Origin of the sequence: Micromonospora sp. NPDC005413 (genome assembly GCF_040606435.1) — a bacterium.
Lineage (GTDB): Bacteria > Actinomycetota > Actinomycetes > Mycobacteriales > Micromonosporaceae > Micromonospora.
Map to the genome: position 1 here is coordinate 57,335 of NZ_JBEXEV010000021.1, position 51,926 is coordinate 109,260.

The 51,926-nt window shown below is 72.6% G+C and carries 48 protein-coding genes and 2 pseudogenes (1 of these 50 cut by a window edge); 34 read left to right on the forward strand and 16 right to left on the reverse strand.

The annotated features are described in order from the left end of the window. The 7 genes from ABZS37_RS21240 to ABZS37_RS21270 form a co-directional block, all read right to left on the reverse strand. A protein-coding gene (locus tag ABZS37_RS21240; RefSeq protein ID WP_355171368.1) for an FtsX-like permease family protein crosses the window boundary here: on the reverse strand, nucleotides 1-1,991 show its 5' portion. The gene continues 166 nt to the left of window position 1, outside the view; 1,991 of the gene's 2,157 nt are visible here — the first part of the coding sequence; it begins with the start codon at nucleotides 1,989-1,991; its stop codon lies beyond the left edge, outside the window. Further along, on the reverse strand, nucleotides 1,988-2,668 hold the full coding sequence (locus tag ABZS37_RS21245) for an ABC transporter ATP-binding protein (protein ID WP_355171370.1): 681 nt from the start codon (nucleotides 2,666-2,668) through the stop codon (nucleotides 1,988-1,990). Before ABZS37_RS21245 ends, ABZS37_RS21240 begins: the two co-directional genes overlap by 4 nt. Then, complete coding sequence (locus ABZS37_RS21250) at nucleotides 2,665-3,189, reverse strand: PadR family transcriptional regulator (protein ID WP_355171372.1); 525 nt, start codon at nucleotides 3,187-3,189, stop codon at nucleotides 2,665-2,667. The genes ABZS37_RS21245 and ABZS37_RS21250 overlap by 4 nt, the downstream gene beginning before the upstream one ends. Before the next feature lie 83 nt (nucleotides 3,190-3,272). Beyond that, on the reverse strand, nucleotides 3,273-3,635 hold the full coding sequence (crcB, locus tag ABZS37_RS21255) for a fluoride efflux transporter CrcB (protein WP_355171374.1): 363 nt from the start codon (nucleotides 3,633-3,635) through the stop codon (nucleotides 3,273-3,275). After that, nucleotides 3,632-4,108: a CrcB family protein gene (locus tag ABZS37_RS21260; protein WP_355171376.1), complete on the reverse strand. Its 477-nt coding sequence runs from the start codon at nucleotides 4,106-4,108 to the stop codon at nucleotides 3,632-3,634. Before ABZS37_RS21260 ends, crcB begins: the two co-directional genes overlap by 4 nt. A gap of 6 nt (nucleotides 4,109-4,114) precedes the next feature. Further along, nucleotides 4,115-4,873 carry a class I SAM-dependent methyltransferase gene (locus ABZS37_RS21265; protein WP_355171378.1) on the reverse strand — a complete coding sequence of 253 codons (759 nt, stop codon included), beginning with the start codon at nucleotides 4,871-4,873 and terminating at the stop codon, nucleotides 4,115-4,117. Between the two features lie 144 nt (nucleotides 4,874-5,017). After that, nucleotides 5,018-6,238: an MFS transporter gene (locus ABZS37_RS21270; protein WP_355171380.1), complete on the reverse strand. Its 1,221-nt coding sequence runs from the start codon at nucleotides 6,236-6,238 to the stop codon at nucleotides 5,018-5,020. Between the two features lie 93 nt (nucleotides 6,239-6,331). Here ABZS37_RS21270 and ABZS37_RS21275 point away from each other — a divergent pair, with 93 nt between their 5' ends. The 4 genes from ABZS37_RS21275 (at nucleotide 6,332) to ABZS37_RS21290 (ending at nucleotide 9,758) form a co-directional block, all read left to right on the forward strand. Further along, the gene (locus ABZS37_RS21275) at nucleotides 6,332-6,823 is read left to right on the forward strand and encodes a MarR family transcriptional regulator (protein WP_355171382.1); all 492 of its coding nucleotides are present in this window, start codon (nucleotides 6,332-6,334) and stop codon (nucleotides 6,821-6,823) included. A gap of 217 nt (nucleotides 6,824-7,040) precedes the next feature. Beyond that, complete coding sequence (gene paaK / locus ABZS37_RS21280; protein WP_355171384.1) at nucleotides 7,041-8,348, forward strand: phenylacetate--CoA ligase PaaK; 1,308 nt, start codon at nucleotides 7,041-7,043, stop codon at nucleotides 8,346-8,348. Between the two features lie 162 nt (nucleotides 8,349-8,510). Continuing rightward, on the forward strand, nucleotides 8,511-9,077 hold the full coding sequence (locus ABZS37_RS21285; RefSeq protein WP_355171386.1) for a dienelactone hydrolase family protein: 567 nt from the start codon (nucleotides 8,511-8,513) through the stop codon (nucleotides 9,075-9,077). A 135-nt stretch (nucleotides 9,078-9,212) separates the two neighbouring features. Beyond that, nucleotides 9,213-9,758 (forward strand): YciI family protein, encoded by a 546-nt coding sequence (locus ABZS37_RS21290; protein ID WP_355171388.1) that lies wholly within the window; start codon nucleotides 9,213-9,215, stop codon nucleotides 9,756-9,758. A gap of 105 nt (nucleotides 9,759-9,863) precedes the next feature. Here ABZS37_RS21290 and ABZS37_RS21295 read toward each other — a convergent pair whose 3' ends face one another. Beyond that, the gene (locus ABZS37_RS21295) at nucleotides 9,864-12,227 is read right to left on the reverse strand and encodes an adenylate/guanylate cyclase domain-containing protein (protein WP_355171390.1); all 2,364 of its coding nucleotides are present in this window, start codon (nucleotides 12,225-12,227) and stop codon (nucleotides 9,864-9,866) included. A 194-nt stretch (nucleotides 12,228-12,421) separates the two neighbouring features. On the opposite strand from ABZS37_RS21295, the gene ABZS37_RS21300 reads away from it, so the two are divergent. The 5 genes from ABZS37_RS21300 (at nucleotide 12,422) to ABZS37_RS21320 (ending at nucleotide 20,871) form a co-directional block, all read left to right on the forward strand. Beyond that, nucleotides 12,422-15,319 carry an AAA family ATPase gene (locus tag ABZS37_RS21300; RefSeq protein ID WP_355171392.1) on the forward strand — a complete coding sequence of 966 codons (2,898 nt, stop codon included), beginning with the start codon at nucleotides 12,422-12,424 and terminating at the stop codon, nucleotides 15,317-15,319. 135 nt (nucleotides 15,320-15,454) lie between these two features. Further along, on the forward strand, nucleotides 15,455-16,225 hold the full coding sequence (locus ABZS37_RS21305) for a DUF5995 family protein (RefSeq protein WP_354994160.1): 771 nt from the start codon (nucleotides 15,455-15,457) through the stop codon (nucleotides 16,223-16,225). A gap of 374 nt (nucleotides 16,226-16,599) precedes the next feature. Further along, nucleotides 16,600-17,001, forward strand: coding sequence for a hypothetical protein (locus ABZS37_RS21310; protein ID WP_355171394.1), 402 nt, complete (start codon nucleotides 16,600-16,602; stop codon nucleotides 16,999-17,001). An 87-nt stretch (nucleotides 17,002-17,088) separates the two neighbouring features. Continuing rightward, nucleotides 17,089-19,185: an amino acid transporter gene (locus ABZS37_RS21315; RefSeq protein WP_355171396.1), complete on the forward strand. Its 2,097-nt coding sequence runs from the start codon at nucleotides 17,089-17,091 to the stop codon at nucleotides 19,183-19,185. Nucleotides 19,186-19,353: 168 nt separating this feature from the next. Continuing rightward, nucleotides 19,354-20,871, forward strand: coding sequence for a hypothetical protein (locus ABZS37_RS21320; protein WP_355171398.1), 1,518 nt, complete (start codon nucleotides 19,354-19,356; stop codon nucleotides 20,869-20,871). Between the two features lie 112 nt (nucleotides 20,872-20,983). Here the strand turns inward: ABZS37_RS21320 and ABZS37_RS21325 are convergent, their stop codons facing one another. Continuing rightward, nucleotides 20,984-21,826: a TIGR03557 family F420-dependent LLM class oxidoreductase gene (locus ABZS37_RS21325; RefSeq protein WP_355171400.1), complete on the reverse strand. Its 843-nt coding sequence runs from the start codon at nucleotides 21,824-21,826 to the stop codon at nucleotides 20,984-20,986. A gap of 108 nt (nucleotides 21,827-21,934) precedes the next feature. After that, entirely contained in the window at nucleotides 21,935-22,141 is a 207-nt protein-coding gene (locus ABZS37_RS21330) for a hypothetical protein (protein WP_306271566.1), read from the reverse strand. A 251-nt stretch (nucleotides 22,142-22,392) separates the two neighbouring features. On the opposite strand from ABZS37_RS21330, the gene ABZS37_RS21335 reads away from it, so the two are divergent. Both ABZS37_RS21335 and ABZS37_RS21340 read left to right on the forward strand, forming a co-directional pair. After that, the gene (locus ABZS37_RS21335; RefSeq protein WP_355171402.1) at nucleotides 22,393-23,220 is read left to right on the forward strand and encodes a hypothetical protein; all 828 of its coding nucleotides are present in this window, start codon (nucleotides 22,393-22,395) and stop codon (nucleotides 23,218-23,220) included. A gap of 16 nt (nucleotides 23,221-23,236) precedes the next feature. Next, nucleotides 23,237-23,458, forward strand: a complete 222-nt coding sequence (locus ABZS37_RS21340; RefSeq protein ID WP_355171404.1) for a hypothetical protein — start codon at nucleotides 23,237-23,239, stop codon at nucleotides 23,456-23,458. Between the two features lie 24 nt (nucleotides 23,459-23,482). Here ABZS37_RS21340 and ABZS37_RS21345 read toward each other — a convergent pair whose 3' ends face one another. From ABZS37_RS21345 to ABZS37_RS21365, 5 genes are all read right to left on the reverse strand, one after another. Further along, the gene (locus ABZS37_RS21345) at nucleotides 23,483-24,691 is read right to left on the reverse strand and encodes a low temperature requirement protein A (RefSeq protein WP_355171406.1); all 1,209 of its coding nucleotides are present in this window, start codon (nucleotides 24,689-24,691) and stop codon (nucleotides 23,483-23,485) included. A gap of 286 nt (nucleotides 24,692-24,977) precedes the next feature. Beyond that, complete coding sequence (locus tag ABZS37_RS21350; protein ID WP_355171408.1) at nucleotides 24,978-26,054, reverse strand: hypothetical protein; 1,077 nt, start codon at nucleotides 26,052-26,054, stop codon at nucleotides 24,978-24,980. A gap of 284 nt (nucleotides 26,055-26,338) precedes the next feature. Continuing rightward, entirely contained in the window at nucleotides 26,339-27,688 is a 1,350-nt protein-coding gene (locus ABZS37_RS21355; protein WP_355171410.1) for an NAD(P)/FAD-dependent oxidoreductase, read from the reverse strand. 1 nt (nucleotide 27,689) lies between these two features. Then, nucleotides 27,690-28,031 (reverse strand): TcmI family type II polyketide cyclase, encoded by a 342-nt coding sequence (locus ABZS37_RS21360; RefSeq protein WP_354994150.1) that lies wholly within the window; start codon nucleotides 28,029-28,031, stop codon nucleotides 27,690-27,692. An 88-nt stretch (nucleotides 28,032-28,119) separates the two neighbouring features. Then, nucleotides 28,120-28,917, reverse strand: coding sequence for a BTAD domain-containing putative transcriptional regulator (locus tag ABZS37_RS21365; RefSeq protein ID WP_355171412.1), 798 nt, complete (start codon nucleotides 28,915-28,917; stop codon nucleotides 28,120-28,122). A gap of 444 nt (nucleotides 28,918-29,361) precedes the next feature. On the opposite strand from ABZS37_RS21365, the gene ABZS37_RS21370 reads away from it, so the two are divergent. The 10 genes and pseudogenes from ABZS37_RS21370 (at nucleotide 29,362) to ABZS37_RS21415 (ending at nucleotide 37,505) form a co-directional block, all read left to right on the forward strand. Next, on the forward strand, nucleotides 29,362-29,700 hold the full coding sequence (locus ABZS37_RS21370; RefSeq protein ID WP_355171413.1) for a TcmI family type II polyketide cyclase: 339 nt from the start codon (nucleotides 29,362-29,364) through the stop codon (nucleotides 29,698-29,700). Further along, nucleotides 29,697-30,491 (forward strand): annotated as a pseudogene (gene accD / locus ABZS37_RS21375) (acetyl-CoA carboxylase, carboxyltransferase subunit beta); the annotation flags it as partial. The gene ABZS37_RS21370 and the pseudogene accD, both read left to right, overlap by 4 nt. Nucleotides 30,492-30,719: 228 nt before the next feature. After that, nucleotides 30,720-31,520 (forward strand): annotated as a pseudogene (locus tag ABZS37_RS21380) (acetyl-CoA carboxylase carboxyltransferase subunit alpha); the annotation flags it as partial. Nucleotides 31,521-31,537: 17 nt separating this feature from the next. Next, complete coding sequence (accB, locus tag ABZS37_RS21385; protein WP_355171455.1) at nucleotides 31,538-32,047, forward strand: acetyl-CoA carboxylase biotin carboxyl carrier protein; 510 nt, start codon at nucleotides 31,538-31,540, stop codon at nucleotides 32,045-32,047. Nucleotides 32,048-32,066: 19 nt separating this feature from the next. Then, nucleotides 32,067-33,497 carry an acetyl-CoA carboxylase biotin carboxylase subunit gene (locus ABZS37_RS21390; RefSeq protein ID WP_355171415.1) on the forward strand — a complete coding sequence of 477 codons (1,431 nt, stop codon included), beginning with the start codon at nucleotides 32,067-32,069 and terminating at the stop codon, nucleotides 33,495-33,497. Continuing rightward, on the forward strand, nucleotides 33,494-34,249 hold the full coding sequence (locus ABZS37_RS21395; protein WP_355171417.1) for an SRPBCC family protein: 756 nt from the start codon (nucleotides 33,494-33,496) through the stop codon (nucleotides 34,247-34,249). The genes ABZS37_RS21390 and ABZS37_RS21395 overlap by 4 nt, the downstream gene beginning before the upstream one ends. Next, nucleotides 34,242-34,646 carry a cupin domain-containing protein gene (locus tag ABZS37_RS21400; RefSeq protein ID WP_355171419.1) on the forward strand — a complete coding sequence of 135 codons (405 nt, stop codon included), beginning with the start codon at nucleotides 34,242-34,244 and terminating at the stop codon, nucleotides 34,644-34,646. Before ABZS37_RS21395 ends, ABZS37_RS21400 begins: the two co-directional genes overlap by 8 nt. After that, complete coding sequence (locus ABZS37_RS21405) at nucleotides 34,643-35,917, forward strand: beta-ketoacyl-[acyl-carrier-protein] synthase family protein (RefSeq protein WP_355171421.1); 1,275 nt, start codon at nucleotides 34,643-34,645, stop codon at nucleotides 35,915-35,917. The genes ABZS37_RS21400 and ABZS37_RS21405 overlap by 4 nt, the downstream gene beginning before the upstream one ends. Beyond that, complete coding sequence (locus ABZS37_RS21410; RefSeq protein ID WP_354994142.1) at nucleotides 35,914-37,170, forward strand: beta-ketoacyl synthase N-terminal-like domain-containing protein; 1,257 nt, start codon at nucleotides 35,914-35,916, stop codon at nucleotides 37,168-37,170. Before ABZS37_RS21405 ends, ABZS37_RS21410 begins: the two co-directional genes overlap by 4 nt. Continuing rightward, entirely contained in the window at nucleotides 37,167-37,505 is a 339-nt protein-coding gene (locus ABZS37_RS21415) for an antibiotic biosynthesis monooxygenase family protein (protein ID WP_355171423.1), read from the forward strand. The genes ABZS37_RS21410 and ABZS37_RS21415 overlap by 4 nt, the downstream gene beginning before the upstream one ends. A 60-nt stretch (nucleotides 37,506-37,565) precedes the next feature. On the opposite strand, the gene ABZS37_RS21420 is transcribed toward ABZS37_RS21415, so the two are convergent. Then, on the reverse strand, nucleotides 37,566-38,132 hold the full coding sequence (locus tag ABZS37_RS21420) for a hypothetical protein (RefSeq protein ID WP_355171425.1): 567 nt from the start codon (nucleotides 38,130-38,132) through the stop codon (nucleotides 37,566-37,568). An 830-nt stretch (nucleotides 38,133-38,962) separates the two neighbouring features. Between ABZS37_RS21420 and ABZS37_RS21425 the strand changes: the two genes are divergently transcribed. The 13 genes from ABZS37_RS21425 to ABZS37_RS21485 all read left to right on the forward strand — a co-directional run bounded on the left by ABZS37_RS21425 (nucleotide 38,963) and on the right by ABZS37_RS21485 (nucleotide 51,772). Then, nucleotides 38,963-40,312 (forward strand): class I adenylate-forming enzyme family protein, encoded by a 1,350-nt coding sequence (locus tag ABZS37_RS21425; RefSeq protein WP_355171427.1) that lies wholly within the window; start codon nucleotides 38,963-38,965, stop codon nucleotides 40,310-40,312. 233 nt (nucleotides 40,313-40,545) lie between these two features. Further along, nucleotides 40,546-40,812: an acyl carrier protein gene (locus ABZS37_RS21430; protein WP_355171429.1), complete on the forward strand. Its 267-nt coding sequence runs from the start codon at nucleotides 40,546-40,548 to the stop codon at nucleotides 40,810-40,812. After that, entirely contained in the window at nucleotides 40,812-41,057 is a 246-nt protein-coding gene (locus tag ABZS37_RS21435) for an acyl carrier protein (protein ID WP_355171431.1), read from the forward strand. The genes ABZS37_RS21430 and ABZS37_RS21435 overlap by 1 nt, the downstream gene beginning before the upstream one ends. Next, entirely contained in the window at nucleotides 41,050-42,159 is a 1,110-nt protein-coding gene (locus tag ABZS37_RS21440) for a beta-ketoacyl synthase N-terminal-like domain-containing protein (protein WP_355171433.1), read from the forward strand. Before ABZS37_RS21435 ends, ABZS37_RS21440 begins: the two co-directional genes overlap by 8 nt. Nucleotides 42,160-42,263: 104 nt before the next feature. After that, complete coding sequence (locus ABZS37_RS21445) at nucleotides 42,264-42,752, forward strand: beta-ketoacyl synthase chain length factor (protein WP_355171435.1); 489 nt, start codon at nucleotides 42,264-42,266, stop codon at nucleotides 42,750-42,752. Next, nucleotides 42,749-44,365, forward strand: a complete 1,617-nt coding sequence (locus ABZS37_RS21450; RefSeq protein WP_355171437.1) for a class I adenylate-forming enzyme family protein — start codon at nucleotides 42,749-42,751, stop codon at nucleotides 44,363-44,365. Before ABZS37_RS21445 ends, ABZS37_RS21450 begins: the two co-directional genes overlap by 4 nt. Beyond that, nucleotides 44,362-45,600 carry a beta-ketoacyl-[acyl-carrier-protein] synthase family protein gene (locus ABZS37_RS21455; RefSeq protein ID WP_355171439.1) on the forward strand — a complete coding sequence of 413 codons (1,239 nt, stop codon included), beginning with the start codon at nucleotides 44,362-44,364 and terminating at the stop codon, nucleotides 45,598-45,600. The genes ABZS37_RS21450 and ABZS37_RS21455 overlap by 4 nt, the downstream gene beginning before the upstream one ends. A gap of 72 nt (nucleotides 45,601-45,672) precedes the next feature. Then, the gene (gene hppD, locus ABZS37_RS21460) at nucleotides 45,673-46,755 is read left to right on the forward strand and encodes a 4-hydroxyphenylpyruvate dioxygenase (protein WP_355171441.1); all 1,083 of its coding nucleotides are present in this window, start codon (nucleotides 45,673-45,675) and stop codon (nucleotides 46,753-46,755) included. Further along, the gene (locus ABZS37_RS21465) at nucleotides 46,752-47,681 is read left to right on the forward strand and encodes a phytanoyl-CoA dioxygenase family protein (protein WP_355171443.1); all 930 of its coding nucleotides are present in this window, start codon (nucleotides 46,752-46,754) and stop codon (nucleotides 47,679-47,681) included. The genes hppD and ABZS37_RS21465 overlap by 4 nt, the downstream gene beginning before the upstream one ends. A 1-nt stretch (nucleotide 47,682) precedes the next feature. Beyond that, the gene (locus tag ABZS37_RS21470) at nucleotides 47,683-48,474 is read left to right on the forward strand and encodes a DUF3050 domain-containing protein (RefSeq protein WP_354994131.1); all 792 of its coding nucleotides are present in this window, start codon (nucleotides 47,683-47,685) and stop codon (nucleotides 48,472-48,474) included. Next, entirely contained in the window at nucleotides 48,471-49,442 is a 972-nt protein-coding gene (locus ABZS37_RS21475; protein WP_355171445.1) for a thiamine pyrophosphate-dependent dehydrogenase E1 component subunit alpha, read from the forward strand. The genes ABZS37_RS21470 and ABZS37_RS21475 overlap by 4 nt, the downstream gene beginning before the upstream one ends. Further along, nucleotides 49,443-50,417 (forward strand): transketolase C-terminal domain-containing protein, encoded by a 975-nt coding sequence (locus ABZS37_RS21480; protein ID WP_355171447.1) that lies wholly within the window; start codon nucleotides 49,443-49,445, stop codon nucleotides 50,415-50,417. Then, nucleotides 50,414-51,772 carry a hypothetical protein gene (locus ABZS37_RS21485; RefSeq protein ID WP_355171449.1) on the forward strand — a complete coding sequence of 453 codons (1,359 nt, stop codon included), beginning with the start codon at nucleotides 50,414-50,416 and terminating at the stop codon, nucleotides 51,770-51,772. Before ABZS37_RS21480 ends, ABZS37_RS21485 begins: the two co-directional genes overlap by 4 nt. The last annotated feature ends 154 nt before the right edge of the window (nucleotides 51,773-51,926 follow it).

Consider the following 51,926-nt stretch of genomic DNA (forward strand, 5'->3'; position numbering starts at 1 on the left):
GCGAGGAGGCCCATCCCCACGGCGATGGCGGCGACGGCGAGCATCGGTACGGCGCTCTCCAGCGCCACCACCCGTCGCAGGACCCGTACCGGTGCGCCGCTGAGACGCAGCAGGCTGAACGGGCGTCTGCGCTCGGTGAGACCGCCGATCACGCTGACCGCGAGGCTGCACCCGCCGAGCGCGAGGCTGGCGATGATGATGACGTTGGCCAGTTGTTCCCAGCCGCGCAGCGTGTTGGCGAAGCCCGACTCGAAGTCGCCGGGCACGTTCGGCCCGACCCAGAAGGTCGGGTAGGCGATTTCGAGCACGGTGCGGGTGCGCTCGACGGCGGTGGCGGAACCATCCGTGCCGACGACGATCGACAGCACCGGCAGCCGCTGAAGCTCGTCGAGGGTGAGCGACGCGGCGGGCCAGACCGTCGCGGGCGACGCCGATTCCCGCCAGCGGCTGAGGCCCAACGGCACCTCGGCGACGGTGACGCCCTCGGCGCACCGGCCGTACGCGCTCGGGATGTCGGCGCATGCGATCAGCCCGACCTCGCCGGAGGTGGTCAACTCCGGGTTCTCGCGGATGGCGGTCGCGGACCGCACGCCGGTGATCGCGTGCAGGTCGGCGAACAGCGTGTCGGGCACCGACGGTGGCTTCTCGGTGAAGACGGTGGTCACGGTGCCCGCATCGGTCGAGCCGACCGGCGCCGGGCCGCGATTGGCGACGATCGTGGTGATCACGCCGACGGACACGCTCGTGACGAAGAGCGCGAGCATGATCCCGCTGATCGCCCGGAAGCCGGCCTTCGGGTTGTCGGCGAGGCGTCGCGCGGCGATGAGGGTGGCGGGGCGGCTGGCGTACCGGGCCATGACGCGGGCGCCGACCATCGTCAACCACGGGCCGGCGAGGACCAGGCCGGCCATGATGAGCAGCAGGCCGGGCAGGAACACCGCGGTCTGGCCGTCGGACGTCTCGGGCCGGAAGCCGAGGGCGAAGAACAGCACAGCGACACCGAGAAGGGCCGGGATCAGCCGGTACGCACGAGGTGCGCGTGGGGTGACCCGGCGAGTGACGCCCAGCGGCGAGATCCGTACGCGGCGCAGCGAGACCTGGGCTGCCACCCCCGCGCCGACCGGGACGCCGAGCGCGACGAGCAGGACATCCAGCACGCCCAGCGACATGTCATTGGGGAAGAACGGCATGCCGGTGAACGGGATGCTCGCGAGCGAGCCGCGGAACGCGTAGAACAGGCCGAAGCCGACGGCGGTGCCGGCGACGGCCGCTGCGGTCGCCTCCACCGCCGCCACCACCGAGATCTGCTTCGGTGTCGCGCCGACCAGGCGCATCGCGGCGAAGCGCTGCTCCCGGCGGGCCGCGCTGAGCCGGGTGGCGGTGCCGATGAAGATCAGCACCGGGAACAGCAGCCCACCGGCGATGACGCCCAGGAGGAGGTTCACCGTGGTCTCGGGGAGCGCGGGAGTGTCGCCGACGCTGGTGACCTGCCTGACGTTGGGCAGTTTGGCGACATGGTCGGGAGTGCCGCCCACGATGGCGAGCAGGGTGTCCGGCGAGGTCAGCCCGGCCGCGCCGACGGTGCCGAGGTCGCGCCCCTGGTAGCGGTCGCCCAGTTGGTCGGCCGGGTGGGCGGCCATCAGCCTCTGCAACGAGGGCGAGGCGTAGAACTCCCCGGGCCCCGGGGTGGTCGGGATGCCGACCGGGGTGGGCGCGTTGGTCCCGGTGGCGGCGACGTCGATCCGGATGATCTGCTCGCCGTGGAAGTAGTCCTCCCGGGTCGACCACCACAGCGGGTCGGCGTCGCCGCCCGTCGAGGCGTTGGGATAGATCGACGCGTACCGGGTGAGTTGCGTGTTGACGGCGTTGACCCCGGCGAGGGTGGTCAGCAGCAGCCCGGTGCCAACCGCGACGGCGGCGGCGATGATGGCCAGGCGGGTGAGCGCCTCGCGACCGCCGGCCAGAGCGAGGCGGAGCCCGAAGCCGATCATGAGGCGATCCGGTCCGGCGCGTTCACGCGCCCGTCGCGGACCATGACCTCGCGGTCGGCGTACGCCGCGATCCTGGCCTCGTGGGTGACCAGGATGACCGTGGTGCCCTGCTCGCGGGCGGCGCTGACCAGCAGGTCCATGACCTGCTCGCCGGTGAGCGAGTCGAGCGCGCCGGTCGGCTCGTCGGCGAAGAGGACCTGCGGCTCGGCGACCAGCCCTCGGGCGAGGGCGACGCGTTGCGCCTGCCCGCCGGACAGCTCACCCGACCGGCGCTGCTCCATGCCGTCCAGGCCGAGGCGCTCGAACCAGGCGTACGCCCTGCGCAGCGCGTCCGTCCGGCGCACGCCGCTGAGCAGCAGCGGCAGGGCGACGTTCTCCGCAGCGGTGAGCTCGGGGACGAGCTGGCCGAACTGGAACACGAAGCCGAAGCGGTCGCGGCGCAGACCGCTGCGCGCGGTCTCGTCCATGGTGTCGACCCGGGCTCCGTCGAAGAGGATCTCGCCGGAGTTGGGCACGAGAATGCCGGCAAGACAGTGCAGCAGGGTGGACTTGCCCGAGCCGCTCGGGCCCATGATGGCGAGGATCTCGCCCGCGTCCACGGCGATGCTGGCGCCTCGCAGTGCGGCCGTCCGGCCGAAGGAGAACTCCACATCGCGTGCTTCGATCACGACGCTCATGGCCGCACCGCCTTCCTCAGGGCGTCCAGCCGGGCGCCGGTCATCTCGATCCATCGGAGGTCCGCCTCCAGGTGGTACAGACCGTGGTCGGCGAGCAACGCGTCGACGAGGCTGCCGGCGCGCTTGATCTCGGTGAGCTCGCGCATCCGCTGCAGGTGCGCGCCGCGCTGGGTGTCGAGGTATTCGTCGGCGGGACGGTCCAGCATCAGCGCGAGCACGACCTTGGCGAAGAGCACCGTCTGCAGGTGCGGCTCCGGCTCGACCGGCTGGACCAGCCACTGCTCGACGTCGGTCGCGCCCAGGTCGGTGATGATGTAGCGCTTGCGGTCGGGGCCGGAGCCGGGGGCGACGTCGCTGATCACCACCTTGCCGTCCCGGGCCAGACGGCTGAGGGTGGAGTAGACCTGGCCGAACGGCAGCGGCTTGCCCCGCCCGAAGAAGGCGTCGTAGTCGCGTTTCAGGTCGTACCCGTGGCTGGGCTCCCGTTCGAGGAGGCCGAGAAGGGTCAGTGGCACGCTCATGAGGGGAGATTACCCCGAGGGTATACCCCGCGTATATACCCTCGGGGTGTTCTGGGCAGCCCCCTGGTCAGGGCGCGTTCGGGTCAGCCCGTCAGGGCGCGGGCCAGGGCGTAGCCGACGGTGGCGGCGACGAGCCCGGCGGCGACGCTGCCCACCACGTTGGCCAACGCGAGGAGGCGATGGCCGCCCTGCGTCAGCCGCAGCGTCTCGTAACTGAACGTGGAGTAGGTGGTCAGCGCGCCGCAGAACCCGGTGCCGAGCAACGCGCTGACCGCCGGCTCGGTCGGCCACCCGACCAGGACACCGAGCAGCAGCGACCCGACCACGTTGACGGTGAGCGTGCCCCAGGGAAACGCCGAGCCGTGCCGGGACTGCACGGCCCGGTCGGTGAGGTAGCGCAGGGGCGCGCCCACGGCCGCGCCCAGGGCGATGAGCAGGACGGTCATCGGGGCGCCCACCGTCGCAGCAGCCCGGCGGTGCTGGCGTCGCCCAACCCGACCGCGACCAGTGCCCCGAGCACCGTGGCGGCCAGGTACGCCAGCGCGGTGCCCGGGGCGCCCGCGACGAGCGCCTGCTGAACGTCCACCGCGTAGGTGGAGAAGGTGGTGAACCCGCCGAGCACGCCGACCCCGAGGAACGGGCGGACCAGCGGGCGCCCACCGCCGAGGTGCCCGAGCACCGCCATCAGCACGCCGATCAACAGACAGCCGGACAGGTTGATGCCGAATGTCGCCCAGGGGAAACCCGTCGGCGGGTGCGGGGCGGCGTGTTGCAGGCCGGCCCGGGCCAGCGCACCGATCATCCCGCCGGCCGCGATGGTGGCGAGAATCCTTGCGGGGCGCGCGGTCAGCTCGCCCCGGTCGGCGGGGACGTGGAGGTCGACGTCGGGGTCGGTACGCGGCTCGAACGGCTCTGACACGGGTCCTTAGCGTACTGCTGCCACGGCGGCGTCCGGGCCGCCCCGCCACACAGTGCCGACCTCGGTGAACCCGGCGGTGGTGAGCGCGGCGAGGTGCCAGGAGGCCGGCGGGTTCCACTCGGGGCTGTGCCCGGTGGGGTAGATCGTGCGGCGCTGGGCGACCAGCGGGGCGAGTACGGGGTCGGCGCCGGCCCGCTCCCACCAGTCCGACCAGGACAGCACCGAGCCGGCGGCGTACCGGGCGTTGCGTCGGTCGCGTGCCCGGTCCAGCAGGCGCTTGGTGAGCTCCGGCAGGGTGTCGTCCGGCATGTGGTCGGCGTTGACGAAGACCCCGCCCGGTCGCAGCACGTCGCGCAGCTCGGCGTAGAGCTGGCTGAGCCGGTCGGCCGGCAGCCAGTGCAGGGCGGTGGCGGTGAGCACGGCGTCGTACTCGCGGTGGGGGAGCGCGGAGCGCCACTCGGGGGTGTCGAGGTTGGCCGTGACGATGGTGGCCCGGTCGGCCAGCGAGGCGCCGGCGATGGCGAGCAATGCCGGGTCGAGGTCGAGCAGGGTCACCTCGGCGCCGGGGAAGCGCGCCAGGGTCCGCAGCGAGATGGTGCCGGTGCCGCCGGCCAGATCGAGCAGGCGCGGCGGCCGACCGTCGAGGACCGCGTCGACGGTGTCGAGCATGGCGGTGAACCGGTGTTCCCGGTCCGGCATGAAGGCCTCCTGCTGGCGGTCCCAGCTCTCCTGCCAGGCCCACGGATCCACGATGTAAGGACTCATAGCGATCAGGCTAGTTACAACGAGAGCGCGTTGTCCAGACCTTGTTGCACATAACTTGCAACTGCGAGAAGATGGCAAAGCGATGATCGGGGTGACGCCGGGTCGGGCATCCACCCGGCCCGGCGTCCTCATGCCAGCCCGGGGTCAGATCGCCGTGTCGACCAGGTCCACCTCGGCCTTCGTCGGCTCGCCGCGGCGGGCCAGTCGCAGTGCTCCGAGCAGGACGCCCAGTCCGGCCAGGGTGAGCGCGGCGCCGGCCCAGATCGGCGAGGTGTAGCCGAGCCCGGCGGCGATGGTCACGCCGCCGATCCAGGCGCCCAGCGCGTTGCCGAGGTTGAACGCCGCGATGTTCGCCCCGGACGCCAGGGTTGGCGCCTGGTGCGCGTAACGCATGATCCGCATCTGCAGCGGCGGCACGGTGGCGAAGCCGAACCCGCCCATCAGCACCAGCGAGACGATGGTCAGCACCGGGTTCGTCGCGGTCAGCGCGAACCCGACGAGCACCACGGTGAGCACCGCCAGGACGACGACCAGGGTGCGCGACAGCGACCTGTCCGCCGCCCGGCCGCCGAGCAGGTTGCCGGCGAAGAGACCCAACCCGAAGAGGACGAGCAGCCACGGTACGGTGCTGGTCGCGAAGCCGCTGACCTCGGTGAGCGTGTACGCGATGTAGGTGAACGCGCCGAACATTCCGCCGAAGCCCAGGACCGTGATCACCAGGGAGAGCCAGACCTGCGAGTGGGTGAAGGCGCGCAACTCGGCGCGCAGCCCAGCGGCCGGGCGGTCGGCGTCGGCGGTGTCGCGACCCGGGACGAGCAGGGCCAGTCCGATCAGCGCGACCACTCCGATCGCGGTGATCGCCCAGAACGTCGACCGCCAGCCGAAGTGCTGCCCGAGGAACGTGCCGAAGGGAACGCCGAGCACGTTCGCGATGGTCAGGCCGGCGAACATCATGGCGATGGCGCCCGCCCGACGTGCCGGTGCGACCAGGCCGGCGGCCACCACGGCGCCGATGCCGAAGAACGCGCCGTGGCAGAGCGCGGCGACGATCCGGCCGGCCATCATCACGGCGTACTCACCAGCGACCGCGGAGAGCAGGTTGCCGATGATGAAGAGCACCATCAGGCCGAGCAGCACCGGCTTGCGGGGCAGTCTGGTGACCGCCGCGGTGAGGGCAACCCCGCCCACGGCGACGCTGAGCGCGTAGCCGGAGATCAGCCAGCCGGCCACGGGCTCGGTGACCGCGAAGTCGGCCGCCACCTCCGGCAGTAGCCCCATGATCACGAATTCGGTGAGCCCGATGCCGAAGGCGCCGATGGCCAGCGCGATCAGGCCGGGCGGCAGGGACTTTTGGCGTACGGACATGGTCTTCCCATCGGGGAGGGGGCAGATATGCGGCGCGTGCAACTACGCGCGCCGACAAACAGATACTTGCACGCGCGTTATATCGGCGCAAGCGTGGTAGCCTTTGCCGTCCAGATCACACCCGAGGGGGCCGGCATGGGCATCGGCGACGACGCGGTCGAGATCCGTTCGCAGGGATGGCGCACCCTCGCTGCCCTGCACGGGCTGATCGAGACGTCTCTGGAGCGGGCGTTGCAGGCTGGCCACGACCTGTCCGTCGTCGAATACACGGTGCTCGACGCGCTCTCCCGTCAGGACGGCTGGCACATGCGGATGAGCCAGCTCGCCCGGGCCGCCGCGCTCTCCGGCAGCGCCACCACCCGCCTGGTCACCCGGCTCGAGCAGCGTGGCCTGCTCACCCGCATCCTCTGCGCCGACGACCGGCGCGGCATCTACACCGAGCTGACCCCGGCCGGCTCCGAGCTGCTCGCCCAGGCCAGACCCACCCACGACCGGGTGCTCAGCGACGCGCTCGCCGAGGCGGCGGCCACCCCCGAGCTGGCTCCGCTGGTCGACGCCCTGCACCGGCTGCCGACCGCCCGCTGACCCGCCCGGCCCCTTCGCCGGGGCGGCGCGCTGCGGCGTACGGCCCCTTCGCGGGCGGCGCGCTGCCCCGCCCGGCCCCTTCGCGGGGGGCGCGCTGCCCCGCCCGGCCCCTTCGCGGGGCGGCGCGCTGCCCCGCCCGGCCCTGTCGCGGGGCGGCGCGCTGCGGCGTACGGTACCGGCAGCCGCGCCCGGGGCCGTCGCGAGAAGGAGGCAGGCGATGCAGGACCGCACCCCTCGTCCGGAGGAGCTGGAGCCGATCGAGCGCGCCGGCACCGACGAGCTGCGCGCCCTGCAACTCGAACGGTTGCGCTGGTCGCTGCGGCACGCGTACGACAACGTGCCGCACTACCGCCGGGCGTTCGACGCGGCGGGGGTGCACCCCGACGACTGCCGGGATCTCGACGACCTGGCCCGCTTCCCGTTCACCGGCAAGGCGGAGCTGCGGGAGAACTACCCGTTCGGCATGTTCGCCGTACCCCGGGACCGGGTCGCTCGTCTGCATGCCTCCTCCGGCACCACGGGCCGACCGACCGTGGTCGGCTACACCCGCGACGACCTGCGGACCTGGGCCCGACTGATGGCCCGGTCCATCCGCGCCTCCGGCGGTCGTCCCGGCGATCGGGTGCACATCGCGTACGGCTACGGGCTCTTCACCGGCGGGCTCGGCGCGCACTACGGGGCCGAGGAGCTGGGCTGCACGGTCATCCCGGTCTCCGGGGGCATGACCGAACGTCAGGTCATGCTGATCCGCGACTTCGAACCCGAGGTCATCATGGTCACGCCCAGCTACATGCTCGCCATCGTGGACGAGATGCAGCGCCAGGGTCTCGACCCGCGCGCCACCTCACTGCGGGTGGGCATCTTCGGGGCGGAGCCGTGGACCGAGGACATGCGTCGGGAGATGGAACACCGGCTGGACATCCACGCGGTCGACATCTACGGGCTCTCCGAGGTGATGGGCCCCGGCGTGGCCACCGAGTGTGTCGAGACCAAGGACGGGCTGCACCTCTGGGAGGACCACTTCTATCCGGAGATCATCGACCCGGTCACCGGGGTGGTGCTGCCCGACGGTGAACAGGGCGAGCTGGTGCTCACCTCGCTGACCAAGGAGGCGATGCCGGTCGTGCGCTACCGCACCCGCGATCTGACCCGGCTGCTGCCCGGCACCGCCCGCCCGATGCGCCGGATCGAGAAGATCACCGGTCGGACCGACGACATGATGATCGTGCGTGGGGTGAACGTCTTCCCCACCCAGATCGAGGAGCTGATTCTGCGCACCCCGCAGCTGTCGCCGCACTTCCAGTGCGTCCTCGACCGGCAGGGCCGGCTGGACACCCTGACGGTGCGGGTGGAGCGGCGCGTCGGGGTCGCCGTGGACGAAGCCGAGCGGGCCGGCACGACCCTGGTCGAGCTGGTGAAGAACACCATCGGGGTGAGCGTGGCCGTCGACGTCCTCGCACCGGACGCGGTGGAGCGGTCGATGGGCAAGATGCGCCGCATCGTCGACCAGCGACCGGCCGCCTGACCGACCGGCCCCGATCGCTGGCAGCTCAGCAGGGCTCCACCCGGCGTGTCGAGTCGCTCAGCTGCCAACGATCATCGGCCACCCCCGCATCGTCGCGGGTCGTCGGCCGGCCGTACCGCGTGGCCACACCGGAACGACGCTCGGCTGCGGCAGGATGACCTGATGCGACACGTCGTGCTGTTCCACTCCGTGTACGGGCTGCGGCCCGCCGTGCGCGCCGCCGCCGACCGGATGCGCGCCGCCGGGCACCGGGTCACCACCCCCGACCTGTACGGCGTCCCGGCCACCGACACCGTCGAGGACGGCTTCGCGCTGCTCGACAAGATCGGCCACGAGGTGGTGCTCGACCGGGCCCGGGCAGCGCTGCGCGACCTGCCACCGGAGACAGTGCTCGCCGGCTTCTCGATGGGCGCCGGTGTGGCCGGAGCGCTGCTGGCCGAGCGCCCCGACTCTGCCGGTCTGCTCCTGCTGCACGGCACCGGTGGCGCACCGGACGCCGTCCGCGCCGGGCTGCCGGTGCAGCTGCACCTCGCCGACCCGGACCCGTACGACGCGCCGGACGAGGTCGACGAATGGCAGCAGACGATGACCGACGCCGGTGCCGACCTGACAGTCTTCCGCTATCCCGGTGTGGGGCACCTGTTCACCGACCCGGACCTGCCCGAGTACGCCCCGGACGCCGCCGCGGCGGCGTGGCCGCGGGTGCTGGCCTTCCTGGCCGCCCGCTGACCGTCTGAGCTGCCCGTTGATCCGCGAACAGCCGCGCTGCCCACTGCGGCGCTGCTGGCCTCGGCGTCCGTGCCGTAGAGCGGCGGGGCGGCCCGGCCCGCAAGGGTGTGGGGCACCCCGTCAACAATGTGCGGCATGGAGTTCCTGTGCTACCACCGCGACCGGCCCGGCTCGGCGGCGCTGCGCGACGAGCTGCTGGAAGAGCACTGGTCCTACATGGACCGGTACGCGGCGGAAATGATCGCCCGCGGCCCCACCTTCGTCGACGACACGCCTACCGGCAGCGTGCACATCATCGACGTGCCCGATCCTGCCGCTGCTCGGACGTTCGCCTTCGATGAGCCCAACTACCAGGCCGGCGCGTACCGGGATGTGCTGCTGCGCCGGTGGCGCAACACGCTCGGCCGCACGATGTGGGACTTCCCGGGTGGCCGGACTGGCGGCAACCGGTACCTGGTGCTCGGCCTCGGCCTGGGGCAGCCCGCCGACCTGGACGTGCCGCCCGACTCGGACGAGCTGATCGCGTACGGGCCCCTGCTGTCCGACGACGGCGCCACGTGGCTCGGTACCGCCGCGCTGGTCCGAGCGCCGAACCCGGACGCGGCGCGCGCCATCCTGACCCGGGACCGGTACGCCGACATCGAAGTGCACAACTGGCAGTTCGGCGGGCGGCCGTCCTGACCCGCTGCGATGGCAGTCTCGCTCACCTCGTACAGCTCGGGCGAACCGGAACGACGTACTGTGCCGGCGGCGCCCGGCCGGCCTGCCGCATCCGCCGGTGGATCCTCAGGCGGCGGCGGCCAGACCGTCCGTCCGGCACATCAACGGCGGGCGGGGTGCGGTGAGCGCCATGCCGGGCGGAGCGCCGACGCCGGACAGCGGGCGGCGTCCGGCCGACCCCGGCACGCCAGGCAGCGAGCCGCGTCCGGCTGACCTCGGCAAGCCAGGCAACGGGCCGCGTCCGGCTGACCTCGGCACGCCAGGCTGCGTGCGACTCGACGCTGGGGTTCTATCGACGCGCGGGCGCCAGTGAGCGCCCGCGTTGGTCGGCGGCACGCCCGCGTTGGTCGGCGGCGTGCCTGCGTTGGTCGGCGGCACGTCACCGGCCGACGCGACGGCTCGGAGCCGGTGGGAGGCGGGTGGACGGCTGACCCCGGGAGTCGGTGCGGCCTGTCGGGTGGCCATCGTCGGGATGGGGACGCGTTGGCGCAGCGGCAGTGGGCCGGTGGGACCGGTCGGCCGTGCCGGGGCCAGCGGTGCGAGGACGGCGTCGAAGCGGCCGGCCCGGGAGCGAACGGAGTCGAGGCGCACAACCCCGGTGCGCCTCGCGGCCGGGCCGACACCCGCGTGGAAGGCGGCAGCACGAACGGCATCAGCACGAATGGCATCAGCGCGGTCGTCGCGTAGGACGGCATCGAGGCGTGGAGTGTGGGCGGCCCGGCGGGTGAAGACGGCCCGCAGCGCGCGGGGCAACCGCTCGGCGGCGACCTGGCGCAGCGCGGGCGCGGCGAACACGTAGCCGCCGGCGCGGTGGGGGAGCAGCAGCCCGGCAACGACCAGCCCGCGTAGGGCCGGTGCCGACCGGCCGGCTGTCCAGCCGAGCGCCCTGTCGACGGCCGCGCCGGAGATCATGCCGTCGAGGGTGCCGGAGGCCATCAGCACCGCCCGCCGCTCACCGTCGAGGTGGTCCAGTTCCGCGCCGACGGTCCGACGTACCGCCTCGGGCAGCGGGAGCGCCACCGGGTCGGCACCGTCCACGACCGACGCGACGTACGCCGCCGCGTGCCCGGGGCGACCCCCCACCAGCGGCAGCAGCCGGTCGACCAGGGCCACCGGCTGCCCGGCCCGGGTCAGCAGGTGGCGCAGCAGTCGCCCGGACTGCACCGTGGCCAGCGGTCCGATCGTCAGCCTCCGGGCCGGACCGGGCCGGGTGTCGGCCCACTGCGGTTGGTGCAGGGTGACCACGGCCAGCGGCAGCCCGCGCGACGTCGCCGCGCTGAACAGCGCGTGCAGGAACCGGCTCACCGCGGGCGCGGCCCGGTCCACGTCGTCGACGGCGACGATCAGCGGCTGGTGGGCGGCCAGGCGCAGCAGGACGTCCCGGAAGACCGCCGCGCCCGCCAGCGCCGCGGTCGAGTCGTCCGGGGTGGTCAGCAACCGCTGCAGCGCCGCAACCGCCGCCGTGACACGGGCCGGCGGAAACAGCGGCGTCAGGGCGGCGACCAGCCGGTCGCGGACCGCCGCCGGGCCGTCACCGTGGCGGGTGCCGGCGAGGCTGCGGAGCAGCTCCGCGACCGGTGCCAACACCTGATCGGGGTACGGCTGACAGGTCGCCACGCACCAGCACACCGGCAACTCGTCCACCGTGGTCAGCCCACGGGTCAACTCGTGCAGCAGCCGGCTGCGGCCACTGCCGGTGGGGCCGACCAGGGAGACCCAGCGCGGGTTCTTCTCCCGGATGGCCAAGCTCAGCTGCTCGCGGATGGTGGCCAGTTCGCGGCGGCGACCGATCAGCGGGCCGTCGTGCCGGTCGGCGCCGGGGCGCACCGGACCGACGGCGTGCCAGACCGGCACCGGCGGCACCCGGCCGGCGACCGACACCGGCGTCAGCTGACGCTGGGTGATCAGGCCCGCGGTGGCTCGCGCGGTGGCCGCGCAGAGTGCGACGGCGCCGGGTGGGGCGTACTCCTGCAGGCGGGCCGCGGTAGTGATCACCGCGCCGCTGGCCACGCCGTGGCCGCCGCTGACGGCGCTGCCCACGTCGACCATCACCTCGCCGGTGGCGACACCGACCCGTACCCGCAGCTTGGCACCCCCGACCGTGGGGCGGCGGTCCAGCGCGGCCTGGATCTCCAGGCCGGCGCGGACCGCGCGGTACGCGTCGAAGCCGTCGGAGTGCCGCGCGCCGAAGAGCGCCATCACCGCGTCGCCGACGTACTTCTCGACCACGCCCTGCCAGCGGTGCAGCACGCCGGCGACCGTGTCGAAGTAGGCCCGCTGCAACGCTCGGACGTCCTCCGGATCGAGCCGGTCCACCAGCGCCGTGGAGCCGACGATGTCGGCGAAGAGCACGGTGACGGTGCGTCTCTCCTCCGGCACCGGCCAGTGCGGGTGTGCGGTCCGCTGCACGTCGACGACGATGGTGGTCATGGGTATCCCACCGGCCCTTCTCCCCGCTGATGCCTGATGACCTCCGGAGATTGGCACCACTGGGCCGACGGGGGATCTGCCGAACGACGTATGTCGGCCACCCGCAACCTTTAGTCGCAAAGTCGACGCGAGGAGTACCACAAGCGGGCGGTGGCCGTAGAACGGTGAGGGGCCCTGTGATTAGGCTGCGTGCCATGGCCAGCGATGTGGACACCGCGCCGCTCGTCGGCCGGGCCGAGCTGATGCAGACGGTTCGGTCCGCTCTGCTCGGTGACGCCGCGCACGGGCAGACCGCCGCCGTCTTCCTGACCGGCGAGAGCGGCGTGGGCAAGACCCGCCTGTTGGGTGAGATCGGCGACCGGCTGCGCGATCAGGGTGCCGTGGTGCTCACCGGCAGCTGCCTGGACATCGGCGACGCCTCTCCGCTGCACCCGCTGTTGCAGGCACTGCGCCGCTTCGACGCCGATGTCTCCACGCAGCACGCGCGCGCCTCCTCGGCGGTGCGTGGGCTGTTGCAGATGTTCGCCGACGAGACCGCCGGTCCGGACGGCGCGGGCGCGTTGCTGGAGCGGGTCTCCCGCGGGTTGCACCTGATCGCCGAGGGCAGACCGCTGGTGTTGATCCTCGACGACCTGCAGTGGGTCGACCGGAGCACCCGGCAGCTGCTGCTCTACCTGTTGGCCGGGCTCGGTGACCTCCAGCTCTCGGTGTTGGCCGCGGTGCGCGCCGAGTCGTTGCAGGGCGCCCACCCGCTGCGCCGGGTGCTCACCGAGCTGCGTCGGCTACGGACGGTGCGGGTGCTCGACCTGGCAACACTGGGCCGGGCCGACACCGACAAGCTCGCCGCCGCGGTGGTCGGCCGGACGCTGTCCGTCGACGCCGCCGAGCAGGTGTGGCAGCGCAGCGGCGGCAACCCGTTCGTCATCGAGGAACTGGCCCGCGACCTGCGCGACGGCCGCGACGGCCTGTCCGAGACGCTGCGGGAGATCTTCCTGGACCGGGTCGACGCGCTGCCCCAGCACGCGCACGCGGTGGTGCACGCGGTGGCCGCCGGCGTCGAGCCGGTGCAGCACTGGCTGCTGGCCCAGGTGCTGCGGTTGCCGGAGGACGAGCTGATCGACGCGGCCCGCGCCGCGGTGGCGCACCGGCTGCTGGTCGGCGCCGACGACGGTTACCGGCTACGGCACCGCCTCGTCGCCGAGGTGCTGGCGCACGAGCTGCTGCCCGCTGAGCGCTCCGGGCTGCACCGCCGCTACGCCGAGGCGCTGACCGCGGCGCCGGGTGAGCTGCACCAGGCCCGGCTGGCGCACCACTGGCGGCTGGCCGGTGAGCCGGCGCGCGCGTTGCCGGCGGCGGTGGCCGCCGCGCAGGAGGCCGAGCGGCTGCACGGTTACGCCGAGGCGCACCGGCACTGGTCGGCGGCGTTGCAGTTGGCCGCCGACCCCGGCCCGCTGACGGTGGACCGGGTTGAGCTGCTCGAGAACGCCGCCGAGGCGGCCCACCACTGTGGAGAGCACGCCCGCGCGCTGGCCCTGCTGGAAGAGCTGGCCGAGCTGCGGGGCGGCGAGCCGAGCTGCGCGCTGCACATCCGCCGGGCCCGTTACCTGGCCGCCGCCGGTCGCTCGGCGCTGGCCGAGGAGGAATACCAGCGGGCCCTGGAGGCGGCGGACTGCTCCCCGCGTGACCGGGCCGCCGCCGCCGCGCGCCTGGCCGAGCTGCTGCTGCACCTGGGCCGGTACGCCGACGCCGGTCAGCGGGCCCGGGAGGCGTTGTCGCTGGCCGAGAACGTGGAGGGTTCCGCCACCGAGGTCGTGTTGGCCAGCTCGGCGCTGGGCTTCAGCGACGCCTGTCTGGAAGACCCGGACGCCGGCCTGGCGGTCATGCGCGACGCCCTCGACACCGCCGAGCGCGCCGGCCAGCCCGAGGACGTGGCCTGCGCGTACCTGCACCTCGCGGAGCTGCTGACCGGGCCCCTGAACATCCTCGAAGAGGGCGTGGTGGTGGCCCGGCGGGGTGCCGACCGGGTGACCGAGCTGGGGCTGGGCCGCACCTGGGGCACCCGACTGCTGGCCGTCGCCATCAACGGGCTGTTCCGGGTGGGTCAGTGGGCCGAGGCGGAGAAGGTGGTCGCCGCCGCCCTTCGGCACCGACCGTCCGGTGCGGACGCCGTCGAGTTGCTGCTCGCCCGGTGTCGGCTCTCGGTGGGCTACGGCGACATCGAGGCCGCCAGTCGGGACCTCGACGCGGTGGCGACCCTGCTCGCCGGCGGCGGGGCGCGACACGTCATTCCGCTGCTCACCCTGCGCTCCGGGCTGGCCATGTGGGAGGGCCGGCACGACGTGGCACGGCTGGCGGTGCAGCGCGGCCTCACCGAGAGCCGCTCCGACGACGTGATGATCCTGTCCGCTCTGGTCTGGCACGGCCTGCGCGCCGAGGCGGAGGCGCACGCCAGCCGCACCGTGGCCGTGGACCCGACGGCGGTACGACGGCTGCGGGACGTCGCCGAGCGGGTGTCCCGCAAGAGCGCCGGTGCGGCCCGACCGGTGCGGTCGGTGGTCGAGGGCTTCCTGGCACTCTGCGCCGCCGAGGTGAGCCGCCTCGACGGCAGCGACCCGGAGCTGTGGGCCGCGTCGGTCGCCGAGTGGGATCGACGTCACCACCCGTACCCGGCGGCGTACTCGCGACTGCGGCAGGCCGAGGCGCTGCTGGCTCGTCGCAGCCGGGTGGCCACCGCCGGCAAGCTGCTGCGTGAGGCGTACCGGGTGGCGCAGGGGTTGGGTGCGGTGCCGTTGACCTCGGAGATCCGCGAGCTCGCCGGGCGGGCCCGGGTGTCGCTGGACGAGCTCGAGACCACCGGCGGTACGCGGGGTGCACCCGCCGAGGCGGCCGACGACGAGTTGACGGCGCTCACCGCACGGGAGCGGGAAGTGCTTGCGCTGGTCGCCGAGGGGCTGACCAACAAGGAAATCGGGCAGCGGCTGTTCATCAGCGAGCGGACCATCGGGGTCCACGTGTCGCACATCTTCGACAAGCTCCAGGTCCGTACCCGGGTCCAGGCCAGCGCTATCCAGTTGCGCAACCAGCGCGGCTGACCGGCCGCTCCGTCCGCCGGCGCGTGTGCGCGCCGGGATACGTCGTTCTACTGATCCGCCGAGCGGGTGTCGGCTGAGAGGCTGAGCCGCGTCGACGACGGCACGGGGGATGCCGCCGACCACCATGGAGGAGAGATGACCGAACCGGTCTGGGGGCCCGTGCACCGGGACATCGTCGACCTGCTCGCCGACCATCCCGCGGACGTGCCAGCCGTGGTCGATCACCTCACCAAACTCCAGGACCTGCTGGTGCGGCTGCCTCCGTTGGAGGACAGTTGCCCCCTCGCTGACTTCAACAGGCTCTACCTGACCATCACCAGCAGTGTGCTCGACGGGCTGTACGACGACCGGTTCGTCGACCCGGCCTTCCTCTCGCGGCTCGACGTCGAGTTCGCCGCAAGGTATTTCGACGCGATGCGCCTGTGGACCGACTCCAGCCCGGGCACACCGAAGGCGTGGTCGTGTCTCTTCGAGCGAATGCGGGGGCCGGACGCCCGTCCGCTGCCCTCCGCGGCGGCCGGGGTGAACGCGCACATCAACTTCGACCTGCCGTTCGCGTTGGTGACCACGTTCGACCACCTGGAGTCGGAGCCGGTCGACGGCAGCGACCAGCACCACGACTACCTCGAGATCAACAAGATCTTCGCGGACAAGATCCCGGGCCTGCGCCGCGGCTACCTGGAGCGGTGGCAGCTGCTCATCGACATGCTCAACGGTGACATCGACGACTGGTACCAGGGGGAACTGGTCGAGTACACCCGCGATGTCGCCTGGCGTAACGCACAGAAGATCTGGCGGTGCCGGCACGACCCGGACGCCCGCGAGTGTGAGCGTACGCGGCTGGACGACAACGCCGCGGCGCTCGGCCGGCTGCTGCTCTCGCCCCTGGGGGCGTTCCTGCAGTAGCCGGGACGGGGGGTCCCCGCGCTCCGCCCCGTGGGGGGCGGCGGAGCGCGGGGGCGCGTCCCACCAGTTCCGCCCACCCCGTGTGGTCCGAGGTTCGGTCGGCCCCGGGGGGGTACAGCCGGTCGGCCCCGGGGGGTGTCGACCGTCTGCCACCGTCGGTCGGCCCGGGGGGTGCCGGCCGGCGGTGGGGGAGGGCGTCGAGGCCCTGCCGAGGATGAGGCGTTTCGGGGGTGTCGGCGGGCTCGTACGGGGTACGCCCGCGCCATGACCGTCCTGGCCCGGCGCCGGCCCGCCTCCCGCCCCCGGCCCGCGCGGCCCGGTCCACTGCGGCCGGGTGGCCCGGTGCCGCGACCCACCGTCCGGCCCGGTGCGCGATGACCGGCGCCGCGACGCGGTTCCCGTTCCGCTTCGACCCGGTGTTCCGCCCGATGTTGGCGCTGCTGGGGGTCCGCCCGACGACGGCCTGGGTCGCCGTGACCGACCGGGATCTGCTGATCCGGTACGGGCCGTGGCGGCTGCGGACCGACCGGGACAACGTGTCCGCCGTCGAGCTGAGCGGCCCGTACCGCTGGTGGCGGGTGATCGGGCCACACCTGTCGCTGGCCGACAGCGGCGCGAGCTTCGGCAGCAGCACCGCCGGCGGGATCTGCCTGCGCTTCGGCGTACCGGTGCCGGCCGTGGTGCCCGGCGGGCGGCCACGACACCCGGCGGTCACGGTGACCGTCGCCGATCCGCCCGGCCTGGCCCGGTTGCTCGCCGTTCCGGACCTGTCCTGAGCAGCCCGTCCACGTGCCCGGTTCCGCCGGCCGGGCCCCTGACCACCGCCTACCGTCGGATCAGGACCTGTGAGGGTGGGACTGGCGATGGGTGACGAGCACCGGGCGAAATCACGACGCTGGAGCGGTCGCCGCCACGTGCCGACCGGGCCGGACCCGGCGCTGCGGGCAGCCCGCGACCCGGCCCGCCCGCACCGGGGCGGCCGGCAGGGTGTCGTGGTGCCCGAACGCGTGGCCACCCCGGCCCGGTCGGCGCCGCCAGCCAGCCCACTGCGCCGCTGGCTCTTCCAGCACCAGGTGCAGCCGCCCGGCCCGGAGGCGACCGAGGGGCAGAACCGCAGGCACGCCTGGTGGCAGGTGATGTGCCTGACCGGCGTGGACTACTTCTCCACCCTGTCGTACCTGCCGGGCATCGCGGCGGTGGCGGCCGGCGTGCTCTCCCCGCTGGCGACTCTGTTGATCGTCGCGCTCACCCTGTTCGGCATGCTGCCGATGTACCGGCGGGTGGCCCATGAGAGCCCGCACGGGCAGGGCTCGGTGGCGATGCTGGAGAGGCTGTTGCCGTTCTGGCGGGGCAAGATCTTCGTACTCGTGCTGCTCGGCTTCGTGGCCACCTCCTGGATCATCACGATCACCCTCTCCTCGGCCGACGCCACCGTGCACCTGATGGAGAACCCGTACGTGCCGGACGCCCTGCACCGCCCCCTGGTCCCGGTCCTGGCCACCGTGGTGCTGCTGCTCATCCTCGGCGGGGTGTTCCTGCTCGGCTTCCGCGAGGCGGTGGTCGTGGCCATCCCACTGGTCGCGGTCTTCCTGGTGCTCAACGCGGTGATCGTCGTGGTCGCGGTGGCCCGGATCGCCGACGACCCGGGCATCGTGTCGGACTGGACCGCCGCGTTGACCAGGACCGGCGGCGGGCCGGGCCACGTGTTGCTCACCGCCGTGCTGGCGTTCCCGCTGCTGGTGCTGGGGCTGTCCGGTTTCGAGACCGGGGTCAGCATGATGCCCCTGGTCGCGGCCGACGGGCCGGACAAAGAGGCCCGGCTCGCCGCCCGGATCCGCAACACGCGTCGGCTGCTCACCACCGCCGCGCTGATCATGTCGGTGTACCTGATCTCGACGACCTTCGTCACGACGGTGCTCATCCCGCCGGAGGAGTTCCGACCGGGCGGCGCCGCGAACGGTCGGGCGCTGGCGTTCCTGGCGCACACCTACCTGGGCGAGGTGTTCGGCAGCGTCTACGACGTGAGCAGCGTGCTCATCCTCTGGTTCGCCGGCGCCTCGGCGATGGCCGGGCTGATCAACATCGTGCCGCGCTATCTGCCCTCGTACGGCATGGCCCCGGAGTGGGCGCGGGCGGTGCGCCCAGTCGTGATCGTCTACACCGTGGTCAGCGTCGCCATCACGATCGCCTTCCGGGCCGACGTCAACGCTCAGGCCGGGGCGTACGCCACCGGCATCCTGGCGATGATGGTCTCCGGTGCGGTGGCGGTGACGATCTCCGCGGCCCGCCGCCACCGGCGCGCCGCCGCGATCGGCTTCACCGTGCTGACCCTGGTGCTGCTGTACGCGCTGCTGGAGAACGTCATCGAGCAGCCGGACGGGATCACCATCTCCGCGCTGTTCATCCTCGGCATCATCGTGGTGTCGTTGGTCTCCCGGGTCACCCGGACCACCGAGTTGCGTGCCGAGCGGATCGAGTTCGACGAGCCGGCCCGTCGGTTCATCACCGAGTCGCTGGCCCACGACGGGCAGCTGCACCTGATCGCGAACAAGCGGCAGAACGGCTCGGTGAAGGAGTACACGCTCAAGGAGCGGGCGCAGCGTGGGATGAATCCGGTGCCCGGGGCCGCGGACGTGCTGTTCCTGGAGATCGAGGTGGTCGACCCGTCGGAATTCAGTCAGGTGCTGCGAGTGCACGGGATCGAGGTGGGCGGCTTCCGGGTGCTGCGGGCCAGCAGCCCGGCCGTGCCCAACGCGATCGCCGCGATCCTGCTGGCACTGCGTGACGCCACCGGGGTCCGGCCGCACGCGCATTTCGAGTGGTCGGAGGGGAGCCCGATCGCGCACCTGGCGCGCTATCTCATCCTCGGTCGCGGAGACACCCCGCCGGTGGTACGGGAGATCATCCGCCGGACCGAGCGGGACCCGCTGCGTCGTCCCGGGATCCACGTCGGGGGGTGATCGGACCCTGATTGATCAGCTTTGAAGATGAATAGGGGCACTATTCACGTTCACGCCTTCCTGTCCGTATTACGGACTTATCGTGACGTTTGGTGGCCGACGGTACGTCGAGCCCCCCGCGCCCGGATCGGCGCGCGGTCACGTCAGGCAGGAAGGTAGGCACCTTTGATGTCCACGCACCGAGGGGGAGACCGCGCGACCCGACCCAGACGGCGTTCCCGTTGGGTCTTAGCCGGCGGCCTCCTGGCCGGGAGCCTGGTCGTGGGGGCGGCCGGAGCGGCTGGCGTCGCTGCCGCCGCCGACCGTGACCTCTCTCTCCCAGGCCTGGGCCGGCTGACCGCGGCGGCCCAGAGTGACGACGACCGGCGAACCGACGATCAGCGTGCGGCGGAGCAGGACCAGGGCGGCGCCGAGCGGGCCCGTCCGGCTACCCCGGGCACCGGCAAGCCGGGCGTGGTGTCGGTGCCCTGCGACGCCGCGAAGCTGGTGGCGGCGCTGGTGACTGCCAACGCCGAGGGCGGCGCGGAACTCCGGCTCGCGCCCAAGTGCCGCTACACCCTCACCGAGGCGTTCCACGAGACCGACCAGTATGACGGCGGGATCCGGGACGCACGGGAGACGGCCGACGCCGCGGAGACCCCCGGTGACGCCGACGCGCCCCCGCACAACCCGGCCGACGACACCGCCGGCCTGCCGGTGATCTACCAGCCCATCACGATCGACGGCGCGGGCGCCACCATCGCCCGGGACGCCCAGGCCGCCGCGTTCCGCTTCTTCACCGTCCGTGACGGTGGCGAGCTGACCCTGCGGGACGTGGAACTGCACAACGGCCGCTCGGCCATCGAGGGCGGCAGCGTGCACGTGGTGCATGGGGCGACAGCTGTGGTGGAGCGGGTCACCGTCACCCAGAGCACCTCGCTGTCCCCCGAGGGCGGCGGTGGTGGGATCTTCAACGACGGCAACATGGTCGTCACCGACTCCACGTTCATCGGCAACAGCGCCTCCGGCGCCGCGGGCAAGGGCGGGGGCCTGCTCAACGGTGGTGTGCTGACGCTGAAGCGCTCCGAGTTCCACCACAACAGCGCCAACGGGTACGGCGGCGGCCTCGGCAACTACCGTGGCGCGGCCGACGTGGAGAGCGTCTCCTTCACCCAGAACAGCGCCGGCCAGGGCGGCGGGCTGGCCAGCTTCTCGGCCCGGACGAAGGTCTCCGACACCGAGTTGCTGAACAACACCGCTCAGGTCGGCGGCGGTGCCGCGAACTCCGACGCGGTGCTGGTGATGCGCAAGATGACCATCCGTGGCAACACGTCCACCGTCAGCGGTGGCGGCATCTCGACCGTGAAGGGCCTGACGCCGCTCGACGACAGCGTGGTCGACGGCAACACCACCCACGGCATTGGCGGCGGCATCTACGCCGAGAAGGCGAACCTGCTGGTGCGCGGCAGCGACGTGACCGGTAACGAGGCTGTCGGCGCCGCGTCCAAGGGTGGCGGCATCTACGCCACCGCGGGCTCGGTGGCGCTCTACACCAGCAAGGTCACCCACAACGCGTCGACGGTGAAGCCCGGCGGCATCTTCGCCTCGCACGCCCAGGTCAAGATCGACGACGAGAGCGTGGTCGTCGAGAACGAGTCGACCAACTGCGAGGGCAGCGCGGTACCGATCGCGCACTGCTTCCGCTGAGCAGACCCGCGCACCCATCCCGGGCGCGCAGCGAGCCGCCCCGACGATCAGTCGAGGCGGCTCGCCGCGCTCTGCCCTGGTCACTTGATCCTCATCGTCTCAACGGCCGGCATCAGCCCATCGCGCGGAGGCGGCCGGAAAGGTCCCCGGCGAAGAAGTCGAGGAAGCCGTCCGGGTCGGGGCCGGCGTTCTGGAGGACGACGTGGTCGAAGCCGGCCTCGATGTACGACCGAACCTTGGCCACGTGCGGCTCCGGGTCGGGACCGACGGAGAAGAGGTGGCGGATGTGCTTCTCCTCGACGTACGAGCTGGCCGCGTCGAAGTTGACCGGGTTCGGCAGCTCGCTCATCACCTTCCAGCCGGTGACCATCCACCGGCTGGTCTGCAACACCGCCTGCACCGCCTGTTGCTCGTCGGTGGCCCAGGCCAGCGGAACCTCCGCGTAGCGCGGGCCCGAACCGTGGGCGTGCCGGTAGTGCTCGACGATCGACGCCTCCGGCTCGGTGGCGAACAGGCCGTCGCCCAACTCGGCGGCGAGCCGGGCCGACGCCTCGCCGCTGGCCGCCACCGCGATCACCGGCGGGGTGTCCGGCAGGTCGAAGACCCGGGCGTCCTCCAGTTGCAGGTGCCGGCCCTCGTACGACTGGTAGCCACCCTGCCAGAGCAGTCGGATGATCTCCAGCGCCTCGCGTAGTCGCTCGTGCCGGCCCCGCACGCTGGGGAAGCCCTGCCCGATCACGTGCTCGTTGAGTCGCTCGCCGGCCCCCACCCCGAGGGTGAACCGCCCGTCGGAGATCAGCGCCATGGTCGCCGCGGCCTGCGCGATGATCGCCGGGTGGTAGCGGACGGTCGGGCACGTGACGCCGGTGGCGAGGCGCAGGGTGCTGGTCTTGGCCGCGATGGCGCCGGGTCGGTTCCCGACCTCGGCACCGACAAACGCCGCCGAGACAGGCAAGGCAGCCTCCTAGGATGCCCTGCGGGGTGTGAGGTGTCGGTGCCATCCCTACCTGCACACACCGGCCCGTGTCCCCGATCAGGGGGCACGGGCCGGTGGACGTTCCTCCTACTTGGAGGGCTCGGGCAGCTTGCAGTCGACCTTGGGGTTGGCGCCGATGTAGTTCAAGGGCCCGGCCACGATGGTGACCAGGATGGTGCCGGCCTCGGCACAGTTGGTGTCGTCCCCGCTGTAATAGCCGCGCTGGCCGGCCGCGACCGCGCCGATTACCAACCAGATCACGACGATGACTCCGAGTATCGAGGTGCCGCGCATCGCTGCCTCCTGAGGAATGTGGTGAGTGTGAGGTGCAGGCGTTGTACCCAATCGGGTCGCGCCGCTAACGGCTGGGCGCCACACCCCTCCCGGATCCTCCATCCGGCCGATGCCGTCCGCCGTTGAGTACCGTCCGGGCATCGGCCGCCCGCACCGGGTAGCCCGAGTCGGCTATCGGATCGACGACCGACCTCGCCGTCGTACGGGTCGGCGGACGTAGAACTGCCTCACGCCCCCGCCGAGGAGGACTCATGGACGCCCCGATACCGCCCCTGTACATCGACCGCCCCGAGGACGTGGCGGTCGCGGCCCGCGCGCTGGCCGGCGGCGCGGTCGTCGCGGCGGCGTTCGCCAACTTCTACGCCATCGTCACGCGTCCCGACGCCGCCACCGTACGCCGGGTCAACCTGGCCAAGGGTCGTCCGGTCCACCAGGTCGGCAGCACCACCACCGCGATCGGCCGGATCCCCGGAATGTTCGACTGGACGCGGATCTCGCCGCGGTTGCCGGTCGGTCGGGTGCGGGCGCTGATGGACGCCCTCTACGGAGCCGGGCCCTTCGGCTTCCGCGGGCCGGCGGCGGAGCGGTTGCCCGAGCACCTCACCCAGGTCGACCAGGGGTTGCGGACCACTCAGGTGATCGCGCCGGGCCTGACCTGCCCGTCCAACGCCTTCTTCGAGCGAGCGCTCGCCGAGACCGGGTCGGATCACCTCTACATCACCTCGGCGAACCGGTCCCGGCATCTCACTGGCGCAGCCGAGGAACCGGCGCACTGGAAGGCCGGGGCCCTCGCCGCCGACTTCGCCCACCTCGACGACCTGGTGGTCCTCGTCCACCGCGACGAGGCGGCGTCCCGGGCCGCGTACCCGGGCTACCTCACCACCTCGGTCACCCTGCTCTCCTTCCACGCACCGGAAGGTGAGATCGAGGAGCCGCCGGTGCTCACCGTGGACCGGCACGGATCGCTGCACCTGGACGACGTCCGCCGCGCCGCCGCGCCGCTTGGCCTGCAGGTGCGCCTGGGCGGCACCGCCGGGCAGCGGTTACAGGTCCGGGGGTACGCCGGGGCGCTGGTGTGAGCGGCGACTGCGCCAGGTGACCTCCGACGAGTTGGCCCGGATGAACCGCTCCGTTCTCCGGTTCTCCGCCTGCGTGCAGCTTCCGTCGTTGGCGGCGGTGCCGCAGGTGGAGGTCCGCCTCGGCCGTCCGGTGCTCACCGCGGCCACCGCGACCGTGCACCAACTGCTCACCGGTCTGGATGTCGAGCCGTACGTGCCGAACGCCGGCCGGCTGCTGGCCGGCTCGACGCCAGGCTGAGCGGGCCGGCACCGACCGGTCGGCTCAGTGCGGTGGGGTGGGGACCTCGGGCGGTTTGCCGTGGCTACGCCGGAAGTCCGCGTAGGCCACGCCGGCCAGCACCAGCAGGGCACCGAGGGAGGCGAACGCCGGCGGCAGGAACACCACGCCGGGCGCGATGCTCAACAGCGCCAGCACGCCGCCCGGTCGGGACCACGAGACCCGGCTGAACACCTCGTACTCGAAGGAGGCCCGGCCGGCCAGGAACAGTGCCGGGCCGCCGAGAATCACCGCCAGCCAGGCCGGCGGCGTCCGCCCGGTCGGTTCGTGCAGCATCAGGTGGAAGCCGGACGCGGTGGTCACCACGCCGGAAATCATCAACAGATGGGTGTACGGCGCGGTGACCAGGAACTTGCTCGGTGACCGGGCCGCCTGGATGGCGATTGGCAGCAGCTCACCGGACTTGTGCACGTAGATTCGCCAGAGCACGAGGGTGGTCAGGAACGCCACCGCGAACGTCCCGATGTTCTCGCCCTCGGAGTGCTCCATGCTGAACGTACTGCCGATCGTCAGAATCGCATCGCCGAGGGCGATGATGAAGAACTGCTGGTAGCGCTCGGAGAGGTGCTCCGCCGTGACGTTGCGCTGCTGCTCCGGCACCACCCCGAGCCCGGGCACCGGGTACGCGAGCCGGAAACCGATGTAGTCGATGGCGAGCGCGAGGGCCCACCACGCCATCCGGGCGTCGTCGCTGACGAACGCGCCGATGATCCACGGGATCGCCGACACGGCGAACCAGATGAAGATGCGTGCCGCGCGGCGCTGGGTCTGTGGTTCGCGGCGTACTGCCGGCATCAGGAACAGCCCGCGTCCCAGGTGGATCGCCACGTAGGTGGCGGCGAAGATGAGCCCTCGGTCGTTGAACGCGTCCGGGATCGCCGTGGTCATCAGCAGCGCGCCGAACATCACGGCGCTGATCAGCAGCTTGATCTCGGTTCGTTCCGGGTTGTACAGGTCGGTGACCAGGGTGGTGATCGTCCAGGTCCACCAGACGGCGGCCAGCAGGATCAGTGCCTGGCCGGCCCGGCGCCAGTCGAGCTGTTCCACCATTGCTCGGGAGATGAGCGTGAGCGCGACCACGTACACCAAGTCGAAGAAGAGCTCAAGAAGCGTCACCCGGCGGGGGCCCTCCGGGTCGCGCAACGGTGGGCGGCGGGTCCACGGGGACCCGGGCTCCGGCGCGGCGAGGTGCACGGGCTACTCCTGCGGAACCGGTCGACTCGACGGGCCCGTCCAGCCCACCTCAGCGGACGGTATCGATCGGCGCACCGTGGGCTCCCCGGATTCGCCTGGCCTTCCCCCGACCGGGGGCATGATCCACTCCATATCGGCGACATCGGGGCATCAAGGGGCCGCGATACCCCCACATCGGCGATACGGAGTCGACCATGATCGTGGGACCGACGGTCCGCCCTCTGAACGGCCGAGCCCCCGGCCCACCGTCGCGTCGGACGGCCGCCGGGGGCTCGATGTCACCGCGTCAGGCCTGGCTGCCGCCCGGCAGCACGGCGGCCATCTCGTCGGCGGCACCGGCGAGCACGCGGGCCTGCTGCGGCCAACTGGCCAGCCCGGGTGCGGCACGCAGGCCGGCGGCCCGGATCAGGTCGCGCAGCCCCGCCTCGTCCAGCTCGCCGAGCTGGCCGTAGGTGCGCACGCCGGCGTCCTGCAACGCCGCCGCCATCTTCGGCCCGACCCCCTGGATCCGACGGAAGTCGTCGGCCGGGCCCGTCGGGTCGGCTTCCGCGCTGCTGACCGTGGTGTCGGCGGCCGAAAGGACCGGCGGGGTCGCGGTGTCGGTCGGCCGGACCGGAGGCGCGGCCACCACCGGCCGCGCCAGCTCGGCGTCGGCGTCGGCAGTCACCGGGTCAGCGTCTACCGGGCCGGCGGTCACGGGCGTCTCCACCAGCGCCGGGTCGACAACCGTGGCCTCGGTCTTCGCGGTTTCGGCCGGGGTGGTGTCGAGCGGCGCAGCGTCGACCGGGGTGGTGTCCACCGGGGTGGTGTCGAGCGGCATCGCGTCGACCGGCGCAGCGTCGACCGGGGTGGCGTCGACCGGGGTGGTGTCGGCGGGCGGGAGGTCGTCCGCGGGCTGGCGGGGGGCGATCACGGCCGCCGGGGCGGGCTGCTCGTCGACCGCGACCGGCTCGGGGGCCGATTCCACGGTGGGCTCGGGCCGCAGCTCAGCCGCGTCAGGCTGCTCGGCGGCCGGTACGGGCGGCGGGGCCTCGGTCAGCGCCATGTCCGCCGGGTCGACAGTGCTCGGGGCATCCGTCGGGGCATCGGTCGGGGTGGAACCGTCCGGCTCGGTCATCGCGGCTGGCGCGCTGACCGTGTCCACCGGCACCGGCTCGTCGGCGACCGCGGTCGGGGCCGGGTCGACGGTGGCCGCCGCCCGGGCCTCGTCGGTGGTGGCCGCTGGCGTCGGTGTGGCGATCACGGCAAGGCCGGCGACGGGATCACCGTCCACGATCGACCGACCCTGTCCGGTGCCCTCTGCGCCCCGCCGGCCGCGCAGCAGCCACCCGGCGGCCAGGCCCAGCAACAGTGCCAGTATCACTATCAGCGAGTGTCCGATAGACCACGCCACGGCGAACCTCCCTCTCACATCGTCGGAAAAGTCACGAGAAAAACTCGCGGGCAGCTTCGCACACACGTGTTTCCGACGACAGACAGGATCGGTCGAGGACGTTGCGGGTGGGACGGCCAGCTCAGCGGGTGCCTGTCGAGTGACACAGAGTCGCGCCGAGCACGACGTGAAGCAGGGCGGCACGAAACCCGGACGTGACGAGACCCGGGCCCGGCGGGGGACGCCGGACCCGGGTGGACGGGACGGTGCCCGGCTCAGTCCCGGTCGCCCTCGTAGGTGTGAAAGTCGTCGACGAACCGGCGACGGAGCCGCGGCACCCGGCTGGTCACTCCGAAGTAGCCGCGCGCGCCGAGCAGCGCGAGTCGACCCACCACCGGCCGGTACATCCGGTCGTCGCCGCTGGTGCCGCTGCGATTCAACGATTCGGCGACCCGCGCGAAGCCGTACGGCGCCATCACGGCCTCGTAGTCCGCCACCGCCTGTAGCAGCGTCTTGTCGCCGGTGGTGGCGCGGCTGAGCTGCTCGCAGAGCAGGCGGGCGTCGCGCAGCGCGGTGTTCGCGCCCACACCCCGACCCGGGGTCATGGTGTGGATGGCGTCGCCGAGCATGGTGACGGTGCTGCTCTTCCAGGGCGGCACCGGTTCGGACGTGGACACGTTGATCGGTAGGGCGCTGGCCGGATCAGCGTGGGTCAGCAGCTCCCGCAGGTGCGGGTGCCAGTTCGGGGTGAGGTCCAGGGCGACCCGCACCAGGTCCTCGCCGCGGCGCTCCATGACGTCGGTCGGGAACCGGCGGGCCGTGCTCCAGATGATCAGGTTGATGTTGTCCGTCGTGGTGCCGTGGGACAGGCCGGGCCAGTCCCGCAGCAGAGCGGCGTCGGCGTCGCTGACACCGGGCTTGATCGCCCGCTCGGCGTCCCACTTGAACTCCATGACGTGCAGCACGCCCATCATCCCGCCGACCCCGAAGATCAGCGAGATGCCCTGACGGACCCGCTCCGGGACGAGGCCGCGGGTGTGCGCGGTCAGCGGGATCCGGGTGGCGATGTTGATGGTGCCGGCGTCGCGGGTGACGGCGTGCGGCAGGTACTGGCGGCGCACTGCCGAGTGGGTGCCGTCCGCCGCCACCAGCAGGTCGCCGGTGGCACTGGTGCCGTCCGCGAAGTACGCGGTGACCGTGCCGTCGTCGCGCTGCTCGTACCGGGTGAAGGTCTTGTCGAAGTGCACCACGTCGTCGAGGCCGGTCAGCAGCACCTGGCGCAACACCATCCGCGCCACCGAGTGTTCGGTGTGCGCGGGGCCGGCGTCCGGCCGCAGCGCGAACGACGCGGTCTGGCGTAGCCCCTGGGTGACCACGTTGAAGTAGTGCGGCGGCCGTGCGCAGGTGGCCAGGAAGGTGGCGAACAGCTCCGGGGGCAGGCACTCGCGCAGCGCCCGACTGCCGGTGGGGCCGATGCCCACCCGGTAGCCGAGCAGCCCCTCGGCGCGATGGCGGTGCCGTTCGTAGACGGCGACGCTGATCCCGGCGCGGCGCAGGCCGTGTGCCAGGCACAACCCGCCCGTGCCGGCGCCGATGATCAGGACGTGCGGTGGCGCGGTGGACATGTCAGCCCTGCGCCACGGGCGCGTCGGCGGCGTCCCACCGGTAGAAGCAGCCGGCGATCGCGTCCCGGGGAGAGCGCCAGGTCGGCAGGTACGGCGACGTGTGCGCGGAGAGCCGCTCGTTGACCTGCTGGAAGAGCGGGTGGTTGCGGGCTGCCGCGAGCGCGTCCGGGTCGACCTCCGAGGTCTCCAGCACGTGGACGTACAGGTCGTGCAGGCAGTACAGGGACCGGTGCGTGACGCCGGTCAGACCGGGCAGTTCGGTGGCGTCGGATTCGGCGAAGATCTGCGCGACCCGCCCCTCCGCGCCCGGGATGATCCGGCTGACGATCAGTAGACGACTCATGGGACCCCTTCCGCCGGTGGTTCCGATCCTTGGATCGGCGCCACGTGCTCTGTACGCCCACCGTGCCGCAGCGCCTGTCACATCACCGTCACGTACGCCGGCCGGCCGGTGACGGGCGGTCGGTCACGGCTTCCCGGCTGGCCTCGCGGATCGGGGCGAGCGTGTCGTCGAGCAGGGCGCTCATCGCGGGGCTGGGCTCCAGGCGCAACTCTCTGCGCAGCAGGTCCCGGTAGACGTAGAAGGCGTGCACGGCTTCGAAGGCGTTGCCCTCGGCCAGGTGGATGCGGACCACCAGCCGGTGTGGCGTCTCCCGTAACGGCTCGGCGGCCATCGCCTCCAGTGCGGCTTCGAGGGCCTCGCCGTGCCGCCCTGCGGTCAGGTGGTGTCCGGCCACCTGTTCCAGCATGTGCAGGCGTAGTTGGCGCAGTCTCTCCCGGTCCAGCAGCACCCAGTCGTCGTACCAACCGGGTAGGAGGTCGTGCCGGCCGGCGGCGAGTGCCCCGGCCGCGGTGCGTGGGTCGTCGCCGTCGCGGACCCGGGCCGCGGTGCCGACCAGGTCGTCCACGTCGAGCCGGACCGCCGGGCCGAGCCGTACGGTGTCGCTGGCCACGGTCATCGGGCAGCACGGGTCCTGCCGCAGTCGCCAGAGTGCGGTGCGCAGTGAGGACAGCGCCCGTTCCTCGGACGCGTCCGGCCAGAGCAGCCCCGCGAGCTGGCTGCGGGTGGCGCCGGGGCGCAGCCCGATCAGCGCGATCACCCGTTGCAGCCCGCGCGGCACCACGACCGGCACCGCCTCGCGAAGCAGGCGGAAGCCGCCGAGCAGGTGTAGCGAGACACCCTCCTCGGGCGAGTCTCCGGCGGTCGGAACGGACGGATCAGCGGCCACGGCGGCACCCCCTGCGGAACGCTCGTCCCGACTGTCTGCTGTGTCCCGGATCGGTTGCCCGTAACGCCACTGTCGACCCCGCCGGCGGAGGCGCGACCACGACTGCCGGGCGCGGCCCCGCCCGCTGAGTCCGCCGGGCTGACCACGGTGAAGATTATCAATAGCGGTCACGGTGAGTCAACGGTGGCGTGGACCTTCTATTGGCGACAGTCAACCTGAGATCGGTTCTGAACTGCCCAAACATTCGCTCGTTCCGTCGCTGGGGGTGCAGCGGACGCATAGCTGATACACAGATTGCGTCAACGCAGCGTCACCGCCTTGCGTCGCTGACCGGCCCTGCCCGGTGACGCCGTCGTGACGAGGGCTGCCGCATCGTGTCGACAGTCGTCCAGCGCGTCCGGGGGCCACCCGTCGCCGGCCGGACGCCGTGGGGGGAGGCCCAGTATGGACCGGTCGCTGATCATCGCGAAGGTGGATCCGACTGCCGAGGAGCGGGTCGCCGCGATCTTCGCCGAGTCGGACGCGTCGGAGCTGCCGCGCCTGGTCGGCGTTCGGCACCGCTCGCTGTACCGGCTGCACGACCTCTATGTGCACCTGCTCGAGACCGAGCAGCCGGCGGGGGGCGCGGTGGAGGCCGCCCGTGGCCACCCCGAGTTCATCCGGGTCAGCGACCGCCTGCGCCCGTACGTCTCGCCGTACCTCTCGACGTGGCGCTCGCCGCGCGACGCGATGGCGCAGTGCTTCTACCGGTTCGACTCCCCGGACATTGGGCGGCGGTCGTGACGGCCACCGCACCGCGTGAGGAGCAGGCATGGTCCCGCTGCGCCGGCTGCGCCAGCCTGCTCTACCGCAAACGGCTGCGCCGCAACCTGGACGTCTGCCCGGAGTGCGGGGAGCACGCGCGACTCAGCGCCCCGGAACGCCTGCGCCAACTCGTCGACCCGGGATCGCTGCGTCCACTGCCCGACCTGCTTCCCGAGGCGGACCCGATCGACTTCGTCGACGTGCTGCCGTACCCGCACCGGCTCACCGCCGCGCGGGCCAGCACGGGCCTGGCCGAGGCGGTCGTCTGCGGCACCGCCACCATCGGTGGGCACCCGGCAGCGTTGGCGGTGATGGACTTCCGCTTCCTCGGCGGCAGCCTGGGCTGCGCGGTGGGTGAGCTGATCACCCGGGCCGCCGAACGGGCGCTGGACGACCGCACCCCGCTCATCCTGGTCACCGCCTCCGGCGGGGCGCGGATGCAGGAGGGCGCGCTGTCGTTGATGCAGATGGCCACCGTCAGCCAGGCCATCGCCGCGCTGCGCGAGGCGGGTCTGCTCACCGTGAGCGTCCTCACCGACCCGACCTACGGCGGGGTGGCCGCGTCGTTCGCCACCAACACCGACCTGGTGCTCGCCGAGAGCGGCGCGCGGATGGGCTTCGCCGGCCCCCGGGTGATCCGCCAGGTCACCGGCCGGGCACTGCCGGAGGGCTTCCAGACCGCCGATTTCCTGCTCCGACACGGCCAGGTCGACATGGTGGTACAGCGCCGGTCACTGCGCGGGCGACTGGTGGCGCTGCTCGCCGCAGCCCGCGCCGCCTGTCCGACCCGCGCCGACCGTCCGACCGGTACCGACGGCCCGACCGCCGCCGATCGTCCCGCCCGTCCGCCCGTACCCCGGCAGGAGCCCGCGCCGCACCGCGAGCGCCTCGCCGACGACGGCTCGGCTCTGGTGCGGCCGGCGGTCCCGGCAGATGCCGTGGCGCCGCCGACGACCCCGGGGGCGAGTGACACCCCGGCGGTACGCGACGCGTGGGACACCGTCCGGATGGCCCGCCATCCTGGTCGACCCACCACACTGGACTATCTGGACACCGTCTTCGACGGGTTCGTGGAGCTGCACGGCGACCGGCTCGGCGGGGACTGCCCGGCCATCGTGGGTGGCGTGGCCCGGCTGGCCGGCCGACATGTGATGGTCATCGGCCACCAGAAGGGGCACACCACCGCCGAGTTGGTGGCCCGTAACTTCGGCATGGCCAGCCCGTCCGGGCACCGCAAGGCGCTGCGGCTGATGCGCCTGGCCGCCCGGCTCGGCCTGCCCGTGGTCACCCTCGTGGACACCCCCGGCGCCGACCCCGGGGTGGGTGCCGAGGAGCAGGGCCAGGCCGCGGCCATCGCGGAGAACATCCTCACCCTCACCGTGTTGCCCACCCCCGTGCTCACCGTGATCACCGGAGAGGGCGGCAGCGGCGGCGCACTGGCACTGGCGGTCGCCGACCGGGTGCTGATGCTGGAGAACGCCGTCTACTCGGTGATCAGCCCCGAGGGCTGTGCGGCCATCCTCTGGCCCGACCGGTCCGCGGCGCCGCAGGCCGCCCGCGCGCTGCGACTGACCGCGCCCGACCTGTGCCGGCTCGGTGTGGTCGACGAGATCGTGCCGGAGCCGGCGACCGCCGCGCACGACGACCCGGCGGAGACCGCCCACCGGCTGCGCGCCGCCCTGCTGACCAATTTGTTGCCGCTGCTGGACGTGCCGCCCACCACCCTGGTTCGTCTGCGCCGGCAGCGTTTCCGGCGGTTCGGCGCGACCCGTGCCGGTGCCCGGGCGGGTGCCCGGTGACCGCGGCCGACGGGGCGGTGTCGACCGTCGACGCGCCCGACGACGCCGGGGTGGGCGGCGAGGAGGCGCTGGCCGGGTTGCGCCGGCAGGCGCAGCACCTGATCGCCGAGCTGGCCGGGCCGGTGCGCCGGATCCGGCTGCGCAGTGGGCCGGCGGTGCTCGAGGTCGAGTGGCACCCCGACGACGCGACGCGACCGGACGCACCCCCACCGCCGGCCGAGGTGGCGCCGCCGGTCGCGCCGGCACCCGGCCCACCGACGGCGGCGAGCCGGCCGCAGGTGCCCGGGCGGGTCGCGGTGCGGGCACCGATCGTCGGCACCTTCTACCGGGCGCCGGAGCCCGGCGCGGGACCGTTCGTCGCCGTGGGCGACCTGGTCCGCCCGGGCCAGCCGGTCGCCATCGTCGAGGCCATGAAGCTGATGAACGAGGTGACCGCCGACCGCGCTGGTCGGGTGGTCGCGATCCTCGTCGAGGACGGCCAGCCGGTCGAGTACGACCAGCCGCTGGTCGAGCTGGACCCGGCGTGACGGCGCGAGGTGGTTGACCATGTTCGAGACCGTGTTGATCGCCAACCGTGGCGAGATCGCGCTGCGGGTGCTGCGCGCCTGCAAGGAGCTCGGCGTACGGACGGCGGTGGTCTACTCCGCCCCGGACGCCGACTCGGCGGCGGTCCGCCTCGCCGACCAGGCCGTCCGGATCGGGCCCGCGTCGAGCCGGCGCAGCTACCTCAACGCCGCCGCCATCGTGGAGGCGGCCCGACAGGTCGGCGCGCAGGCCGTGCACCCCGGCTACGGCTTCCTCTCCGAGGACGCCGACTTCGCCGAGATCTGCGCGGACAACGGGCTGACGTTCATCGGCCCGCCGCCGGCGGTGATGGCCGCGCTGGCCGACAAGTCCTCGGCGCGGGGCCTCATGAGCCGCGCCGGCCTTCCGCTGTCGCCGGGCAGCGTCGCGCCGGTGCCGACCGCCGCCGCGGCGGCCGAGGTGGCCGAGGCCGTCGGCTATCCGGTGATCGTGAAGGCCGCGGCCGGGGGCGGCGGCCGGGGGATGACCGTGGTGCACACCCCGGGCGAGCTGCGCCGGGCGTACGGCCGCACCCGGGCCGCCGCGCAGGCCGCCTTCGGCGACGACCGGGTGTACGTCGAGCGCTACCTCACCGAGGCCCGGCACGTCGAGGTGCAGGTGCTCTGCGACTCCCACGGAAACGGGGTGCACCTGGGCACCCGCGACTGCTCGGTGCAGCGCCGGCATCAGAAGCTGGTCGAGGAGGCGCCCGCCCCGGCGCTGCCCGCCGCCACCCTCGACGCCATCGCGGACACCGCGCTGCGGGGCGCGTTGGAGGTCGGCTTCGTCGGCGCCGGCACGCTGGAGTTCCTGGTCGACACCGAAGAACGGTTCCACTTCCTGGAGATCAACTGCCGGATCCAGGTGGAGCACCCGGTCACCGAGATGGTCACCGGCATCGACCTGGTGCACGAGCAACTGCACATCGCCGCCGGGGTGCCGTTGCGCTGGCGGCAGGAGGAAATCCGACTGCACGGTGTCGCCGTGGAGTGTCGGGTCAACACCGAGGACCCCGAGCGCGGGTTCGCCCCCGCCCCCGGCCGGTTGGAGCGCTTCACCCCACCCGGCGGCCCGTTCACCCGGGTCGACACCCACGCCAGCGCCGGCTACCTGGTCGGCCCCTGGTACGACTCCCTGCTGGCCAAGGTGATCGTCTGGGCGCCCGACCGGGAGTTGGCCCTCAACCGGTTGGAGCGCGCCCTGGACGAGTTCGACATCGCCGGGCCCGGCGTACACACCACCATCCCGTTCGTCCGGCGGGTTCTCGATGACGCCGCATTCCGCAAGGGCCGCTACACCACCGGCCTGGTCGACCGTCTGCTCGCGGCGCCCGCGAAGCGGCCGACGGCCACCCCCGCACCGCGCCCCGCGCCCGCCGCGGAGCCCGACGTAACCCACAGGAGGACCCGATGACCGTCACCCATGGTCGCCCGATGACCGCCGAGATCACCGACATCCTGGTGGCGCACTGCGGGCTGGACGCCGACGCCGCGGCCCGGGCGCCCGCCGCGTCGTTGGAGGAGCTGGGCATGGACTCGCTCGCCCTGCTGGAGCTCTCCGCGGTCGTCGCCGACCGGTGGCAGGTGAGCATCCCCGAGCAGGCCGGGCAACTGAGCATCCCGGCGGTGGCCGACCTGGTCACCCGTCGTGCCGACCCGCCCGGACACACCGAGAACGGCATCGTCATCGACGCGCCGCTGGCGCTGGTCTGGGAGGTCACGAACGACGTCGCGAACTGGACCGAGCTGTTCACCGAGTACGCCGTGGTGGACATCCTGCACCGCGACGGGCACACCGTGCGGTTCCGGCTCACCATGTACCCCGACGAGAACGGGACGGCCTGGAGCTGGGTCAGTGAGCGCACCGTCGACCCGGTGAGCCGGCAGGTCCGGGCGTACCGGGTGGAGACCGGGCCGTTCGAGTACATGCGGATCCACTGGCGCTACACCGAGGAGACCGGCGGCACCCGGATGACCTGGACGCAGGACTTCGCGATGAAGCCGACCGCGCCGGTCGACAACGCCGCGATGACCGAGCGGATCAACACCAACAGCGTCATTCAACTGACCGTGATCAAGGACCGGGTGGAGCGGATCGCCCGGCAGCGCGCCGAGCAGGGCAGCCCGGCGGCCGGCGACGAGTCGACGGAGGCCGACGATGAGTGACCTGAGCACCCGGCCGATCGCCGCTCGGGACGTACCGGCCGACCGGCGGCGCGGCGGTGAGCTGCGGGTCCTGCTGGGCCCCCGCACGGTCGGCAGCACCTCGGGCTTCCTCGGGGTGGCCGCGCTCGCGCCGGGGGAGCGGATCGCGGAGCACTACCACCCGTACAGCGAGGAGTTCCTGTACGTGGCGCGCGGCGCGATCACCGTCGACCTGAACGACCAGCCGATGCTCCTGGCCGCCGGCGAGGCCCTGTTTGTGCCGATCAACGTGCGGCACCGCCTGCGTAACACCGGCGTCGAACCGGCCGAGGTGGTCTTCCACCTGGGCCCGCTGGCCCCCCGCCCCGAGTTGGGGCACGTCGACACCGAGTTCGCCGAGCAGCGGGGCGGGTCATGAGCGGGCGCCGCACGGTGGTGACCGGCGTCGGGGTGGTCGCCCCCGGCGGCGCCAGCCGGGACCGCTTCTGGAAGACCATCACCGAGGGGCGGACCGCCACCCGGCGGATCAGCTTCTTCGACCCGTCGGCGTTCCGCTCCCAGATCGCCGCGGAGTGCGACTTCGACCCGATCGCCGCAGGCCTCACCGAGGCCGAACGACGCCGGGCCGACCGGTACGTGCAGTTCGCACTCGCCTGCTCCGCCGAGGCCGTCGCCGACGCCGGGCTGGTGCTCACCGACGCCGAGCGGGACCGGGCCGGGGTGGTGCTCGGCACCGCCGTGGGCGGCACGATGGCCCTGGAACAGGAGTACGTCACCGTCAGCGAGCACGGCCAGCGCTGGCTGGTCGACGCGGCCCGTGGCGGCCCGTACCTCTATCAGGCGCTGGTGCCCAGCAGCCTGGCCGCCGACGTGGCCTGCCGGCACGGGCTGCACGGCCCGGCGCAGGTCGTCTCCACCGGCTGCACCTCCGGCATCGACGCCATCGGCTACGCCCATCAGATGATCGTGGACGGTGAGGCGGACGTGATGCTGGCCGGTGCGGCGGACTCGCCGATCTCGCCGGTCACCGTCGCGTCGTTCGACGCGATCAAGGCGACCAGCCCGGACAACGACGACCCCGCGCACGCCTCCCGCCCGTTCGACGCCGACCGGCACGGGTTCGTGCTGGCCGAGGGTGGGGCGGTGCTGGTTCTGGAGGAGGCCGGGCACGCCCGGCGGCGGGGGGCGCACATCTACTGCGAGGTGGCCGGCTATGCCAGCCGCAGCAACGGCTACCACATGACCGGGCTGCGCCCGGACGGGCTGGAGATGAGCCTCGCGGTCACCGACGCGCTGAAGCAGGGACGGATCCTCCCTGAGAAGGTCTCCTACATCAGCGCGCACGGCTCGGGCACCCGACAGAACGACCGGCACGAGACGGCCGCGTTCAAGCGGGCGCTGGGTCAGGCCGCGTACGGGGTGCCGATCAGCTCGATCAAGTCGATGGTCGGGCACTCGCTCGGTGCGATCGGGTCGATCGAGATGGCCGCGTGCGCCCTCGCGATCGAGTTCGGCGTGGTGCCGCCGACGGCCAACTGGAGCACCCGGGACCCGGAATGCGACCTGGACTACGTACCGAACGAGGCGCGGGAGGTCCCGGTGGACGTCGCCCTCTCGGTGGGCAGTGGGTTCGGAGGCTTCCAGTCGGCGATGGTGTTCCGCCGGCTGCCCGGGGCGGTGGCGGCGTGAGCAGCCCTCCGGCCCGGGCGGTGGTGACCGGCATCGGTGTGGTCGCGCCCAGCGGCATCGGCGCGGACGCGCACTGGCGCACGGTGCTGGCCGGCACCCGCCGGACCGGGCCGATCACGTTGTTCGACCCGGCCGGCTACCCGACCCGCTACGGCGGGGAGGTGCCGGGCTTCGCCGCCGACTCCTACGCCGACAGCCGACAGTTGGTGCAGACCGACAGGTGGACGCACCTCGGCTTCGCCGCGACCCGGCTGGCGCTGACCGACGCCGGCCTGCCCGACCGGGCCCCCGACCCGTACGGCTACGCGGTGACCCTGGCCAGCTCGTCCGGGGGCAACCTGTTCGGCCAGCGGGAGCTGCAACGGCTCTGGGGCGGGTCGTCGCGCACGGTCGGGGCGTACCAGTCGATCGCCTGGTTCTATGCGGCCAGCGTCGGGCAGCTCTCGATCCACCACCAGTTCAAGGGCCCGAGCGGGGTGCTGGTCGCCGAGGCGGCCGGAGGGCTGGACAGTCTGGCGCATGCTGCCCGCGCGGTGCGCCGGGGCACCCCGGTCGTGATCGCCGGGGCCACCGAGTGCCCGCTGAGCCCGTACGCGCTGGCCTGCCAGCTGCGCTCCGGGCTGCTCAGCGATGTCGCCGACCCCGAGCGGGCGTACCGGCCGTTCGACGCCACCGCCAGCGGCTACCTGCCGGCGGAGGGGGGAGCGGTGTTCGTGGTGGAGGAGTTGGGGCACGCCCTGTCCCGGGGCGCCCGGGTCTACGGCGAGGTGAGCGGTTGGGGCTCCACCCACGACGCCGCGCACACCACGGCGGACAGTGCCGGCGACCCGGCCCAGTACGCGCGGGCGATGCGTCTGGCCCTGGACCGGGCCGGCGTCGCGGCGGCCGGGATCGACGTGGTGCTGCCCGACGCGCTCGGTGTGCCCCGCTACGACCGCAGTGAGGCCGAGGCGCTGCGCGCCGTGTTCGCCGACCGGCCACCCCCGGTGACCACGCAGAAACCGCTGACCGGGCGGGCGTACCAGGGTGGGTCGGCGTTGGACGTGGCCACCGCGCTGCTCGCCTTCGCGCACGACACGTTGCCCGCGTCGGCCGCTCCGGACGAGGTGGCCGACGGGTGCGAGCTGGACTTCCTGCGCGAGCACCGTCGGCCACGCAGCCGGCTCGCCCTGGTCTGCGCACGGGGCTTCGACGGGTTCAACAGCGCGCTGGTCCTGCGTGGGGCCGCACCGATGAGAGGAGTGACGTCATGAGCGAGCAGCGGGCCCGGGTGGTCTTCCTGGTGCGGGTGCCGGCACCGCGTACCGAGCAGTTCCTCGCCGCGTACGAGGAGGTGCGGCATCTGGTCGCCAGCGGGGTGCCGGGGCATCTGGTCGACCAGGTCTGTCGATCGTCGACGGACCCGGAGCAGTGGCTGATCACCAGCGAGTGGGCGAGCCTGGCCGACTTCGAGACCTGGGAACGTAGCCCGGAACACCGGGATCTGGTGCGGCCGATGCGGGAGTGCTTCACCGACGCCCGCTCGCTGCGCTTCCACATCCACGCCGAGACGCCTACGCGGATCTTGGACGGGGGCAGGGCCCGGTAGGGGACGAGCTGTTCGGCTCGGTCGAGCAGACCCCGGCGGCCGTCGGCGGGCGCGGTCATGTCAGTTAGCCGTGAGCGGCACTGCCGGGTAGCCCTGCTGGACGCACAGGGTCATCCGCGGATACCGGGCGGTGAACTTCGCTGCGTCGCGCTGCGGATGCTCGACCTCGATGTCTACGCACTCGCCGATCGTGGTGCTGGTGCCGTAGAGGGTGATGCCTCGGCGTCGCCAGGAGGATTCGTCGGCGCGGACCTGCTCCACCCACGTGTCCAGGGTCCGCGCGGAGTGCTTCGCGTCGACGAAGCGGACCGTGACGGCCGGGACCATGGCGCGCACGGCGGCGTCGAGTCCGGGGGTGGGGATGCGGTGTACCAGCAGCGTGCGGGCCGGTAGATCGACGCTCACCCCGGCGTACGCGTCGGGCCAGCGGGGCGCGGAGGCGTCCTCAACGGTTGTGGCGGCGTCCGACACGTCCTCTTGGCCGGGCCAGTAGGACTGCCCGGGATCGGGTGTGTTACTCGGGGGTGGGGGCTGCGGCGGCGCGGGTGAGGCCGATGCGGTGGTGCAGGCGGCGGGTAGGGCCAGCAGCAGCGGTAGGGCGAGCAGCATGGTTATTCGTCGGCGCATGGTGGGACCTCCTCGGCGGCGGCACGGGCCACCAATCCGGACACTAAGGGTATAACGGTCCGGCCACGGGTGAGACGTGCGCTCACCCCGGCCGGTTCCCCTCGCGTTGAGGTCAGGGAAGGCGGCTGCCACTCTCTGGACCGACGGCGTCAGTTGAAGATCCGCCAGCCCGCCGCGCGGCGGGCTGGTCCTTTTCGGCCGGCCGTACGGATCGGCCAGGCAGTCGGCGGAACAACACCCACGCACCGTTCGAGTCGACCAGCGCAGACACCTCGGGTCGAGTACCTGAGCAACGGCCGGTCGGGCCTTTCTAATCCTCCCGCCCGCACCCGCCTCCGTCACCCGTCAGCCCCTTCCTGTTGGAAATATCGACCTCAGCGCCGCTGGGCACGCCCTGGCCGACGCTGACGCCATCGCGCCCGCCAAGGTCCGCTGTCGGCCTGCCGCTCGTACCCTCATCGCCGAGATTGCCCACAGCGGCCGCGCAGCCGCCGACGTGGCCCGGCTCGCGACCCTCGTCGGGCTCACCCGGTGACCGCGACGCCATCGGCCGTCCGGCTGGGGTCGCGCGACGGTTGTACGAGGCGTCATCCTGCGGTGACGCTCTGCCGGCGCACTCGCCCGATCCTGCCCGCCGAACCGGCTGTCGGCAATCCGGCTGGCCGCCTCTTTTGATCCATCCATTCGCATCTAGCAATGGTCCGGTGGGCGTCGTATGGTTCCCCGCAACACCCCGACAAGCGTACGTGATGGGCATATTTGCCCTCTTTGATGCTGGGCGGTGAACAGCAGTGACGGCAGAAGATCCTACGGCGACAGACCCCGGTTGGGTGGACGAAGTCCTGTTTGCCGGCCGATCGACCGACGTTTGTCTCCGTCTGCCCGAGCCCATCGACCGGGCCACCCTGCACCGACTGGTCACCGCCGCGCAGGACCGGCTCACCGCGGCCGGACTGCGCCCCGGTGGCGCCGCCGCGCTGCGGCTGCCGCCCTCGTTGGCGTACGTGGTGAACCTGCTGGCGACCTGGCGCACCGGTGCGCAGGCGATCCTGCTCGACCACCGGCTGACCGACCACGAGGTGGACCGGGCGCTGGTCCGGCTCACCCCACAGGTGGTGGTCGCGCCGCTGCGTACCGGCGGCGGCGCGTTGAAGATCTTCGTCGACGTCACCGAGAACGTCACCCGGTACGCGGACCGTCCGGCGGTCAGCGGCCACGCCGTCATCCAGCTCAGCTCCGGCTCCACCGGCCCGTCCAAGGTGATCGGCCGCACCGCCGCAGACCTGGTCGCCGAGGTGCACCGCTACACCCGGATCGACGGTGTGGCGCTGCCCGGCGAGCGGATCATCCTGTTGCCCTCGATGGTGCACGTGCTCGGCCTGGTCGGCGGCCTGCTCTACGGCCTGCACGCCGGGGTCGAGCTGGTTGCGCCGGAGCGGCTCAGCGGGGACGCCGTACTGGCCGCGATCACCGCCGGCGCGACGCCCGCCACCGTGCTGGGCGTGCCGTTCCACATCGGACTGCTCGCCTCCACCCGGCCCGCCGGTCCACTGCCGCAGCTCAAGCGGATGACCACCGGCGGTGAGCTGGTGCCGGCCGCGGTGGCCCGGGCGTTCACCGACCGGTACGGCGTGCCGCTGGGCAACATGTACGGGATGACCGAGGTCGGGGTGATCGGCACCGACCTGCACGGGTCGCACCGACCGTCGATCGCCCCGGCACCTGGAATCGAGGTCCGCGAGTCCGGCGGTGAGCTGTGGGTGTCCTGCCCGGCGTCGCCGTACGTCGGGCTGAGCGACCTGACCCGCTGGGCCGACGGCTGGCTGCACACCCGCGACGCCGGCACGGTCGATCCCGACACCGGCCTGGTCACCGTGCGCGGCAGACTCGACTCACAGGTCTCCGTGGGCGGCATGAAGGTCGACCTGACCGAGGTGGAGGCCACCGTCGCCGAACTGCCCGGGGTGGCCGCCGCGGTGGTGGTGTGGGACCAGGGCATCACCGCGTACGTCCAACCGGACGGGCCGCTGTCGGAGGAGACGCTGGACAAGCTCCTCATCGAACGGTTGGCCGGCTACAAACGGCCCCGGGTGCTGCACCTGCTCGACCGGTTGCCCCGCACCACCACGGGCAAGCTGGTCCGCTCGACCGACGCGCTGCGCTCGGCGGCCACGCCGTGACGGGCCCGCTACATCACCTCGACGTCGACGTGGGTCGTCGCGTGCACCGCGACCGCCAGGACGAGATCCCCGCCCAACTCCGGATGGCCGACCCGCACGGCCGAGCAGCACACTGCCCACCCACCGCAGCAGCCCAACGGCGGGATCCGGCTGACCGCCGGTATCCCGACCGACCCACACGTAGACGGTGTCCCGACCGGACACCGTCAGCTGGCCCACGCAGAGAGGTAACCATGAGAGCCGAGGTACGCGCCTTCGTCGTCGAGCAGCTCGCCGACATGAACTACGACGTCGAGGGGCTTGACGACGACACCACGCTCGGCCCCTCCGGCGTCGACCTGGAGTCACTCGCCCTGGCCGACCTGTCCGTCCGCGTCGAGGACCGGTACGGCCTGACGTTCGCCGACGACGAATCGGAGCGGTTGGCCCTGATGACGGTCGGCGAGTTCACCACCATGGTCGCCAACCGCGTCACCGAGGCGACGAGCGACAGAGCCTGATGAGCGGTCAGCCCGATCTGGGGCGAGCTGACCTGCTGACCATGCTCGCCGAACTCACCGCGAAACCGGCCGCCGAGGTGCCTGACCGGATCGGCTCGATGGAGCTCGCCTGGCTGGTACATCTCGTGGAGCAGCGCTACGAGCGGCGGCTCGACCTCACCGACGACGAACTGGCCGGCATTCGTACCATCGATGACGCCCTGGCGGTGTTCCGGGCGTCGCTGACAGCCCCCGCAGATGGCTGAGCCGCGCGTCATCCAGCTCACCGGCGTACACGCGGTCAGCGCCCTGGGTCGGGGTGCGGAGGCGCAGCTCGCCGGCGTGCTGGCCGGTGTGCCGGCGTTCGGTCCGGTACGCCGCTTCGACACCGCCGCCCGCCGGGTCACCGTGGCGGCCACCCTGCCCGACGTCGGTACGCTCCCCGACGAACTGGCCGCCGCGATCGACGCGGCCTGCCGGGCGGCCGGTCTGGACCGCGCGCAGCGGACGCGGTGCGCGTTGCTGCTCGCCATGCATGGTGGACCGGCGCCGGGTGCGGGCCCGGACCCGGCCGCGCTCGCCGGCCAGCTCACCCTCCGATGTGGGCTCTCCGCTCACACCCGGGTCTACACGAGCGCCTGCGTGTCGGCGAGCACGGCGGTGGCCGACGCGGCGACCCTGATCAGCCGGGGTGACGTCGACCGGGTGGTGGTCGCCGCCGGGTACCTGGTGGAGCCGGACCAGTTCGCGCTCTTCGACGCCGGTCGAGCCCTCGCGGTCGACGGGGCGGTACGCCCGTTCAGCACCGGCCGCCGGGGACTGCTGCTCGGCGACGGCGTGGCCGCTGTGGTCCTCGAAGCCAGCACCGGGCGTCGACGCGGCGCCGAGCCGCTGGCCACCGTGGCCGGCTGGGGGAGGGCCGGGGACGCGTTCCACCCGTGCCAGCCGGATCCCACCGGCGCCGGGCTGGCCCGCGCGGTCGAGGGTGCGCTGCGCCGTGCCGGGCTGCCACCGCGGGTCGTCGGGTACGTCAACGCCAACGCCACCGGCACCACGCAGAGCGACGTCGCCGAGGCGGCGGCGCTGCGCCGGGCCCTCGGTGGTCACGCCGCAGAGGTCGCGGTCAGCTCCACGAAGTCGGTGCACGGGCATGCGCTGGAGGCGTCCGGGCTGCTCGAACTGGTAATCACCGCGCTCGCGCTGCGACACGGCGAGCTGCCGGTCAACGCCGGCTGGCTGGGCCCCGACGAGGCGTGCCCCCTGAACGTCATCACGGACCAACCCCACAGGACGACAGCGACCCACGCCCTGACCCTCAACGCCGCCTTCGGCGGCGCCAACACCGCCCTCCTGGTCGGAGTCCCGTGACCGCCCCCCACTCTCCGCGATCTTGCACTTTCCGCCCCGACGAATCCGACGAAGCACGCGAACCAGCGACCGAAACTGCAAGATCGCCGGAGGAAGAGGCGGGGGTGAGGGCGCGGGCGCGGTGGCCTGAGGACGGGGACGGGGTTGCGCCGGGGGTTCCGGGTTTTGTGGGCTCGGGGTTCGCGCCGGTGGTGGTGGCGGTTGCCGAGCGGTGTCTGCGGCGGGGGTACGGGGTGGCGCCGGTGCCTGCCGGGGTGCGGACCGCGGTCGTGCTGGTCAGCGCCAGTGGCGATCTCGTCAGCGCGGAGCACGTACGGGCCACCGTGGAGGCCGGCGGGCGGATCGGTCCGCTGTTCTTCTTCCAGTCCGTGCCCAACAGCGTCGCCGGGCACATCGCTGCCCGCTGGGGTCTGCACGGACCGGTGGTCTGCCTGAGCCCGACCGGTGACCCGTACGCCGACGGCACCGCCGAGGCGGACCTGCTGCTTTACGACGGCGACGCCGACGAGGTGTTGCTGATCCTGATCGAACAGGCACCCGACACGTCCACCGAGGCGGTCGCGGTGCTGCTGGGGGGAGGAGCACGGCCATGAGGACCAGAGGACTGCGCGGCGCGTTGGCCGCCGACACCGAGGTGGGAGCGGGCAACGTCCTGGCCCGGGTGCTGGCGCACGGCGCCGACCCGGACGGACCCGGGTTGACCTTCGACACCGCCGTCGACGGGCACCCGGCCGAGGCGCCGCTCACGCTGGGTCGGCTCGACGAGCGGGTCGCCGCCCGCGCCGCCTGGCTGCACGAGCGCGGGGTCCGCCCCCGTGACCCGGTCGCCGTGTGGGCCACCGCCGCCGCCGACATGGTGCTCAGTTTCCTGGCGCTGGCCCGGCTCGGGGCAATTCCGGCGCTGATGAACGGCAAGCTCCGCCCCGAGATCGCGGCCGAGTACATCCGCCGGCTGCGGGGCGTGGGTGTGCTCGCCGACGACGCGCACACCGCGCTGCTGGCCGGGCACGACCTGGGCGTACCGCTGCTCGGCACGCCCACGCAGGCCGGCACGGGTGACCCGGCCGCCGCCCCGGCGCACTACCGGCACCACCCGGACGATCCGATCGTGATCACCCACACCTCCGGGACCACCGGGGTGCCCAAGGCGGTGCTGCATTCGCACGCCAGCCTCTTCGCCGCCACCCGGCATTTGCTCACCATGCCGCAGGCGCAGGGCACCAGCCGGATCCTCAACGCGCTGCCCGCCCCGCACACCGCCACGGTGCTGATGGTCAACCAGGCGCTGGGCAACCGCGCGGAGATGCTTCTGCTGTCCGAGCAGGGCGGCGAACGGGTGCTGGACGCGATCCAACGCTGGCGCCCCGACGGGGTGTTCGGCTTCTCGGTCACCTGGGCCGAGCTGGCCCGCTTCGACCTGTCCGGGTACGACCTGGACTCGGTGCGGCTGTGGTTCAACACCGGCGACTGCTCGCACGAGCCACACATCCGCCGGCTCGTCGCGGTCGGCTCACGGGACACGGTCACCCGCGAGGGGGTGGTGCGGGTGCCCGGCTCGGTCTTCATCGACGGGCTGGGCTCCAGCGAGATGGGGCACTCGATGTTCCACATCACCCATCGCGCCGACACCGACCGGTACGGCCGCTGTATCGGCCGGCCGTACCAGTTCACCCGGGTCGCGGTGCTCGACGCCGAGGGCGAGCCGGTGCCGACCGGTGAGGTGGGTTTCCTGGGCATCGATTCGCCGTCGCTGTTCCGCGGCTACTGGAACGACTCGGTCACCACGTACCGGTTCCGCCAGCGCGGCTGGTACCTCACCGGCGACCTGGTCCGCGCCGACGCCGACGGCCGCTACTACCACCTGGACCGGGCGGTGGACTCGGTCGACGCCGACGACGGGCGTCGCTTCTACACCGCGTTGTCCGAGGAGCGGATCCTCGCCGCCTGCCCGGACGTCACCGACTGCACGGTGGTGATCGTCGCCGAGGCCGGCGGGGCGGTCACCGACGTGCTGCTGGAGTTGGCGGCCGGCGCCGACGAGGCCGAGGACCGCACCGAGCGGGTCCGCGCGGCACTCGGCCCGGAGGTCGGCGCCACGCTGCGCCGGGTCGTGCCGGTGCGCTCCGCAGACCTCCCGGTCACCGTGACCGGCAAGGTCCGCAAGGTGGCCCTGCGCGAGCGCTACCTCACCGAGGCGACATCATGACCGCCCTGATCACCGGGATGGGTCTGTTCACCCCCGTCGGGCGAGGCGTCGAGGAGACCTTCGACGCGCTGACCACCGGCCGTTCCGGGCTGACCCGCCCACCCGAGGGCCACCCGGTCCGGGAGTCGCTCGACGTCGCCGGCCTGCTGCCCGACATCGACCCGCGCAGCGTCACGTCCGGGCCGGAGACCCGCGTGCTGGACCGGATCGTGGTGCTCGCACTGCTCGCCGCCGCCGACGCGTTGGCCGACGCCGGCATCGAGGTGGGCCGTGACGTCGAGCCCGACCGGATCGGCGTGATCGTCGGTGGTGTCGGCGGGATGGCCACCCTGGAGTCACAGGTGCTGGTGCGGGCCGCCCGGGGTCGGGCAGCGGTCAGCCCGTACCTGCTGACCGGGATCCTGCCGAACATGCCGGCGGCGCGGATCGCCATCGCGCACGGCATCAGGGGCTACAGCTCGTCGGTGGGTACCGCCTGCGCCTCCGGTGCCCAGGCGGTCGCCGACGCGGTCCGGCTGATCTCGACCGGGGAGGCCGACGTGGTGCTCTGCGGGGCCAGCGAGGCACCGCTCTTCCCGACCTTCGCCGACACCTTCGGCAACGCGCGGGCGCTGGCGCGAGCCGGCTCCGACCCGGCCCGGGCGAGCCGGCCGTTCGACACCTCCCGTACCGGGTTCGTGCTGGCCGAGGGTGCCGCGCTGCTGGTGTTGGAACGCGCCGAGCACGCCGCCGCGCGTGGTGTCGTCGGGTACGCCGAGGTGGCCGGCTTCGGGGCGACCACCGACGCGTACCACCTGACCGCGCCCCGCCCGGACGGAGCCGGCGCGGCGGCCTGCATCCGCCGTGCGCTGCGCAGCGCGGGTGTGCCCGCGGCGGCGGTCGGTTACGTCAACGCGCACGGCACCGGCACGAAGCTCGGTGACATCGCGGAGACCACGGCGCTGGCCGACGTCTTCGGCGTCGGCGGTGTGCCGGTCAGCTCCACCAAGGCGCTCACCGGTCACCTGCTCGGTGCCTCCGGGGTGTTGGAGGCGGCGGCCACCGCGTTGGCGCTCGGTCGGGGGCTGCTGCCGCCGACATACCACCTCGACGACCCGGACCCGGCCTGCCCGGCGGACCACATCCGTGGCACGCCCCGCAAGGCCGACCCGGAGTACGGGGTGACCAACTCGTTCGGGTTCGGCGGTCAGAACGTGAGCCTGCTGCTCGCGCGTGTCGCCGAGCCGAGGAGGTGATTGACGCGGCATCCCGGGCGGGGGCGTCCGGACGGCAACAGGGGGGAACCGTGGGAAGGGGTTTCAGGGGACATGGACATCCGTGGTATCGACCACATCGAACTCTACGTGGGGGACGCCCGGCAGGCGGCTTTCTACTTCAGCACCGCCGTCGGTTTCGAGATCTGTGGCCAGGGTGGCCCGGAGACCGGGCTGACGGGGCAGCGGTCGCTGCTGCTCTGCCACGGCGACATCCGGTTGCTGCTCACCTCCGGGCTGAGCGCCGAGCATCCGGCGGCGAGGTACGTGCAGCGGCACGGTGACGGCATCGCGGTCGTCGCGGTCGAGGTCGACGACGTCGCGGCCGCGTACGCCGAGCTGGTGGGTCGGGGCGCGACTCCGGTGACGCCACCGACCACCGTCACCGGCGCGGACGCCGAAGTGGTGACCGCCGAGGTGGACGGCTTCGCCGACGTGCGGCACCGGCTGGTGCAGCGCCGTGGCGACCGGGCCGAATTCCTGCCCGGCGCCATCACACCGGTCGCGTCCACGATGGATGACCACCCGCCGGTCCTCGCCGAGATCGATCACCTGGCGGTCTGCGTGCCACCCGGGCAGCTCGACGAGACGGTCCGGCACTTCGAGGGGCTCTTCGACTTCGCGCAGATCTTCGAGGAGCACATCGAGGTCGACGGGCAGGCGATGAACTCCAAGGTGGTGCAGAGCCCGTCCGGGCGGGTCACCGTGGTGCTGCTGGAGCCCGATCGCACCCGGCGGCCGGGGCAGATCGACGCGTTCCTCGACCAGCACGCCGGGGGCGGAGTGCAGCACCTGGGGTTGCGCACCGACGACATCATCGGCGCGGTGGAGGCGCTGGGTCGGCGCGGGGTGCGCTTCGCGGGGACCCCCGGCAGCTACTACGACTCCCTGGAGGCGCGGGTCGGTCGGGTGGACGCGCCACTGGACCGGCTGCGCGAGCTGGGCGTGCTGGTCGACTCCGACCATGACGGCCAGCTGCTACAGATCTTCGCGGAGTCGATGCACGTGCGCCGCACGCTCTTCCTGGAGCTGATCGAGCGGCGCGGGGCGCGGGGCTTCGGCAGCGGCAACATCAAGGCCCTCTACGAGGCCAAGGAACGGGAACTGGCGGCCACACCGCAGGGGGTGGGGGCATGACCGCGACGGGGTACGAACCGACGCTGACCGCCGAGGAGCGGGCACTGCTGCCGTCCGACGACGACGTGCGGCACTACGCCGAGCACGGCTGGTACCTGTCGAAGAAGCTGTTCACCGACGACGAGGTCGACGGCCTCGCCGCCGCCGCGCAGCGCTACTACGACGGGGAGCGGGACCGCCGGCTGCCGGGGCGCCCGCCGAAGCTGGCCTACTGGGACCCGTCGAAGGGGCCGGTGCAGCGGCACAACGACTACGTCCACCACGAACACGACGGGCTCGGCGCGATCCTGCGCAAGCCGCTGATCGGCGCGGTCGCCGCCCGGCTGGCCGAGGCCGACGAGATCCGCGTCTTCCAGTCCACCCTCATCCACAAGCCGCCGATCGACGGTGAGCCGAGCAACGTCGTGCCCTGGCACTTCGACAAGCACTACTGGGCGTCGTCGTCCTCGGAGAAGATGCTCACCGCGTTCATCCCCTTCCACGACTGCGGGGAGGAGATGGGCACCATCACGATGGTCGACGGCTCGCACCGGTGGCGGGAGATCGGCGCCGACGACACCGTGGTGCGGCACTTCGCCGACCGGGACCGCAGCCAGCTGGAGGAGATGCTGGCCGAGAACGCGGCGCACAACGGCGCCGAGATCCGCAAGATCCCCATGGCGATCCCCAAGGGACACGTGAGTTTCCACCACTGCCGCACCTACCACGGCAGCGGCCCGAACGTCAGCGGTCGCCCACGACAGGCGATCTCGCTGCACCTGCAGGACGGCGACAACGCCTGGCGGGAGTATCCGCTCTCCGACGGCACGCTCGCCGCGTACAACCACGACGTGCTGGTCCGCCGCACCCACGACGGGCGGCCGGACTACGCGGACCCCGACTACTGCCCGGTCATCTGGCGCCACCGCGCCCAGCAGGGAGGCTGACATGTCACGGTACGACTGGGGTAAGACGCACCCGGGGATCGAACGGTTGGAGCAGGCGGTGACCGACCGACGCGACGCCGTGGTCAAGCACCCGCTCTACGCCAACCTGGACACCCACGAGGCACTGGTCACCTTCATGGAGCACCACGTCTTCGCGGTCTGGGACTTCATGTCCCTGCTGACGTCGTTGCAGCGGCAGCTCACCTGCGTCACCGTGCCGTGGATTCCCACCGGCCCGACCGGCAGCCGCCGCCTCATCAACGACATCGTGATGGTGGAGGAGAGCGACGAGCTGGGCGGGGGCTACATCAGCCACTTCGAGCTGTACGTGCAGGGCATGCGGGAGGCCGGCGCGGACACCACCGCCGTGGACTCCCTCGTCGACCTGCTGCGCGCTGGCCGGCCGGTGCGCGACGCGCTCGCCGAGGCCGGGGTGCCGGCGCCGTCCGCCGCGTTCGCCGCCACCACCTGGCAGATCATCGAGTCCACCCCGGTGCACTGCCAGGCGGCAGCCTTCGCGTTCGGCCGGGAGGACCTGATCCCGGACATGTTCACTCAGGTCGTCTCGGTCAACGAGCGCAGCAACCGGCTGCACACGTTCGTCGACTACCTGGAGCGGCACATCGAGGTCGACGGCGAGCAGCACACCCCGATGGCGATGCAGATGCTCGCCGACCTGTGCGGCGACGACGACACCAAGTGGCAGGAGTGCGCCGACACGGTCAACACCGCGCTGGCCGCCCGCGCCCGGCTCTGGGACGACATCCTGACCGCCATCAAGGGGCCGGCGTGACCGACGCCGACCCGGTCCGGCTCTACCGCACGGTCCGGCTGATCCGCCGGTTCGAACAACGGGCGGTGGAGCTGGTCCACGGCGGGCAGATCGTCGGCGGCATCCACCCGTACCTCGGTCAGGAGGGCATCGCCGCCGGCGTCTGCGCCGCCCTGGGTGCCGACGACGTGCTCGCCGGGACCCACCGCGGACACGGGCACGTGCTGGCGCGAGGCGCCGACCCCGCCCGGATGCTCGCCGAGCTGTGCGGCCGGGTCACCGGCCTCAACGCCGGGCGGGGCGGCTCGATGCACGCCGCCGATTTCAGCCTCGGCGTGCTCGGCGCCAACGCGATCGTCGGCGCCTCCGGGGCGATCATCACGGGCGCGGTCTGGGCCCACCGCCGCCGGGGGCGCGACACCGTCGGAGTGAGCTTCTTCGGTGACGGCGCGGTCAACGAGGGGATGCTGCTGGAGGCGTTCAACCTGGCCGCGCTGTGGCGGGTGCCGGTGCTGTTCGTCTGCGAGAACAACGGCTACGCCACCACCATGCCGGTCGCCGGCGCGGTGGCCGGCAGCATCGGAGGCCGGGCCGCCGCGTTCGGCATCCCGGCCGTCCAGGTCGACGGCCAGGACCCCGAGGGGGTACGCGTCGCCGCGGCCGCCGCCGTCGACCGGATGCGCGCCGGCGGTGGCCCCGAGCTGATCGAGGCCCGGACCTATCGCTTCGACGTCCACCACACCTTCGAACACGCGGTACGCCTCGACTACCGCCCGCCCGACGAGGTGACCCGCGGCCGGGCCCGGGACCCGGTGCGCATCCAGGGCGAACGCCTCACCGACACCGACCGTGCCGCCGTGGACGCCGAGGTCGAGGAAACCCTCGACGAGGCGGTGCGGTTCGCCCTGGCCAGCCCGGAACCCGACCCGGCCGACGCCCTCGCGTACCTGTACGCCAGCGGCATGACCGCCCGCACCGGAGGTGGCTAGGTGACCCGACTGTCGTACCGCCGGGCGTTGACCCGGGCGTTGGCCGACGAGCTGACCCGCGACGAGGCGGTGTTCCTGCTCGGCGAGGACGTCCAGGTCGGCGCGTCACTGGTGACCACCGGCCTGGCCAAGCGGTTCGGAACCGACCGGGTGCGTGACACCCCGTTGTCGGAGCAGGCGTTCACCAGCTTCGCCACCGGGGCGGCGCTGGCCGGGCTGCGGCCGGTGATCGAGTTCCAGATCCCGTCGCTGCTGTTCCTGGTCTTCGAGCAGATCGTCAACCACGCGCACAAGTTCCCGCTGATGACCGGCGGGCAGTGCGCGGTGCCGGTCACCTACCTGGTGCCCGGCTCCGGCTCGCGTACCGGCTGGGCCGGGCAGCACTCCGACCACCCGTACAGCCTCTTCGCCCATGTCGGTGTGGTCACCGTCGTGCCGGCCACCCCCGCCGACGCGTACGGGCTACTGGTCACGGCGATCCGGCACGACGACCCGGTGGTGGTGTTCGCCCCGGCGGCCGCGATGGACGTGCGGGCGGACATCGACGTCGCCGCGCTGGCACCGGTGCCGCTGGGCCGGGGCCGGATCCACCGCTTCGGCGACGACGTCACCGTGGTCGCGGTCGGGCACCTGGTGCACGACGCGCTCGCGGTGGCCGAGGAACTGGCCGACCAGGTCTCGGTGGAGGTGTTCGACCCACGCACGCTCTACCCGTTCGACATCGACGGGTTGACCGAGTCGGTGGCCCGCACCGGGCGGCTCGTGGTCATCGACGACGCCAACCGCTCCTGCGGTATCGCCGCCGAGATCATCGCCTCGGTGGTGGAACGGGTCCGACTGGTCGCGCCACCGCGCCGGGTCACCCGGCCGGACGGGGCGGTGCTGCCGTTCGCACCGGCGCTGGACCGGGCCGTGCAGCCCGGTCGGGACCAGCTCGCCACCGCCATCCACCTGACCATGAAGGACGGATCATGATCGACCCGAACTACGTGTGGCCGGCGGCCGACCGGGCCTGGACCGAGCTGCCGGAGCCGGCCCGCCAAGCCATGGTGGTCAGCGGTGCGGCGGCCTGGGAACAGGTGTTCCACGGCCGGGCCACCTACAACAAGCAGTGGCGGTTGGCCCGCCCCCCGGTGCTCACCGCCGACACCTGGCGGGAACTGAACGAGGTCTGCGACCGGCTCGCCCAACTGATCCTCGACGCCTGCCACCGCCGGGCGGGCACCGCCGGTGAGCTACGCCGGCTGCTCGGCGTACCGGCGGGGGAGACCCGGCTGCTGGACGAGTCGGAGCCGCTGACCGAGGCGCTGCTCGCCGCGTACCGCCCGGACGTGATCTTCTCGGCCGGGGTGCCGAAGTTCGTCGAGTATAACATCGACAGCAGCCTCGGCGGCGGGTTCGACGCCGACACCGTCATCCAGCGGTACGCGCGGCTCTACCAGGAGCAGGGCATCCTGGACGGTCTGCCGGTGCGGGCCGCGCCGTCGCTGCTGGACCAGCGGTTCGTGGCGATCCGTGAGGAGCTGCGGCTGCCCGACGGCGCCCGGGTGGCGCTGCTGATGGACTTCGACGCGGACTACCCGGGCCTGGACGATCCGGCGACGTTCATCCGGATCCTCGCCCCGCTCGCCGTACGGGCCCGGGACTTCGGGATCGACCTGGTCATCGCCCCGGTGTCCACCGCCACCCTGGACGCCGAGCGGCGGCTGGTGGTCGACGGTGCGCCGGTCGACGCGCTGTTCCGGCTGTTCGTGCCCAACCGGGTCACACCGACCGCCGGCCTGGACGCGGTGGCCGGGGCCCTCGCAGCCGGCACACTGCCGATGTTCGTGTCGGCGGCGGCCTGGCTGCTCGGCAACAAGATCACCTTCGCCTGGCTGTGGGAGGACGTGGACGCGTTGCCCGCCGACGACCAGTCGCTGATCCGGCGGCATGTGCCGTACACGGTGCCGTTGACCGCCGCGGTGCTCGACCGGGCGATCGCCGAGCAGGCCGACCTGGTGGCGAAACCGGCCGACGGCTCGGCCGGACACGGCGTGCTGCTCGGCCCGGAGCTGAGCCCAGCGGACTGGGCCGACGGCCTACGCGCCGCCGTCGACCAGGGCGGGGCGATCCTGCAGGAATACCTGCCGACCGACCGGGTGACAATGGACTTCGTGCAGATTGAGACGGGCGAGACGGTCACGGCCGACGTCCCGTACTCTCTCGCGCCCTACCTGTTCGGCAGGCACGCCTCCGGCGCCCTGGCCCGCGTGGGTTACCCCGGCTGCGACGGCATCCTCAACATGGCCCACGGCGTCCTCCTCACCGGAATCCTCCTCCACGACTGACCCCCACCCCACCCCACCCCCACCCCCGCCAAGCCCGGGTTGATCAAGAGGTTTGCGTCATCCCGCGGGCGATTTCTGACGCAAACCTCTTGATCAACACCGGGCAGGGGTGGGGGTGGGGGTGGGGGGTGGGGGTGGGGGGTGGGGGTGGGGG

Bases quoted from the DNA above. Each gene is read 5' to 3' on its own strand.
- ABZS37_RS21335 (WP_355171402.1), top strand. From the start codon at position 22,393: ATGGACGCCCCGATACCGCCCCTGTACATCGACCGCCCCGAGGACGTG.
- ABZS37_RS21440 (WP_355171433.1), top strand. From the start codon at position 41,050: ATGGCTGAGCCGCGCGTCATCCAGCTCACCGGCGTACACGCGGTCAGC.
- ABZS37_RS21360 (WP_354994150.1), bottom strand. From the start codon at position 28,031: ATGAGTCGTCTACTGATCGTCAGCCGGATCATCCCGGGCGCGGAGGGG.
- paaK (WP_355171384.1), top strand. From the start codon at position 7,041: ATGCAGGACCGCACCCCTCGTCCGGAGGAGCTGGAGCCGATCGAGCGC.
- ABZS37_RS21355 (WP_355171410.1), bottom strand. From the start codon at position 27,688: ATGTCCACCGCGCCACCGCACGTCCTGATCATCGGCGCCGGCACGGGC.
- ABZS37_RS21370 (WP_355171413.1), top strand. From the start codon at position 29,362: ATGGACCGGTCGCTGATCATCGCGAAGGTGGATCCGACTGCCGAGGAG.
- ABZS37_RS21390 (WP_355171415.1), top strand. From the start codon at position 32,067: ATGTTCGAGACCGTGTTGATCGCCAACCGTGGCGAGATCGCGCTGCGG.
- ABZS37_RS21330 (WP_306271566.1), bottom strand. From the start codon at position 22,141: ATGCGCGGCACCTCGATACTCGGAGTCATCGTCGTGATCTGGTTGGTA.
- ABZS37_RS21320 (WP_355171398.1), top strand. From the start codon at position 19,354: ATGTCCACGCACCGAGGGGGAGACCGCGCGACCCGACCCAGACGGCGT.
- ABZS37_RS21250 (WP_355171372.1), bottom strand. From the start codon at position 3,189: ATGAGCGTGCCACTGACCCTTCTCGGCCTCCTCGAACGGGAGCCCAGC.
- ABZS37_RS21310 (WP_355171394.1), top strand. From the start codon at position 16,600: ATGACCGGCGCCGCGACGCGGTTCCCGTTCCGCTTCGACCCGGTGTTC.
- ABZS37_RS21270 (WP_355171380.1), bottom strand. From the start codon at position 6,238: ATGTCCGTACGCCAAAAGTCCCTGCCGCCCGGCCTGATCGCGCTGGCC.
- ABZS37_RS21245 (WP_355171370.1), bottom strand. From the start codon at position 2,668: ATGAGCGTCGTGATCGAAGCACGCGATGTGGAGTTCTCCTTCGGCCGG.
- ABZS37_RS21315 (WP_355171396.1), top strand. From the start codon at position 17,089: ATGGGTGACGAGCACCGGGCGAAATCACGACGCTGGAGCGGTCGCCGC.
- ABZS37_RS21420 (WP_355171425.1), bottom strand. From the start codon at position 38,132: ATGCGCCGACGAATAACCATGCTGCTCGCCCTACCGCTGCTGCTGGCC.
- ABZS37_RS21285 (WP_355171386.1), top strand. From the start codon at position 8,511: ATGCGACACGTCGTGCTGTTCCACTCCGTGTACGGGCTGCGGCCCGCC.
- ABZS37_RS21305 (WP_354994160.1), top strand. From the start codon at position 15,455: ATGACCGAACCGGTCTGGGGGCCCGTGCACCGGGACATCGTCGACCTG.
- ABZS37_RS21400 (WP_355171419.1), top strand. From the start codon at position 34,242: ATGAGTGACCTGAGCACCCGGCCGATCGCCGCTCGGGACGTACCGGCC.
- ABZS37_RS21395 (WP_355171417.1), top strand. From the start codon at position 33,494: ATGACCGTCACCCATGGTCGCCCGATGACCGCCGAGATCACCGACATC.
- ABZS37_RS21415 (WP_355171423.1), top strand. From the start codon at position 37,167: ATGAGCGAGCAGCGGGCCCGGGTGGTCTTCCTGGTGCGGGTGCCGGCA.
- ABZS37_RS21295 (WP_355171390.1), bottom strand. From the start codon at position 12,227: ATGACCACCATCGTCGTCGACGTGCAGCGGACCGCACACCCGCACTGG.
- ABZS37_RS21450 (WP_355171437.1), top strand. From the start codon at position 42,749: ATGAGGACCAGAGGACTGCGCGGCGCGTTGGCCGCCGACACCGAGGTG.
- crcB (WP_355171374.1), bottom strand. From the start codon at position 3,635: ATGACCGTCCTGCTCATCGCCCTGGGCGCGGCCGTGGGCGCGCCCCTG.
- ABZS37_RS21455 (WP_355171439.1), top strand. From the start codon at position 44,362: ATGACCGCCCTGATCACCGGGATGGGTCTGTTCACCCCCGTCGGGCGA.
- ABZS37_RS21485 (WP_355171449.1), top strand. From the start codon at position 50,414: ATGATCGACCCGAACTACGTGTGGCCGGCGGCCGACCGGGCCTGGACC.
- ABZS37_RS21435 (WP_355171431.1), top strand. From the start codon at position 40,812: ATGAGCGGTCAGCCCGATCTGGGGCGAGCTGACCTGCTGACCATGCTC.
- ABZS37_RS21265 (WP_355171378.1), bottom strand. From the start codon at position 4,873: ATGAGTCCTTACATCGTGGATCCGTGGGCCTGGCAGGAGAGCTGGGAC.
- ABZS37_RS21405 (WP_355171421.1), top strand. From the start codon at position 34,643: ATGAGCGGGCGCCGCACGGTGGTGACCGGCGTCGGGGTGGTCGCCCCC.
- hppD (WP_355171441.1), top strand. From the start codon at position 45,673: ATGGACATCCGTGGTATCGACCACATCGAACTCTACGTGGGGGACGCC.
- ABZS37_RS21470 (WP_354994131.1), top strand. From the start codon at position 47,683: ATGTCACGGTACGACTGGGGTAAGACGCACCCGGGGATCGAACGGTTG.
- ABZS37_RS21465 (WP_355171443.1), top strand. From the start codon at position 46,752: ATGACCGCGACGGGGTACGAACCGACGCTGACCGCCGAGGAGCGGGCA.
- ABZS37_RS21290 (WP_355171388.1), top strand. From the start codon at position 9,213: ATGGAGTTCCTGTGCTACCACCGCGACCGGCCCGGCTCGGCGGCGCTG.
- ABZS37_RS21300 (WP_355171392.1), top strand. From the start codon at position 12,422: ATGGCCAGCGATGTGGACACCGCGCCGCTCGTCGGCCGGGCCGAGCTG.
- ABZS37_RS21430 (WP_355171429.1), top strand. From the start codon at position 40,546: ATGAGAGCCGAGGTACGCGCCTTCGTCGTCGAGCAGCTCGCCGACATG.